This is a genomic window from Pseudomonas serbiensis (assembly GCF_030580745.1).
GTDB lineage: Bacteria > Pseudomonadota > Gammaproteobacteria > Pseudomonadales > Pseudomonadaceae > Aquipseudomonas > Aquipseudomonas serbiensis.
The window spans coordinates 1-57,671 of the sequence record NZ_JAUQOO010000026.1; the positions used below are offsets into that span (position 1 = coordinate 1).

The window sequence follows — 57,671 nt, forward strand, 5'->3', positions numbered from 1 at the left end:
GCTTGATGCGTCTTTAATCGGAACACTGCTGCTAAGCTTATCCACAATTGCTGGGACAGAAATCAGCAATCCGTCCTGGGTCAATTTTCAATCGGCAGGGTGGGTCAGTTTTCAATCAGCGCCAACACTTAGTCATACTTCACAGAGATGAAGCAAACACCGCGTCGAAAACCTGCGTCATGATCAAGGCGTAGGTTTTCACGCGTTTGTCGAAGCGCGGCATCACGATTCTGTGGTCAGTGATGGAGCGGTTCATCAGCGTCGCAGCCTCGGTTGTCAGGTGCTGCGCTTGCTTTAGTAGCTAGGGCATATCTTTGAGCATCATCCAGCAACCAATAGGCGTAATTCATGTCGCTGCATTTGGCAGTGGAGCAACGCCGCTGGTCACCGCCGTCGATCCCTTGCGCTCACATGAGATGCCCTGCCTCGCCAGGCCGGAACACTGGACTATCCCTCAAGAAAAGTCACGAGCTCGTCCAGAGAGGACGCCCACCGCAGCTCGTCCACTGTCATGGACAAAGCCTTCGCATCGCTTGTATAGACCGCAAATGGAGTGCAGAGCACGCCGATGATGCGCTTGTAGCGCGAGAAATCGAAATTTTCGCCCGTTGGATTTGCCGTGAGCGTATCGACAATATCACTCCAAAACTCGACGCCTTGATCCACTGTTGACGCAGCATTCCGGATAGCTCTATGAGTTCCTTGGTCGTAATCGCGGGTGTAGGGGATGCTTTTGCACGAAACAATGAGAAGGGCGTCTTTATACGATCCGATTGCGTCGATATCGGTCAGGTTTTGGCCGTGGGCTCGGAGCGTGCGTTGTCTCATCACGCGGTGTTGACTATGACCCCACTGCGTTCGGTCAATTGCATCCTGAACAACGTCCTCGAACCTGGTTGCGCGCGTGTTCGCGACGTTGCCCTGCAACTTTGGGAACTGCAGCCATGCCAGGAACCCCATGGAGGCAGCCCACATATCGATGCACATGTAGTCGTTGGTTGCTTTTGCCGGGGCTCCGTGTGCTGTAGGCCATACCTCTCCTTTGAATGTTGCGCAACCATTACGGAAGGCGCTGAAGTCGGCAGGCGCCACAAACTGTGGGAGAGCCGCTCTGATTTCGCTGCAGACTGCCGGATACTCTTCCTCGCCAAACGTGCTCCAGTGCTCAAGCTTAGTAATGAAGTAACCAAGCTCCATGGTACGAAGCACTGAGTAACGGCTGCGCTGCAGCCAGCGCCCGCCGAGCATTAGCACGATCAAACACAGTGAGGTGTGGGTGTCCACGCTTACTTCCGCCATCGCGGGTAATCGATAGAGTTCGAAAATGCGGCTTAGATCTAGAGTGCTCGGGCCAAACCTGACCATGATTTTCCCATCGTCACCGAAGTGAGCAGCATGGGCGTGGCCCTCAAGAAAGGGCTGAGGGGAAATAGAGGCCTCTTCGCTGAGCAACCCCCAGTAAGCGCAGGAAACGTCGAGCTCTGGGGCATGATCAGCTGTTGCAGATTCATCATGGGCCAGGCCTGTCTGGCTCATCACTGCGCCAAGGAACGTGCGCCGATGGCGGTCGTGGCGCTGATCATAGATTCGGACTGCGGACTCCACCAGCGCGTTTTCCACGCGCTGAGGCAGGACAGTAGGGGCAGGGCTGGCCATTGGTTTGTGGGTTAGGGGGGCCCTTACCGACCCATTCCTTGGCGTTCGTGAGGAAGTGGCAGGGAATGCATAGTCGTACCCTTTGCTCGCCAACCGGAATCCAACTTGCAAGTCATAAATGATTGTGATGAAGGCTATAAAGCGCGCGATGTGTCGTAGGGTGCTTTCGTTGACCGGAAATACGAAGCCTCGGCTTCCATAAGTCGCTGGTTCGGCTTTGCCGCTGCGATTGGCATAGCCCTCGATCAATGCTCGTGCATTAGGAGCAGTGGAAGCCAGTTCACCTTCGAATACCCTGTGTGGTAACCGACGTAGGTAGTACATCCACCGCATTGTCGAATAGGAGTTTAGGTCGGCTGCGAACGCGCTTTCCAACGCCGCCATGCACTCGGTGAAAAAGGCGCAACTATCACGAGCTGACAGAAGACCCTCAGCCCGGGCAGCGGTAAAAAAGGCATGTCGCTTGATGCAACCTTCAAGCTCTACGATGTACTTGCCAACGTCTGCCAGGAAAGCTTGATTTTGAGGTGCGTGAAGGAGAAGCGCGCTCATTTTGGTCTTCAGCTAATTCAGGAAAGAGTGAGTGTGAGTCGAGTTCCGCAAACGGTAGGTGTCTAAACCCGTAATCTGCCTGAGGTGGGGTGTTAGGTCGACAGTTAGATATCGTTATACGATGCCAGATGATCTGGCAAATGCAGGCTTGGCCGCTTGTTAGCAAATGATGGGGGAAGGGTTCTGGTTTCAAATTCTCTCCCAGTTGCGCTACCATGCTGGCGATTTGAAATCGCCCGGCGCCTTGCTTTGCTTGGAGGTCTCGCTTCAAATCCAGAAGCGGTGCAAGCATCGCGAGGGTGAGTCTTACGTCAAGGCAGGGATGAGAAACACTCAATGGGTTCGCCAACCACTCCGGCAGAGATGCAAAGTCCGCTACTGAAGTCCAGCAGGCCAGGCTCGTACCTCGGCTACTCGTTGCAGGCCACTCGGATGTGCCTGCATCTCTGCGAAGCGCCCCGCGGTTCATTTGTGGCGCTTGAAGTGCTCGATGATGTCGATGTAGTTCTGCCCGATGGTACGCGGCTGCTTGAACAATCCAAAAGCGGCCTAGCCACGAACCCGATTGCGAATTTCTCTGTCGATCTGTGGAAGACTTTCTCGAACTGGATTGAGGCTATCGAGGTTGGGGCAGTCGACCCCGCCAAGACGCTTTTCCGGATCTACGTCCTTCAAAAGAAGAAAGGGGAGTACGCCAGCGCGCTTCACTATGCCCACACCCCGGCGCAAGTCTACATGGTGGTACAAAGCATTAAAGAGGATTACGAAACCGAGCAGCATGAAGGCTGCAAGCCCTACATTGAGCGCTTTCTTGCATACGATAGGGAAAAATTGGCAGCACTCGTAATGGCCTTTGAGCTCGAAACGGGCAATGATCAATTGGTCGAAAGGATCAAGGATCATCTCGCCCTGACTGTACCCAACGAGTTCTTGGATGATGCTTGCGACACAGCTGTGGGGTGGGTGAAAAACACCTCCGACGGATTAATCAGTCAGCGAAAATACCCTGCGATCTCTCGTGATGAATTCAGCGATCGCATGTCGACGTTTAATACTCGATTCTCCTACAATCATCTTCTCAAGTACGCCCTGCCAGCGCCGCCAGCAGATGAGGTCGAAAAGAGTCGCTCCAGCGCACACATCCTGATCCGCCAGTTGGAGCTGATCGAGGAGCAGGGGGAGGGCTTGCAGGCCATGACTGATTTCCTGCACTCGAAGACCAACAAAGTGAACTGGGGGGCGAAAGGCTTGGTGTATGAGCCTGAGTTCGATGAGTTCAAGCAAAGCCTGCTCACCCAGTGGAAATTGTTCAACAAAGAGGTACGCCTGCAATCCGCTTCAGCCAGTGAGGTCGATAAGGGCCAGCTATTGCATCTGAAATGCATGGCAGCGACCGCCAAACTCAACGATGTCGACTCCCCTGGTTTTTTTGTCCGCGGGACATATCACGATTTTTCGAATGCAAAAGAAATAGGCTGGCATCCCCGCTACCGCGATCTCCTGGACGAATAAAAGCGTGTCGCGTTGTCGCGTTGCACGACAGGCTTGAAAGCTAAAAAAATCATAGGTTGGCAAGGATGGAAACCGCAGAGCTCATTAAACATCAACATTCCGTTGATGAGATATACTTGGTACAAAACCCCGCGCTCGGGGCGATCCTCATGTGGGAGTTCGTCAAGGGCTACAAGCGTCAGAGCCTAGGCAAACCACCTGCACTCCCGCTGCTCTTTATCGTCCTGCCCATCCTATTCAGTGAGGTGCTGAGAACGACCATCGGCACCACTAACCCGTCATCAGGTCTCAGGCTCTTCATCGGTAAGTTTTCCAAGAAGCAGGAGGCGATCCTGACGCTGCAGCGCCGCATGCTGATGCTGCGTCCAACTTCGCTGTCTAGCCTGACGATCGCCATTGATTGCGGGTTGCTTCAGCTCGATTATGCCAGTGCTTTGGTCGACTGCACCATCAAGCGTTACCCCCATAAGACACGCGAGAAGATCAGAGAACTGGGCAAGCTTGCGGATAAGCTCGGCGGCTGGTGTGGCGCACTCACTATTCAGGAAGTCCAGGCTGCTCTACGGATAGGTTTTTAATGAAACTTCAGATCAGAAAGCTGATTTTGTGGCCAAAAAATGGCAGGCGTTACCGGGATGTAACTTTCACTCCCGGCGCGGTCAACGTGATCAGTGGCTCGTCCAAAGCAGGTAAATCAGCCGTTATTCCCATTATCGATTACTGCCTAGGATCCGAAAAATGTGCGATTCCTGTCGGCACCATACGCAACACGTGTGCATGGTTTGGACTACTCGTCGACACCGATGAGGGTCTTAAACTGCTTGCCAGACCAGAGCCTGGAAGGCAAAAGTCGACAGATGACATGTTCCTTCTTGAAGGTGATGAGCTCAGCATTCCCACTCAAATCCAAGGTAAGAATACAAACCGCGACAGCGTAAAGAATATGCTCAACAGGCTGTCGGGCCTTCCTAACATGGGCTTTGATGAGGACATTCGCTACGGCTTCAAAAGCCGTCCCAGTTTCCGAGATCTCATGGCCTTCACGTTTCAGCCGCAGAATATCGTGGCTAACCCGGACGTCCTCTTCTACAAGGCTGACACCACTGGCCATCGCGAAAAGCTCAAAGACATCTTCCCCTTTATCCTCGGTGCAGTGACCTCCCAGACCCTGATCGCCTCCTGGGAGGTCAAGGATCTTGAGCGTCAGAAGAAGCAACTGGAATCAGAACTCAAAACGTTGGCCGATGCATCTGCTCGTCTGCGTTCAGAGGCTCGTAGTCGTTACTACCAGGCCCGCGAATATGGGCTGGTACCGATAGATTCGATGCTGTCAGATGATTGGCCTGTCGCCGTCCAGCAGCTTAGTGCGATTCTACAAAAGAGCTCACGTGACGCATCGCCCAACTACGATGCCATCAAGGCATCCATCATCAAGATCGGGGAGCTCAAAAGGCGAGAGGATGTCATCGCCGCAAACCTCTATGCAGGTCGTCAGAATTTAAAAGAGCTGACGCGCATTCAAGGTGACGCTGATGAGTACCTTACCGCGCTAGAGACAATGAAAGAGCGTCTGTCGCTTTCGAGCTGGTTACGTGGCCTGATCAAAGACGACCAGGACACCAATCCCAATGCGTTGAGATCCAGTCAGCTCTCGGCCTCCCAGCAACTTGATGCTCTGTGTACAGCACTGACGGGGATTGAAGCCCAGGCTCAAGAAACGCCGGTAATCTCCGCTTCTGTGGAAAATGAGCTCGTTCGTTTGCGAAATGCTGTTCGTGTTGACGCCGAAGAGCTAGAGGCGATCAGGGCAGAGATCAAAGCACTTGAAGCGCTAGACGCTGAAGCCAAGGGGCAAGCACTGCGTCAGTCGGACATTGACCGGTACCTGGGTAGGCTTCAGGAAGCAGTACACAACTACCAAAAGGCCCAGCAGGACGATAGCCTGGCTAAGCGTCTAGCCGATGTTGAAGAGAAACTGGGCCAGCTTGCGCCCACAGTCTCTACCGATCAGATCCGGGAGCGAACCCGCAAAATTCTCAATGCGCTAAGTGATCAGTGCGCCAAAATCACCCCGAACCTGGACGCAGAATGGAAAAGCGCCCGGATCGGATTGTCCATCACCGACCTCACCATCAAAGTGCGCCATGACGGTCGAGATGATTACTTGTGGGAGATTGGAAGCGGTGCCAACTGGCTGGCTTACCACGTAGCAATGCTGCTCGCTCTGCAAACGCTATTCATGGCCAAAAAATCAGTCGAGCACCCTGTTCCGCATTTCCTCATCTTCGACCAGCCAAGCCAGGTCTATTTCCCTGTGAAACGCGCAGCGAAAGCCGATGAAGAACACGAACTGAAGGATGAAGACCGTATAGCCGTGCGCAAAGTATTCCTGGCTTTGGCAGCTGCGGTGAGCGCCTCGGAAGGACGCCTGCAGATCATCGTCCTTGACCACGCGGACGAGGGGGTTTGGGGGAAAATCCCTGGTGTCGTTCTCACCGAGGAGTGGCGTGACAAGAAACTCGTACCGCCATGGTTCGGAGCTACTGACGAGCAGAGTTGACTCGGTAGGAAGCTGCTCAGGCCATTCATTTGCGTTCTACTTGTCCGGGCGCTTTGACCAGCAACTAGGGCGGGCACTTCAGGCATAAGTAGAACCAATGTAGCAGCCAGAACCAGAGGCCTCGCTGTTTCGAACGGAGATGCAACATGCCTACTGAAAAGGCCTGTCCGAGCCTCACGTTACTTGGCAGCTCTAGTTAAACAATGGTCATGCTACGTTGTGTCAGTAGGTTGATGTGTAGGAAGGAACCAGTAGTGCGAACTAGAGATGACCTGTCAGACTGGGTCGTGCATTTTGTGCACGGAATGAAACCTGAGTTGGCTTGGATTAACGAGGCAGGCGATACGGAGCCTATGCCAGTGGCCTTTGATGCTCACGGCAACGGCATAATATTGGAATATCAAAAATATCGACATCCCTTGCTAGATTTTGAGTTATCAGCATTCGAGGTGTTGCTCAGAATTATTGATGATGGCTATCTACAGACGTCTTGGTCGCTTCGCGAAAAGGCTAATGGTGATGTGGAGCCAACAATTTATGGTCGGCGCTCAGCACTTTGCTTTACCGAAATGCCCCTTCACGCGCTAATCGATTATCAGTCGAAGCGTGAGGGGAGTGGCTATGTAGAAAAATATGCGATAGTCGTCAAAAAACGCGAGTTTTTCGCGGCTGGCGGGCGAAAGGTAATTTCAGGTTTGTCGGCACAGCATAGAGAGCTGCATCGCCATTTAGACGATTCTTATTTTTGCCGGAACCTATCACCTGAGTGCGGGTTAGGTGAGCATGAGCAATATCGGTATGTGGCAATGAACATAGGAAGTGGGAAATATGTTGACTGGTCACACGAACGTGAGTGGCGATGGACTAAAGATTACCACGCAGACAGCTTTACGCCAGGCCTTGAACTATGGCTGGAGCAGCGAGAGTGCGATCCTAGAAGAGAGAACTCATTTTCAGAAATAATCATAATGACAGAGACGGATCATCAAGTACCCATCGTCGCGAACAAGCTTTTATCTCTTTATGATTCCGGAAGGAATGAATTTGGTATATTGTTCGATAAGCAAAGATTACGATCAACCAAGGTTACTTCATTCTCTAGAGTGGCTAGAGAAGGGGTTAGGCATATTGAGGAGCTGAGATTTCCTCTTGAAAGTCGCATCCGTGAAGTTTTTTACAGCCACGAACATATTGCTAGAGCAAAGGAGGTATATGAGATTTCCAGGCTTGCTGCCCACGAGGCTGTGCGTCAAATAACTTGTCGTGAACCGGAGGATAATTTCGATTTCTGCGGTCGGGCCGAACTGGTACTCCGGGACTCGCATAGCGAATTCGTTCAGGCGCTTGTCAGTGAAAAAATCGCGAAGGCAAGCGCTGGTGACGGTTACATTATCGAAGTAAATGACAGGAGCCTTGTTGGGCAAAGTATGTATCTGAGCATGATGGGGTGTGAAGCTGCTGGCGAGGTTTTTCTTGATGAATTGGGGTTGGATTACATAGTCAAATCATTTCCCGATTAAGTTGTACTATCGCAAAATTTTCCCAATCAGCAAAAAATTGAGGCGTTTGGCAAACTGCTGTGTGACATCGGGTTGTAAGCAGTCAACTGTCACCACCGGCTGATAGCGGCCAATTTCTGCCAATCAGCGCCCCCACAGTATTGATTAATCCCATGTAAACAAAGATCAAATAGAAGCAAGCAGGGGATCATATTGGTACAGTTACGCAACTTGCACCACATCCAGCACGGATTGAAACTTCACGCGGCGCCGAACCAGTGGTCAGTATTGCTGAGTGCGGTTGCGCGTCGGGTGAGGCGCTGTGAAGTAGCCCTTGCGTCCTCGCGCGCGAGCTTATCGTGAAGGTTCCTACTGTCGTTTGGGAGTCTACTACGACAGTTTCCATCCAGATGGCATCTTGGATCGCCATAGAGAAACCACGACGATTCAGGTTTTCTCAAGAACGTCGATCGATTGAGATTGAGCTGCCAAGTTGCCGAAGGAGTTACTGGCGTCTACATACTTCAACGCAGATTTCATGTCTCGCCACCCCACATAGGTCATCAAACCCTTGATGTCCCATCCATTAGCCGACGCCCACGTTGCAAAGCCTCTTCGCATCGAGTGACTGCTGTACGCCGCGGCAGGGATGCCCGCAGCCTCTAGAATCCGGCGCAGCAGGGGAATCAAGCTGCTGGCCCTGAAGCCACTGTCGGAAAGATTCCCCCAGCGATCGAGCTTGCGGAATATCGGCCCGTCCACGATACCTGACACGGTGCTCCAGTTGATATAGGCCTCGACCGGGCAAAGTTGCTTGAGGGCGGGGGTGTAGAAGGTGCTGCCCTGGTAGTCGCGGTCGGTCTTGGAGTAGGGCAGATAGAAGGTGATGCCAACACCGGCTTCCGCCCGAGTCGTCTCAACACGAAGGCGCGCCAGTTCATCGCTTCGAAATCCGCGCCAGAAGCCAATTAGCAACAGGGCGGAATCGCGGCGGTACCGCATCAAGCTCTGGTAATCACCGGCCTCAATGGCCTGTGCGGCTTTATTGTCCAGCCAGGCCACCACCTTCTGCAGATGACGCAACTGAAGTGGCGCAGCTTGCTTCTGCTGTGCAGGGTGAACGGCGCGAATGCCTTTAAGTATCTGCCGCACCTGAGGAGCCTTCGTCGGATCAGGGAAGCCCTGGCTGATGTGCCATTGCGCCAGCGCAGCAAGCCGTTGCCTGAGCGTGCTGAGGGCGAGAGTTTCAGCATACTCGGCCAAGTAGCGAACGATCCCCTCCGCTGTGGCGGGCAGGAAACCGCCCCACGTCAACTCGTAGTGCTCCACGGCTGCTCTGTAGCTTTTGCGGGTGTTGTCCCGCGTACCTGCCTCCAGATACCGCTTCGCCTTATCCATCACCTTAACCTACCATTCATACCCCTATCGAACACGATTCTGAAGCATTTTCGCTGATAAGAGTACATAACTCTCCATTATTTACTCTTTGTTTTTGTATTTTTATTGATCATAAAATGAGCTAAGATGTCATGTATAAACGTGTTATGTAACACATTACGAAATAGTAGGAGAGAACATGGCTCGCGGGGGCATTAACAAGGCTTTGGTGCAGAAGGCACGCGCTGCGCTGCTTGCCCGCGGCGTCAATCCGAGCATCGATGCGGTGCGCGTCGAGCTCGGAAATACGGGGTCAAAAACCACTATTTCGCGGTACATGCAGGAGCTGGAGTCCGCAGATGTGCGCCCCCAGGCTGATCCAGCTCGTCTAAGTGACGAGCTAACTGCAATGGTCAGCCAGCTTCTAAAGCGCCTGCTGGAGGAGGGCAATGCGGCCCTGGCGCAGGAGAGACTGACTCATGAGCAAAGCATCGCGGCGAGGGATCAGCGTGTTAGCGAATTGGAAGCTGAGCTCAAGAAGAGCAAGCAGGTCGTAGCTAGTCGAGACGTTGCATTGGCGGCCCAGGCTGAGGAGTTGAGAACGTCCCAGTCTTCCCTCCAAGCGGAGATCACACGAAACGCTCGCATCAGCCAAAGCTGCGCCGATTTGGAGTTACGGATACAAGAGAAGGATGAGCAGGTGCGGTCACTGGAGGAAAAGCACGCACATGCCCGTGATGCCATGGAGCATTACCGCTCCGCGATCAAGGAGCAGCGTGAACAGGATCAGCGCCGTCATGAAACACAGCTGCAGCAGATGCAGCAGGAGACCCTGCAACTCCAGCAGACCCTGATGGTTCGCCAGGACGAGCTCACTCGGCTCAATCGTGACAATGAACGCCTGCTGGGTGAGGCGCGTCAGCAGAGCAAGCTGGCACTGCAAAGCCAGGATGCGGTCAAGCAGCTGGAAGGGGATCTGGGGCTGGCGAATATGGCTACAGCCAGGGCGGAGGGTGCGAAAGAAATGCTTCAGGAGCAGTTCACGGCCGTGAGAAGTAGCAACGAAATGCTGTCGGCCGAGGCCACCGAGCTACGAGCCAAAGCCGCGGCACTTGGCGAGGAATTGTCTGCTGCAAATAAGGCCCTGGAGATTTGCCGCAGTCAGCGACCAGACACGCCTAGCGAATAACGATCACTGGAATGGTGCCGAAGTATTTGTCGTAGCCCCCGCCCCGATCGACCTCAAGGTGATTCAGGAGCGGAGGGTGAAGCCTTGACTTGATCCAGCTGGCGCTTCAATTGCTCGGCGACCACGAACACATTGTCTGCCGGATCCGGACGCTCGCTTTCATAGCCGTTGCGCGCCAAAACCGCGAATGCCTCCTCCACGGCTTTTTCCTTCGGGTTTCGATCTATGAAGGACTTCATTGTTGGCGGATCCATCAGGGGGACAGACTGATAACTGAGCATATCTCGGCTCGCTATGAAAGACAGAGCACAAACCATAGTTGAGTACCATCCCGCTGGGGAGCTGACTAGGTTGCGATTACAGAACTCGCTCGTAGGTGAGGCTGTTGATCACACCGGCCTCACACCTCCGCTCAATGGCCGATTGCACCTAGTCAGAATGTGCTAAGCCTCCAGCTCAGGCATGCACTATGGCTGTGCCAGCTGGCGACACCCTGGGATTGAGGATCAATGAAACTCGACCTACCAGCACGGACATGAATCCACGTGCAGGCAGGTCGAGCAGGGGAGCACAAAGCGCTCCAGATGCTACATCTTCAGGAGTTCACGCTTACGTTGATACTTGCCAGGCAGGTCGAAGCGGCTGTAAAGCGCATCCAGCATTGCGTCACCTTGGGTTGATGTCGGCTGCTTAACAAGCCAATCGCGTAACGTTTCACCGCCAACTTCGGGGAGATGTTCATTAAACACCTTGAAAGCGGTGACATGCTGCCTGCTTTCAAGACCAAAGCTATTGACCCCTTTCACGCTATCTAGCGTGGCGCCTTCACGCCTCTCCAAGATTCGCTTGGGTATGACATGTTGCACCTGAAAGCTGAATTGCAGCTCTGAGTAGAGCCAAGGTGAAAATGTCCTCGCTTTGTTGTTAAAGACCAATGGCACAGATTTCTCTGACCGCACAAATACGAACATTTCAGCCCGTGCGATCGTGCGATGAAGGGCGCCAGCCAGCATCATGTGAACATCAGCATGAACTCGGTGGATGTGATCATCCTTCGATTCTCCATCCGATGGCCGGGTCTGAGCGATGATCTTGTTGACCAGATCGCCAAAGAAACCCCACACCGTCGAGTCGACAAATACTTTCAACCCATGCTCACCTAGCGCCAACGCCAAGTCGACGGCATGGCGCTGATCAGCATGGGAGTGAGAGAGGAATACGTCGTAATCCGCCTCCGGAAAGATCTTCTTCGACAAGGCTTCAGCATCCAGGACGATGCGCTGGTTGTAGGAGCCAATTATGAACAGTGCGAGGTCGTCGATACGACTTCTAGCGCCCTGAATGTAGCGGCTGACGCCCAAGCCCGATAACGGATTGGTGGTCTGGTAATTCTCGATCTCGAAGCCTACGTACATCAGACAATCCCTATTCTAAAGAGAGAGGCGCCATTCGGCGCCTCGTCGGTGTCACGGTTTACCGGCCGCCCTAGCAGCTGCTTCCACCCACTTGCCTAGGTTTTCCCGGCCATCATGGTTGTTCCACTGGTAGTGCGGCGCTCCGGGAACGCGAAGCCCACAGCAAGCTGTCGTGTTGCCTTTGAGATCGGCTATCTTGCTGATGTCGATGGTCAGGATGCCATTGCCACGCGCAATGCTCTGCTCGATCTCGTATTTCACCCACTTGCTCTTGTCCGTGGTTGCCCCAACGAGAACGACGGTTACGCTGGTGCCATGCAGCTGATCATTGATCCATTTCTTGATGGCGGCATCGCCCTGGCGCTCCACTTCTTCGAAGTCAGCCTTGTCGATAAAGCCAACCTTTTGATCCGAAGCGATGACGTTGCTGTTACGCACGTTCATCGCGCGGTGTACATCCTCGTACTGAAAGCTGAAGAATACTTTTCTTGCCATGGTTATCGTCCTTAGATGAGCGGCAGCAGGGTCAGGATGACGTCGTGAGCACGCGCAAGGTCGGTACCTTCCGCGCCCAACTCCTGCAGCAGGGGGGTGATTTTCTTGCCGTGTTCGTACTTCGTCTCGTCATAGGCAGCCATCACCTCTTTCCAGAGGTCTGCCGATATCGAGCCGGTGATGCCTACAGGGATGACGAAAACGCCGCCGGCTACCGCCAGATCAAACTCTTCACGCATGCCATTCGACAGCACGACGTCACCGTTCGGGTTCAGCTTGTTCCCAAAGAGGAAGAGGGCAATGCCGGTATGGGCGAGCATGTCGCGCCGGTACTCTGTCCACAGCTCCTTCAGAGGCCGCTCCCCTGATTGGCTCTGCGGGAATGGCCGTAGAATCAGCTGGTCGCTATCCAGGCGATGGCCGTTCATGAGGGTCTGCTCAATAACACCTGAGATCACAGCGCTGCCGATACCCAACCCAAATCCGGAGATCACCCGGTATTGCTCTTTGCTGATGGCCTTGCTCAGCTTGTAAACGAAGTGCGTGGACTCACTCTCTGTCCATGGGCGGTAGTCATGGGCCGCGCCGGAAATGAAGATGGTCTTGCGCTTATGGCGATGCTCAATTTCCTGCAGAATCGCTGTAATTTCTTTGAAATCATCGACGTAAACTGCCTTGATGCCGAAGCGAAGCAACTCCTGCTTGAACAATTCTTCCTTGCGCACCCGATACTCGAAATCAGCTTGGGGTTCGTCTTTTTCCTGGCTGACCTTTCGCAGAATGCAGTAGTGCTGTCGCTGGTGCTTCGCATACTGGATGCGCACCCGGCTAAGGATGTAGTCGAGGTTTGGGTCGGTGAAGCTAAAGCCCAAGAACAAGAATGTCTTGGCAATGAGATCGCCACTGAGCGCGGTGATGTAAGGCTGCATCTTGACGTGATAACGCTCATAGTCATCGCGAATCAGCACCGCTTCTGAAGCATGCTCCACATCACCATGCATTTTGTACACGACCGCGTCACGCTTGGGCTTAGTCGTGGCCAACTGCTTGACCGTGTGTTTGACGTCAGCGACCTTTTCGTTCTCCCCAAGCGCAGTTTCAATCAACTTATCGTAATTGGTCGTCCAGTAGGTCTGGATAGGCAGCCTGGCCAGGATCTCGTGGTTAACTGTGACTTTCACCTTGGTCGAGAACTCGGTCACGAGCATCTGGTCTAGCTTTGAACGGTTGGCGCCATTCGCGTTGGCGTGGTACTGCGCCAGCGCCACCAGATCTGTTTCCCTATCGATATCCAGATCCAGCTCATCGGCAATTGGTTTGAGCAGCGTTTTCCAGTTCACGAACCCGGCCCCTTGGGAGAAGCCTGCGCCAGCGAAAATGGCCAGATTACCCTCGGCCATTTCCTTGGAGAGGGTATCAACCAGCCGCAAATGTTCCCTTTTCATTCTTTTGCGCTACCGAACAGATTGGAGTTAGAGGTTTCGCACCCACGTGCCCTTGCCCTTGGTATCAAAGAGGGCAAGGCCAGAGCCGTGTTTGTCGACGTCAATTTTGTTGTAAAGGCTCAGATACTCGTTGCCATGAAAGTGGCCCTGGTTGTCCGAGGTAGGAATGATTGCGATGCGTTCATGAGCTTTTTTCCCATCAGCGAAACCGATCTCCCAAGGGCACCATCTCGACGCCATGGAATTCTGGGTCGCGAGGAAGAGAAACCAGTCAGCCTGAACGATTGCTACCTTGATGTTGAACGCGGTTTCACCGTCCGGTATCGCAGGCATCGTGTTGTCCTGCCAATCGATGTAAACGTCCCATCCCGCTTTCTTGAGCATTTCCTGCAGTCCCAAGGCAAGCTGTGCGTCCTGATGGCTGTGACTCAAGAAGGCAGTAGGTTGCCCAGGACGACGGCTGGAGTAGGCCTGGGCGGAGCGACTAAAGCTTGTGTTGCGCAAATCTGACTGGCGAATCGGCATAAGGCTTTCCTTGCAGTTGGCGGGTAAAATGCCAGCTTTCGGGAGTCGCCTCAAGCATGCGTAGTGGGTGGGGCAGCCCTTGGTTAAGCATTGATTTGAAACTACGCGAAAGGGAACGCCGCATACTTCGCGGCTTAGCGGCCGGACAATCATTTGTGCTGATAATCGCTCTGCGACCAAAGTATTAGAACTTGGTCACTCGCTAACCTGATTGTGCCTGATAGGCAATGCCTCACGCATAACCTCCGCGATGATGCGCGCTTCATCTTATTTGTAACTGTTCTTGTCTGTGGAGTGGCCTAAGGACGCGATAACCATTGTCTGCAGCTACCATTGCCAAACTTTTCTACAGCGCTGCAGCGCAAGGAAGCGAATGCGAACCCTCGATCACTGGGCCCATCGGCTGTTACAGGTTCCGCTGCTCATCGAATGCCCCTCTATGCAAGTCATTGGCTATGACCATGAGGAACCACTGTTCATCGGGCCAGGCCACATTTCCATCACGTCCCGCACGGAGATGGAGTTTGTGATGCATGGGAAACCTACCGACGCGCAAAAGGCTTACAAGCGCCTCATGCACGCCAATGAAAATCCGTTCGTCAACTTGGATCAACTTAGGGTTCTTGCCATCGACTACGAAGGCGTTGAATGGAACTGCGGATGGGCAGACGTTCGGATGGGAGATACGGCGCAGGGCATCTGGCGTCTTTCTGGAAGCTTACAGGCAATGATGACAATGGCCTCAGGTACGAGGGTGAGGCGCGAGGCAAGTGTAGAGGTCGTCTACGACGCCTGGTTGGACGTGCCAATCCCGTTGCTGACGCGTAAGGCAGTGCGTGAACGCGCTGACTCAATGTTCTCCTCAGGTGATGGCGTAGGTCAGCAGCACATCGTTGAAGTCGAAGGCGGGAGGATAGCTTTCAGTCAGACTTGGAATGATCATCGGCTGTGGGTGAGCGCCTCCGGATTCGAGCCATTGCCCGGCGTCTTCCTGGAAAATTGGATCGGAGAGCCCCTCAACATTCTCCTCGGCCAGCTGGTCTACCCACGTCTGATTGCGCGAAATATGGGCGATGGTACTGCGCTGGTGGCGTTGAGAAATGTTTCAGAGCACGCTGCTGACACAAGAATTTCATCGTTACTTTGCCAATCCAAGCGACGACACAGCGAAGCGTTCTGGGAGATGTACCGACTGCTTATGTCGATGATCATCAGGGCCGGCCAGGAAAAGACCGAACCGAATCTAGAGATGCACCCGTTGACTCACTTCTACCAGGAAATTGCGCAGGCGACGACTGGCTCGCACTGGGTTTTGTGTATGACCTTGGCCAGCGCGATCGAGGGCGTGACGAACTTGATGTTCCCAGCGCCGAAACAGGTACGGGTTCCTGATGATGAAGCCGATGCATGGGAAACCTCCATCAGAAGCTTAGAGGCCCATGTTTTGAGCTGGGAAGGGGAAAGAAAGCTGCGCGAAAGGCTTATGGACTCACTTCGGCTCGTACGGGCAAAGGGTGTGGTTCAGCGGCTTAAACCGCTAGTGGACAGTGGCACCATTGACAAAGAACACCTTGAGGCTTGGCGCCGCGTACGAAATAGCGTGATGCACGGCAACTTGGTCTCTCCCTGGTTGACCGAGGAGCTTGAGCAAAAACTGAATCGCCTGGCGGAGCTAACTCACAGGTTGAGCGAGGCCTACATACGGCAGTGCGCAGAGTAGCCCGCGCCGCGTCCTCACCTTTTGGTTCCTACCAAGTAACACACATGCACAGCTTAGATCAGCCGAAAGCCGCAGAAATCAAAGGCTGCATCATCTGGGTGGCCGGCCCTTGCAGGAAATGCTCATCCGCGCTGATCTCGAACGGTACTGGATTGATGTGCACCACCGTCGCCCCCTTACCCAATGCGCGGAGCGGCAGCTCTGCCGCGGGGAAGACCATGCCGGAAGTCCCTATCGATAAGAACAGATCACAGTCCTCTGCTGCTGCAAGCCCAGCATTCCAAGCACGCTCAGGAAGCATCTCGCCAAACCACACAACACCAGGGCGAATGAGGCCGTTACACCCTTCGCACCTTGGAGGATCGAGGCGCTGGCCATTCTCGGACAGCTCTTGGACGGCCAGAGTCAACTCGTATGCAGCACCGCAGTCGAGACATCGCGGTGCGTGCAGACTTCCATGAAGGTGAATGACACCCTCACTTCCGGCTCGCTCATGAAGGTCGTCGACGTTCTGAGTCACGACGGTCAGCTTTGGAACGTAATCCGCAAGCTTCGCGATAGCCAGGTGTGCCGCATTTGGCGTGGCCTGAAGCACCTTTGATCTACGCCATTCATACCAGCCCCAGCACAGGCTAGGGTCTGCTCGGTACGCCTCCGCTGTCGCCAATTGGGCGGGGTCGAATCGCTCCCACAGCCCTGTTAACGCATCGCGAAAGGTAGGAATGCCGCTCTCAGCGGAAACGCCGGCGCCGGTGAAGACTGTCACGTGACGCGCCTGGCGCAGCCGCTCTGCAACAGAGTTAATGACCATGGTGTAATTCCTACAGAGTCGCTTTGCGATCGAGGTTAGCCGACTAAGCAGTTAAGTACGAATGTACATTGGTGCGAGTCCAGCTTAGAAATTCTCCTTCTCGTCAGGTCGCTCAAGGAGACCGCATGTATAAGAACGTGAGTTTTTCGGCCCGCGAGCTATTCGATCGAGCCTGGTCTACACCGGTTCTGAGGCTGGCGCGGGAGATTGGTGTTTCAGATGTCGCGCTGAGCAAGGCATGCAGGAAGGCAGGCATTTTATTGCCGCCTCGTGGACATTGGGCCAAGCCCGCCGAGAACCGCCCCAGCAAGCCCGCTCCGCCGAACTCTACCGAGCTGATTACGTTTCGCGTATTGGACAGGACGATGCTACCTCCAGCGCCGCCCAAACCGCCCAGCACTCCCAAGCTAGAGAAACTCAGTGTGCCGGACAAGTTAATAGACCCCCACCCGCTGATGCGTAAATGGCTCCAGGCTGTGAGGGCTGCGAAGGATGTTGAAGGACGGGTGGATCTACGGCGCGAGCGGGTGTTGTATACCCGTATTTCGCGTGACATGGTCGATCGCGCTGCATTGCTTCTGGACGCCTTGATAAAAGACAGCTCAAAACGCGGATGCATTTGGGCGGTGGATGATCACAACCGAACCACGGTAACGTTCGACAGGGAGATGGTTTACGTGACCCTGCGAGAGCGTATTGCAAAAGCGGTGAAACCTCCGCCACCCCCAGAGCCCCAGCCCAAGCGGCGCCGGATGCGTGAGCCGGTGATGTGGTTGGGGCGACGGGAAATCTACGTCTATAGCTCGACTGGCGAATTGACGCTGATTGCTCAAGAAAAGCCAGACTTAGGGTCGCAGAGGAGCTGGACAGACAGTAAGACGGGCCACCTGGAAGACAAACTTCATCAGTTCTGTACAGGTCTCGCCAAAGTAATAGAGCGGATGAGGGCGTATCGGGCGAGCATGGAGGAGTGGCGCCGTCAGCGTGAGAGTGAAGAAGCCATTCGACGCCAAGCCATCATGAAAGCAGAGCACCAGCGAGCGCTGCAGCTGCGTTTAGTGGAGAACATGGAGAAGTGGGAGCAAGCGGTACGCCTGAGAAGGTTCATTGATGCCGTAGCAGCTGGCATTGGCGAGGTCAGCGAGGAGGAGGGGCGTCATGTGAAGGCGTGGGTGGAGTGGGCGAGGGAGCACGTCGATGTACTCGACCCTCTGGGCAAAGACGCCACCACCTCGCTTGACTGAGCAAACCCAGAGGGCCGCTGCTCTTTTGAAAGAGCGCTCATAGGTGGCGCCCTCAGGCGGCCGAGCTTGCTCCGCGCCTGGTTAGGATAATTGTCGGAATGGCAAGTCAGATTGACTGTAAACCACTTTTTCACACTGTAAACCAAGCTGGTTAACTGTATAGAAAGCAGGTTTACAGGTCTACGATTGGCTTCGGTTCACGGGTGGCTTGGCTGGCCGGCTAGCATCGCCTATCTGCGAAAGAGCTCCAGTACCGACTCATCGCAATCCGCAGCATCTGGTCGCAAAGCAGTCGACGACAATCAATGCTAGGCACAACCTCATGCCACGAGCTGAGATACAGCCAGAAAGAAGCGATCTTGCACGGCTCGTGCCGGCGAAGGGCAAACACCGATGTTCAAACTCAGGTCGGCGCTGCTACAACACCTGCTAGCGCAGTCAGCCGGTCTCCCATGGCCGACTACGCGACGCCCAACAGCTTTTCCAGCTGCGCATGTTCCCAGGTGCTCAGCAGCTCTACAGGATCAGTGCTGTACGACTGCATCGAGTCGAAAACGTAGGCTCGCCCCTCTGGGCTGTAACAGCTGTCGCAATAGTCAAGCGTGTCGCAGTCGTTATAGAACGTGAGCACCCAGCCATCGGCCTCGACTGTCATCAAACCGCAGTAGATTTCAGCCCACGACTCCTGACCTAGTCGTCTCATGCTACGAACCCCGAGAGCGATGTCCCGCAGGATCTGATAAGCCTCGCGGGCTGTCAGTGGTTTTGCTTCCAAAAGAACGGTACCTGTATCTGGGTGTTGTCGGTCTATCCGTGTCCGACCTGGGCTGACCGAATGGTAAATGAAACCTCGCGTGTTGAGCGTGTTGCGCGGGCATCAATTTGGTAGCCTTCGGCCCTTTTGGAGCACACTCATGAAAGCCGATCCCCAGTCCAAGCTCAACGCCCGCTATGGCGCCCCTGACATTTCGCCGGCCACCCAATGGAATGAGGTCATCGAGCAACTGCTGGATCACCGGAGCGTCCGGGCGTTCACTGATCAACCTCTGCCCGAAGGCACGATCGAGACCCTGGTCGCAGCCGCTCAGTCCGCTTCTACGTCTTCAAACCTGCAGGTCTGGAGTGTTGTCGCTGTTCAAGATGTCGATCGTAAGAAGCGCCTGTCGGCGTTGGCGGGCAATCAGGCCTATATCCATCAAGCCCCACTGTTCCTTGTATGGCTTGCAGACCTGTCTCGAGTCTCGCGCATCGCGGAGCAGGCAGGGGTAGAGCTGGAGGCGCTGCCGTACTTGGAAAGCTTGCTGCTCGGCACGATCGATGCAGCTTTGGCAGCTCAGAACGCTGTGGTTGCTCTGGAGTCGTTGGGGCTTGGCAGCGTATACATTGGTGGTATCCGTAATGACATTAAAGGGGTCGCAAAAGAGTTGGGGCTGCCGCCACAGGTCTATCCCGTCTTCGGCCTCTGCGTCGGCTACCCATCACCTGACCAACCTGCAAAGGTAAAGCCGCGGCTGCCGCAGCAAGCCGTATTGCATCATGAAACCTATTCGATCGCCGCCGAGGAGGGCGTCCTCTCGGAATACGATGCGCGCCTGGGTGCGTTCTATCAGCGCGAGGGGATGAAGGCTTCCGGCTGGTCGGAGCAAGTGGTCAGCAGACTCCGGAATGTTTCTAGCCTGCATGGGCGTGAGGAGCTTCTGGGTGAGCTGGCGCGGATGGGCTTTGGGCTGCGGTAAGGCTCATCGTAGGCTTGCTGAGCCCTTCAGCTTGGGTGCCGCTCGCTAGGTTTTCTGATGTGGCCGCGGGCGGCTCAAGACGGTTCTTCATCGTATGGGCGCTGGTCTCAGGTTTTGAGATCGTCCGGGTAGTCTTCGACTGGCAACTGGCCAACCGGGCCCTCAGGCTTATGCTGCGATTCCTCAAAGTGCATTGCCAGGCACAGATAGATCAGCGCGGCCCTGGACAGCTTCAGCATCAACAGGCTCTTTGCGGCGAGGTCATCCCTGTCGAGCACAAATGCCAAGTGATCAGCCCAGAGCTCTGAGGACTCGCCAATCCAATGGCAAGAATCCACGATTTTGGCGTACTTGTGCTCAAGGTGGTTTCTCAATTCATCAAGCGCCTGAGCATCAGGTCGAGCTACGTCCTTCAGCTCCTTGGAGTAGATGTCTTGGGATACCCAATAAAGCGCGCGAAGCGGAAGATTCCGGGTGAACATGAATTCATCACGCACAACCCGCGGCTGGAGAAGACGACCATTTTTGTCCGATTTGAACCATACAGTCCGGAAGCCTACCAACTTTTCGGGTATGCCCAGCTTCCAATAGGCATTGATAAAATAGGCAGCCTTATCCAGCAACGAATAGGCGCTGCGATAGGCAGTCTTGATATGCTCCAGACCCATGCCATAGAGCGCGTAATCGCAATTGAAGGCAAGTGACATGCCCCTGTCTGCCACATGACCGGGTTTGGCGTGTTCCCCTAGGTAAATACAATGACGGGCGAACCCGTACTCCTGCTTCAGCTGGTTGTAAAAGCCTAGGTACGTGATTCCAGCGTCGGCGTTATGATCGGGTAACCTCAGTACGTCTTGAGCGGCGGCGGGGAACGCTCCCAGGTCGTTCATGGGATTGAGGAATAACTCTTCCTCAAGGCACCATCGCCGGTAACGCCGCTCCTCCTTCGAGGAGCCGAGGCTGTGCTCTAACAGCTCTGCGTCATCATCGTCGTCGACGGACTCGGCTAGCCTGGCGTGATGCCATTTGAAAAACTCTATCGCTTCAGGATAGGTAGCGCCATCACGGCCCACTCCACCCGCGATGGCTAACTCCAGCTTGCGCCGTGCATGCACAAGGAGCCAATAGGTGTGACCAGGGTCGTATAGCGCCTTGCCATATTGAGCCAAGCCAATGCCAAGGTTGCCCAGGGCCATACCCAAGATCGGATTGTCCTCCAAGGCGTTACGCCACTCCCTAAGCGCCTCAATCCATCGGCCACACACCTTGAGCGCATTGCCCAGATTGCAATGGATTCTGGAGCGAATCATTGGTGCCAGCTCTTTAAACCCGGAATGTTGTATGGAGGCGCGGAGGAAATAAAGCTGTTTGAGCAGAGCAGGGTGTTCAAGGGTATCGTCCTCCCATGACTGCACTTCCAGCTTCCTCAGCGCGGCCCATGCGTTGGAACACGAGTAGTAAACGAGGCATCTGTTCTCCGGCTCGACGCGCGAAGCCACAAAGTCCACTAGCTCCGTCGCATGCCGCAAGATGCCGTCATCGGCGCCATCATCTGCAGCATCGATCAATGAGTCATAGAGGCGTCGAAGACGAGGAGCGTCGCTTGGGCTACCGAGCTGTTCGTTCAATGCCTTCAGAAGGTGAGAGCGGTCGTCTGCGTGGGGGTCATAACCCTCCTCAGCAAAACGGCGAGCGAAATCGTCCATGGGCAATCACTGCGATGAGGAGATGACTATCTTAGCTACCTTGAAAACAAACTGCGTAGTCAAAAGTTTGCCATGTCAGCGTTAATTGGATGGCTCATGCACGAACATCGAGCTGGACGACCCGCAACATTGATCCTGAGGCGCTCACTGCTTCGACAGTTACCAGCCCCGTTGAGCACTGATCGGCGGGCTAAGATCATTCAACGTGTGACAAATTAGGGGCGCAACTATGGCAGTAGTGTTCTTTCTACCCTGGGTGGCTGCTGCCGAAGAGCAGCGAATCGCAGATATGCGCCTGATCCCGTACGAACGGGGTCGTTTGCCTGGTGAGGTCTTGGGCATCCCGCAAATAGCTTTCGACGGTGTCCTTGGCAATTACGGCGACCGGGGATTCGGATCTCACCCCTCTCAACCGATACATCAGGCGGCGCTCATCATCTGGGATGATGACACACCTGGACTGGAGGTTTCAGACGCTCAGATCCAGCAGCGATTGGTACAGAGCTCCTACCTCGCATTCTCCGCCATGGCAGCCCGATCGCTATGTTCAACGTTCGGGTATTACAACGCCGACACTCTCCAAGTTGTGGCGCAGCGGTTCGATGTCGCCTCACCGGGTCATTCCTGTATGACCACGCGCCGGCGTGACGGTGGAACACAAAACATGTTGGCGGGGAGTGGGGGGCTCAAGTTCATTCGGCCTTACCACGTCGTCGACAACCGCACGCAGATCTCGCTCGACACGCCACTGCTCGAAGCGTTACTCAAGCTACCTAATGGGGAGCATAAGGAACGCATCGACGAGGCGGTGGTTTCCTTCCTCAGAGCAAACACCGATGCCACATCCATGGATGAGCGATCTGAGCTGATCCTGATGAGGATTGCCATAGACACGCTACTCAATGTCCCACATGACAAAGCCGCCTTCCGCATGGCTATCAACGAACACTTCGATGAGCTACCGAACCCTCCCATTTGGCATAAAGGGAACCTAGACGAATCGTGGTGGCGCGAGCACTGGGACAAAAACGTCAATCGCCCGCTCGACGCCTGGGTTCACGATTTCTGTGCCGCTCGAAACGCCGCAGCTCATGGCCCCGCAAATGGTGAGAAGGGAAGCATCTGGCCTCGCCACAATCACCTCATTTTTTCCGCCTGGTTATTGCCCCTGATCGTCAAGAAGCTGCTTTACCAAGCGGGGCTTTACGAGTTCAGCGCCGAAGACAAGGTTGCCCGGGCGGGATTTGAGGTTTTTCTGGCCCACGATCTGCTGGCTGTCACCGAAGAGGAGGGGACAAACATTTGGTGGCAAATAGCGGAGTCTGAGCTTTTTCAGCCTTTGCTTGCTGAGCAATTGCGGCAAGCGTTGAGTGAGACGTCTGGAGAGTGAGCGAGCATCGTTTGCGAGGCTTATGGCTCCCGCTGTGGTCGTGTGTGGCTAGGCGCTGAGCATCGAGTACACTATTCGGAATGTGCGTCCGCATTCCAGCACGCTCAAATTTCCCAAGGAGTAGGAGATGGGCATTTTTAGCTGGCTGTTCAACAGGCCCAAGGCCGTCAAATTCGATTCCGCAACAAAGCACCAGCCCGCTCAGGCTCCATCCCTGGTCGCTCAGCCAGAGCTCCGGGCTACCCCTCAGATCCGACGTGGCAAGCATTTTCTCCGAATCGAGTCGCTTGACTTCTCAGGCGTCTATCAACTGTCCAAGTCCAAGAAGTGGGCGATCGCTTGGCGAGACTCTGATCCGTCAGCCGGTCGGGGAGGTCACAGAGAATCCGGCTTAGGGGCCTACGTGCTTGCAGATGTGAGCAGCGGTACCGTTGCCTGCCATGGGAGTATGCCTAGGCCAAACAATGGCCACGTGTGTGACACCGGCGTGTTTTGCCTGGAAGATTGGCATTTTGGTAGCACACTGTCTGGAACGTTCAGCGTTTTCGATCCCAGTGGTTCTGTGATCCTCGCTAAAGATCTAACGGCCAATATCTTCACCAGCGGAATTTCTAGGCACGGGAAATACGCATTCTGCGCCACCGCCAACAGCCCAACCGAGCATGGAAACAAGGTGTTCCTATTTGACCTGGCCAATCGGGTCGAAATGTACAGCGTCACGCCCAAGGCCGGATGGCCTGACAGCTACGAAGTGGACGAGGGTACCGGGGAACTCATGGCGTTGTTCAAGGACATGGGAAGCTTCCGGTACAGCGTTCACGGCCAATTCATGGATGCTGATCAGCTTGGCGATGCCAACCTCAATTCCCCTCGTTACGACCGCATCATCCTCGCTGCAGAAAAAATTCTAGGGGAGGGCAACCTAGCAGACGAGCGCATCCAGGAAGTCCTGACCGCGGTGCAGCGTGCCCGTTCGCTCGGCGCCGATGAAAACCCTGCCTGGAAACCCACAGCGCTCAAAGTCCAAGGGCTTGCACACGAGCAGCTGGGCCAGTACCCCGAAGCAGTCCAGGTCTATGAGGAAGCGCTGGCTTTGAATCCAAAAATTGGCGTTAAGCGCAGGCTGGCTTCAGTGAGTAAGCGGATCGAGGCTGAGTAATAGGGGCCGTGACCCATTGGTACACCCATTTTTGTATCCGGGTTGACGATCGCTTGGCGCAACGCAGTATCAGACCGGCCAAGTCACCTTGCTGATGCAGTCGTCGAAGGAAGATTTGATGGCCGGACGCATACCGAGTGCTCCCCAATAATGGAGCGAAACCTTCAGAGCCGTTCCTGGTTGAGGCATCAATCTGAAACGGCTTTGATCAGCAACCATTAAGGTCTACGACCAGCACGCCGAGAGCAGGTCATACACCGCGCTCTTCAGTTTGCTGCCCATCCGAGCCTAACGCAGGCACTTCACTTCCTGTATCTACCTGGGTGGCAGTCAACATGGACGGGGCTGCTACTGACCAAAATGGGACTACGAAGGCGTAGGTGATCTCCGCATTCAGCTTCACCAGCTTGCAGGGACGCTCCGCTCGCTGTTCAGCCGCTTGCAGGCTTCGCTCAATGGCTCGACGAGCCACGGGACTGATTCTGTATGTGTTGAATTTTAGGAAGACCTGCTCAATGGCCAACTGGCGGAAGCCTTCTGGACAGTACGAGTGTCTGAACAGCGGCTCGAAGCAGAACTCAAGCAGTTGGAGCATCACACCTAGGTTACAACGTTTCTGCTTGTACATCCCGCACACAAAATCCACGAGTACGGGTACAGCAGTGTCGAATGCAAGGTGCTCTTCAGCCAGATAGCTACGCAGGCGATTGATGCCGAAATTCGCAAACGCCTCACCCTGATTCATCATGACGATGAGATCCACCGCCCGAACCGAAACAAAGCTACGCCTGGTCATGATGAGTCGCATTACGGCTCGGGAATACTCCTCCTGCGTCAGCCCCTCTGCCCGTAGAGCTTCCCTCAGCAGCATTTGAGTGGACGCACCAACGATACCCAGCATGCTGGCAAGATCGCGCAACCGCGCATCAATCGACAACAGCCCTGCACCATACTCTTGGCAAGCGAGCAGGACTGCATGGTCTTCATCTCCCAGGATGTCCTCAAGCATCTGCAGCTGCTCGGAGGCCTCTGTCGGCCCGTATGCCGGAACCACCCGGCAGAACGCTTCGATAGCCGTCTCGATTGATTCGAGATACTCACGATCCTTGCGCCAGGCTTCCTCAGTAAGCTCCTGCATGCCAAGTTGGCCATCGTGGGAAAAGAGCGTACCGCTCTTTCGATAGTGGGCCGATTTTTCTAACTTTACGTCCAAGAGCTGCTTGGTGGCAGCTGTGACGTACAAGCGAGGGAAGAGCTCCAGGACATCAAGCAACCCGAGGGTTGCAAGCTCCACCAGCATCGACAGGTCAATGAGCCATGCTTGATCCTGGGATGTGTCAGTGGGGAAGACATCGTGGGGGCCTAGGCCTGTCGAAACTTGGAGAAGTGCCCCTTCATCAGGCCAGCCCCTCACCAGTTCAATGATATCCGTGCCAAGCAGCCGGGCGAGCAGGGCGAGGGTGGCATGATGCTGACCGTACAGGCTGATGGTATTGAGGCTCAGAGTTTTCTTTTGCTCTAGCTGATTGACGAAGAAAGACGCATCGATCTCGCCGTCTTCTCGCGTTGGAATACTCATCGCCACGACTGTCTTGCTCGGGACAACCGAATTGGACACCCGCTCGTAGGATAGGTCGATCAGGCGTCGATGGAGGGTGATGATCCGCTTCACCGTGAGCGTCTGCTCACCCACCACACTGCTGACGGTTGTGGTATCACCAACTTTCAAACCGAGCAGCCGGGCGGCCCGTGGCGAGTCCGCGGCAACGAACTCACCCGCAGGAGCCAGTGGCTGCTCGGAGGCGAAATCGATTGAGACATATCCAGTCTTGCCGGTGCTGTCTTCAAGCTCGACAGCGGTGCCTTCCTCAACTGTGGAGGGAAGGGCATGAACGGCTTCAATTTCCTTCGATGCGAGGAACATGAGAGAGATGTGGCCAGCTGCGGCTTCAACGTCCTCCCCATTCAACCGCATCGCATGGTAGATACGGTCAAGGCCACGCTCCTGCAGACCTCTGCTGAGCTCTGCGTTGGCCAGCTTTAACTGTTCTTGAGCAGAGCCGTTCAGCTGTGCAGGTAACCTGGCAAGAGCTTCATCCATTCGACCTGGGCTCTCGTTCGCGAGAACCTGAATGAGCAGTAACCAGCCGGCGGCCTCACCAGGACTTTCAGCGACGAGCAACTCAGCCATCTCGCGCATTCTTGGCCAGTCACAGGCCTCGCCGTAAACACTCAATGCCACCTGGCGTGCATCTGCTGAGTGTCGCCATTCCTCCGGAAGCGATTCCAACAGGTCTCGAACCTTGGCTCTCTGACCACTGAGCGCGTAGCAGTGTAGTAAATCAACGTGCATGGGACTGAACGAGTCTCTTGGAAGGAGGCGTTCAAACATCGCGATGGCATCACTGTAACGCCGCACATGAAGCATCCATTGCGATGCCATGGATAGATCCAGAAGGTCGTTGCTATGCGGTGCGAGCCCAACGACGCGATCTTCGAATGCCTGACGCATCGCCTCGTTCCCCGCATACGCCCGGGCAGCAAACACGCCATCACAGATGCTACTGTTTTGCGGCGTGATACCCAGATGGGCGAGTTCACCACGCACAGCCTCGTGCTGGTTTTGGCGTAGGAGCAACTCCCAGTGCATATGTCGCAGAATTCGGGTCGCTTTGCGAGAGTCATCCGTATCAGGCTGACCGACCTGAGCACTGCAAGCCGCGGCAAGCATCTCCGGGTTATTGGCGATCAGGCACGCTTGCCCAAAAATCACCCGCGCTTCATTCGGGAGCTGTTCGATTCGATCAGCACAGCAGGCAACAGCATCACTGTGGCGCTGGAGATCGCAGAACGCCTCTAACTCCACCCTAACCGTTAATTCATCCTCGGGAACGCCACGCTGCCTGCCAGCTTCGATCATGCTCAGCGCTTCGGCTGGCTCGCCCAGTAACAAGTGCCCATAAGCCAGGTGGAAGATGATTACGGATTTTGTCCTGGGGCTCTGCTCAGCCCATAACACACCCTCGCGATCATCGAACCTCGACATGGCGTCAAGAATGAGTACACGCCGATCTTCGGGCTGGGATCGTGTGTTTACGTGAAAAGGGTTGGCAGTGACCAATCGAAGGACAAACCGGAGATAGTTTTCGAGTATGAAAATGGAACTGTCTGACTGCTCCATTGCTGTCCGGATGGCATCCACAGCGCCTTCATCATCTCCGGCTCCAGCCATTGAGCTGGCCAGCAACTGCCAAGCTCCCGACTTGTCACGGAATGTCTCAGGTATCTCTTCGGTCGTCAGCTGCTCTCTGTTCAGAAGCCTTGCATTGGTCAGCGCAACCCAGACCGAGTATGAGTCCGGGAAACGCGCGATGGCCTCCTGTCCAACCTGGATCGCAGTCTGCACGTCATCCTTGAGCATCGACGCCCGGACAAGGCCCGCCGCGATACGCTCATCGTCCTGGTAAAGGCTGGCAGCCATTTCGAGGTCTGCCGCGGCTTTCACGTCCTCCGCCAAATGCCAGAAGCACATCCCTCGTAGGAAATACCACCGGGCCTGTTGGTGCGCATCGTAAGTAGGGAGACCGTCTTCGAGCACCTCCAACTGCGCCAGCGCATCCCGGTACCGATGATCGTTGTGGAATTGACTGACGCGATCAAGCTGGCGAGAGGCGAGGGTGCTATCTGATGCCGGACTCACCGGTGGAAGTTCATCCGCGAGGAGGGTACTCGTGGCAGGGCGGCTGCTTGAGAACAGGGGCTCCAAGTACTCCGCTAACGGGGCAAGCTGTGCGCGCCGCTCTTGGCTGACAACTACGGTGCCTAAGCTCAGGTCTATGATGGCCTCACGCACAAGCCGCGACCTGTGAAAATCTTGAGCTAGTCCTTCCAAGTACAAATGGAGTGAGGTCAGGTCGATTTCTGCGCCGCTGCCATTGAGCTCAGCACAAACGCCAACCAGCTTCGCCCACACAGCGCTACTGTCCTTATGCGGCAACGCGTACTGGATCAGTTGCTTCTGCAATCCAACGTCATGGCTACGATCCGAGTCCAGGTCGTGAGGGAAGAACTTCAGGTGAATCGCAAACTGCAGCAAGTCTTCGTCCGAGACAGGCGCGTCACTGTAGTGCTCAGCTGCGGCTCTAATGGCCGCGTACGCCGCCCTGTTCCGATCATTGCTCCCTTCAGCATGAACACGGGTTGACCAAGTTTCGTGAGACCGCGAGCCAAATGCAAGCCTCACAACCTCCACAGCGCTCTCCATGTGCGATGAGCTGGCTACGTGATAAACGATTAGGTTGTCGTCGACACCGCGTTGGAATGTCGGCGCTTTGAAGTCGAGCCAGGCGAGCCCCACGGACTCTCTGAATGCTTCGTTGCTGGCGGTCGCCCTAGGCGAACGCTTCATCTGCATTCTGATGGTTGCTTTCTGGCCGGTACCAGGAGATACAGCCTGGATCACAAGATCGTCGGTGTTATGGCCAAACGTCCTGCCTTGGAACAGCAGGCCGTCGATGAAAAAGCCCTCACGCAACCCTGCACACTGATCGCCAAGGCACATAGCGAGTAGGCGCACTGCCTGAACACGATGCTCGAACGCAACGCCTCGCGCACCCGTAGAAATAGGGCTTGCGACCTTTTTCTGCCGGCTCTTCGATTTAGAAGCGGGAGCTTTTGCTGCCTTTGTCCTTGGAGGCCGTGCCATACCTGGTTCGCGCAAAGAAGATGCTGGCCATCTTATCATCTGGGGCATGGGTAGAGTGGAATGGTATCGAGATCCGATGCTCCGCCGGGCCACGGCCGGCGAGGTGAAGTGAGAACTCGCCACCTAGGTGAGCCAGGTTGAGACTCGAAGACTGTATGCTTATACAACGATCATTTGTCCCTTGAGTTTTTGCTGATAATTCCAGCGTCCAGGGACAGGGGCCAATGGCCGTCAGCGACATGCAAGCCGCAGCAAGCCTGGAGAATTTTTTGAATGCCGGTTTCCGTCCAAGCGCCCCTCCAGAGCGAAAAGCTCAATATATCGATAACTGCAAGCTGTTTTTATGGCGTACCAATATCGACCCGATAAAAACCAGCCCACATCGACCTTGACGGCAATTTTAGAGCAAGGTCATGCCATGGAGGCTATCGTAGACCGTTGAAGGTATCGCATGGCCGAGTACCCAGAGCGTCTAAATGTTGATAACCAACGTTGGGGGAGGGCACCTGTATGTCGGTGCAGCACATGTGAGCGGGTGCAGTCTATCTAGGCGAATCTGGACGGAATTGGAGGCAGTCGATGCTGAAGCGCCGGAGGTACTCAAACGACGATGTAAATTGGGGGAAGCAAGGAAAGCCTTTAAGGGGTAAATGGACAAGTCAGGATGCGGTCAGATTCGCCACAAAGAAGAGCTACAAAAATGGAGAGCGATTCGTTGAACTCCGAATTCAAACATTCAAGAATGTGGATGGCAATTGGAAATCCTGCTCATATATGGGGTGGCATGTCCTGGCCAAGCTTTTTCGTAACCGTATCGAAACGTGGCCAGTCCAAGCCAATCCGACCGCAAAAGATTATCTCAAACCGACAAATGGTACGATTCGGCGAATCTCATACGTCCCTCCAAACCCATTTTTTGACATGCCAACTAACAGCCCTGAAGATGCCATTTCTTTTATTGAATGGGTCTTTGATCCTAGATTTTTCCTCTCGTGCCATCAAGGTCTTGGCCTGAAGAAAATTTTCATTGATGCACTAAAAATTATGGACTTAAAGCCGAGTACGAAAACTCTAGAAATTCATTTCGATGGGCCTATAAGTGATGGCAATTACTCATTGAGGTTATCTGAGATCACTCTAGCAAAACTGGAAGAGGATTACAGTCACGCCATAACTCAATGGATTCGACAAAGACGCTCAACCCGGGAGGACACTCGAGCTGGCCGGTTTTTGCAGGCAATCGCCAGCAGCAGCGCAGACAATTCTCCATCCCATCGTTCAAACTCGACCAAGGGTTTTGAATTCAAAAGCCTGACGCCAAGCGACCTAGATAAAACGATGCTTCCCGCTCTTAAAGAGGATACGCAGCAGGCGTGGATACTTCGGTCTTACGCACAGGCAGCCTTACTAAGCAACATGATTACTGATTACGAAGCCATGCTAAGCGTTGAAAGTGACGCAACTTCATGGAGATCATTCTTTGAGAAGCATATTGATTTAGTGCAAGAGGTTTTGACTGATCCAATCTATGGGATGCGCGATGTCCAATCGGATCAATTACAGCACCCAAAGGACGGTAACTTGATTATGACGTCTGAACGACTGGCTCTGATAATAAAAAGCCCTAGCATAAAACTAGCTACCAGGATAGAGGTTGGAGAGGCGACAGTAGCATGGAGTGCCGCAGCGGATATTCAGTCGGCCGTGGATGAGGCGTTGGAGTGCGCTCGAAAATTAAAGAGACGAGATGCTAGATACATAGTGATTGCTGGAAAACTACCAAAGCACAAGGTGCCAAGGAACACATATTTAACGTATAGGAAATCTATGTTTCCGGTGGAGATAGTCGATTTCTATTCATTGCTAGACGGTCTCAAACGCTTGGCGCTAAAGGTCAGTCTCGATTTGAAAGCGCCTCAGTGATGTTGAATTAGTCATCACTGAGAATGATTGAATCTGAAGTAAATCTCAGGCAACGCGTTGGCGTCTGAAGTAAAGATCTGCTAACGCGTCGAACTGTAGTGTAGGCGCTTGACAAGATCACCTGCAGGCCATTTGCGTCTACAATTTGAGATGGGATTAGATTATCAGAGCCCTAGCTCGGTTTCGTAGGGCCATTTCTTAGCCCGCAAGTACGAAAAGACTGTTCCGGAAGTCAAGATGAGTCAGGGCATTCGTAAAGGCCCAAGGAAGCAAGCGATGAAAGTAATCGGTGGACACGGCGTATTCGGAGGCAAAACGGATAGCAGGGAGCATTTCGTATGAAGCTTCACTTCAGCGTACTTTGAGAGAGTAGACGTCAAATACGAATTCGTCGAATCAGTGACTTACGTGTCTTATGAACATATCTGACATAGCACCTGATTTAACATAATGCACATTATGCGTACCTATTGATTATTACATTGGGGCTTCCCCGACGCAAAAATCAAAGCCCTAACAATCAACACATCAGCCCCAACTCATGAACCAGACTCATGAGTTCATGCAGGTAACCACTACTAGTTCAGGCACCAGCAAGTCCCTACATTGTTCAATGCACTGCCTCGATCACCCGTTACTTTCGCAGTGACGCCATCTACTAAAAGAAAGCACTTCCGTCGAGTTGCGGTTCGCCGCTTTCTCACATGCTTTCCATCTGTAACCGACAGGAAACCATTAATGAAAAATGTGAATGCTGACGTGATTGTTGTCATCGGCCCTGGGTCGATTGGTCAAGCTATTGCGCGACGTGTTGGCGTGGGAAAACACGTTCTGCTTGCCGACCTGCGCGAAGAAAATGCTCTGTCGGCGGCCGAAATACTCAGCAACGCTGGCTACGAGACCAGCATCACTACCGTCAACGTGTCCTCACGTGAATCTGTGCATGCACTGGTCGAGAAAGCAACAGCGCTTGGTAACGTAACCGGCGTTATCCACGCTGCCGGAGTGTCGCCGTCGCAGGCATCGCCTGAAACCATTCTGGCGGTCGATCTCTACGGTACTGCGCTGGTGCTCGAAGAGTTCGGCAATGTCATTGCTGCTGGAGGCTCGGCTGTTGTCATTGCATCGCAGTCTGGGCATCGGCTGGGCGCTTTGACAGCTGAGCAAAATAAAGCGTTGGCTCTAACTCCCACAGACAAATTGCTTTCGTTACCGTTTCTGCAACCGGACCAAGTAACGGATCCGCTGAACGCCTATCAACTGTCCAAACGAGGTAATTCGTTACGGGTAATGGCTGAAGCGGTTCGTTGGGGCAAGTGTGGTGCACGGGTAAACACCATCAGTCCCGGCATCATCATTACGCCGCTGGCCAAGGACGAACTGTCCGGCCCGCGGGGCGAAGGCTACCGACGCATGATCGATCTGTGCCCCTCTGGCCGGGCCGGTACGCCGGATGAAGTGGGTGCTGTAGCCGCTCTGCTGATGGGACAGGACGGTGGTTTCATCACCGGCAGCGACTTCCTCATGGACGGCGGTGTCACTTCGTCCTACTGGTTCGGCGACCTGGCACCTGAATGATCCCGTCACCGCCTCTCGGAAGGAATTACCCGACGGATCGCTCGCTCGATCTCGGCGAAACGCGATGCGGTCTCTTCTACGCGGGTGCCTACCGGCAGGCGCACGTGCATCAGAACCTGCCCCGAGTCCACCGAAGGGAAGAAATTGGCGCCGAGAAACGGCACCAGCGAAAAGGACATGCCTGTCACCGCAACAAAACCGATCAGGAACCGTTTTCGACTCGCCAATGCGCGCTGCAGCAGGCTGCGGTACCCATCACGGAAACGCTCGAAACGTACTTCAAAACCCTGCTGGAATCGCACCAGAGGATTGTTGGAGCGTGAAGCGGCATGCGTATGAGGTGAGTGCGGTTTAAGCAGGTACTTGGCCATGGTCGGCACCAGGGTGCGCGAAAGAATGAACGAGCAGACCATGGCAAAGATCACCGACAACGCCATTGGCACGAAGAGGAAGCGCGAAACGCCTTCGAGAAAGAACATCGGTACAAAGGCAATGCAGATGCAGAGCAGGGAAACAAAGGCAGGGGTTACGATCTGCCGAGCCCCGTCGATGATGGCGGGCTCTACATCCTTGCCCTGCTCAAGATGCCATTGCAGCGACCCAAATTACAGATAATGATCGTTCACGATTAGATGGCGTAATCCGCATAGTGCCATGAGGTCAGCTCATCAATAACTTTCCGATATAGACAACGGATGAGGGCACCAGCCTGAAACAGGTACTGCCGGTCAAGCAGGAACAGGTTTTTCAATCACGCGCACGACCTGGCTGCCATGGATCGACTTACCAGCGGCCGCACCATGCTAATCAACCCTAAAAACGCCAGCCCCGCTCCGACCCACAATGGCCCACGCAGGCCATACCCGGCATTGATAGCTTCTCCGCCCGCCCAGCTACCCAAAGCGAGGCCCGCGGTGATGACTGATGTGTGAAGCGTATTAACCAGTGCGCCCGGTTCGGCGGCTTTCATCACTCGTGCTGCCATGGCCGGGTTCAGTGCGACACCTGTTAAACCGATAGTGATGAAGCACACCACATTCAACCACTGATGCTCACCAGCCAGAGCGAAGCCGCTCAATGCCAGGACCAACAGAGCAAGCCCCCAGCCCAATGCAGGGAAAGTATGGCGATCGGCGATGCGTCCGACGACCATGTTGCCTGCCAGGTTGGCCACACCATAAAGCGCCAGCAGAGGCGCTATGTAGCTGGGAAGTACACCGACTTCCTTGATCAGAATCGGCGTGATGTAACTGAACGCCGCGAAGGTCGATCCAATGATCAGGCCGCTGGTGAGGTAAGCGCCCCAAAGGCTGAGATTATTGAGATCGCTCAATTGCTGGCGTAACGCTGGTTGTTTGTCTGTACCGCCATGAGGCAGCCTGGTGGCGACCAGGAATGTGCACACCAACGATAACGCCACAATCAGCCATGAACTCACACGCCATCCAAAAGCATGCTCAATCACATTGGTCATCGGCACGCCCGCTACAGGCGAAAGCATGAGCCCGGCCAGAACAACTGAGACCGCCCGCCCCCTGGCTTCAGGCTGCACAAGCCCGGCGCAGATTGTCATGCATAACCCGATGCATGCGGCGCTGGCCACGCCCATGATGACTCTGGCCACCAACAGGGTCTCGTAGCTTTGCGCAGCAGATGCCAGTGCTCCGGCTGCAACGTACAGGGTCAGTAGCCCGATGAGCGCATGCTTGTTGCCGATGTTGCGGGAAATCAGAAGCACCATGACCGGTGGCCCGCCCAGTGCCATGCCCAGTGCATAAAAGGCGATAAGGTTACCGACTTGAGCAAGGCTCACCGAGAATGAGTCTGCCAGCGCCGGCATCATCCCGGCCACCATGAACTCTGCGGTGACAAGTGTGAAGATCGTCAAACCCAGCAGATAGACGGCAGGCGGCAGTTTAGAGCGGTTGGTCATGGCAATCTCAAAGCAAGACAAAGCGCGCTACCCTAAGCAGATATGACCGTTCGGTCAAATATCCGGGCTCGGTTATCGATGCGACGGGGGCTTTAAACAATCCCCGACAACCCTTCCCTGTCCAGCCGCCGCTCAATGCTTCCGCCCTTGATCAGCACGGCCCTGTCACACAGATGTGCAACCGTATTCATGTCATGACTGACCAGAACCATGGTCATCCCGGTATCGCGTCGCAGGCCTTGAAGCAGATTGAGGATTTCCGCCTGGACGGTCATGTCCAGCGCCGAGGTGGGTTCATCGAGCAACAGCAACCTTGGCTGCAGTTGCAAGGCACGCACAATCGCGATTCGTTGGCGTTGCCCACCGGATAGCTGATGCGGATAACGGTCCAGCACCTCGGCCGGTAACCCGACCTGCTCCAATGACGCCACCAGACTGGCTTCATCAAAAGGCAATCCGTTGATTTGCCGTGGTTCGCGCAGGCTACGACGAATTCGATGCAAGGGGTGCAATGAGGCGTACGGGTCCTGGAACACCATCTGGACATCACGGCGCAGTTTGCCCGTAAAAGCTCGCTGCGCCACAAGGGACTGGCCGAACAATTGAACGTTGCCCTGCCAGTCACGCTGCAATCCCGCAAGGACCCGCAACAGGGTCGACTTGCCAGAGCCGGAGCCACCGATCAAACCGTAACATTCACCAGGCTCGATATGTATCTGCTCGACTTCCAGCGCCTTGAAGTGGCTCAACCCCCGCTTGAAACTCACCGCCAACGAACTGATATCCACTGCGCTCATTGACGCTCCTCAAGCAGGCTTCTGTCCAGAGTGGGCAATGGTTGCCCGTAGCTCTGCGCCGAAGGCTGGCAGTTCCACAAGGTTTTTGTATAAGGATGGCTGGCAGTCGCCAACTCTGATGCCCGGCACCGGTCCACGATGTTGCCGCGATACATGACCAGCACGCGATCGCAATATTTGGCAACCAGAGGCAGATCGTGGCTGATCAACAGCAGGCCCATGCCCCGCTCCTCCACCAGGCCCATGATCAAATCGAGCATCTGGTCGCGCAGGCTACTGTCGAGTGCTGACGTCGGTTCATCAGCAATCAACACACGAGGATCATTGATCAGCATCGCTGCCAGCATGACCCTCTGGCCCATGCCTCCGGACAGTTCATGAGGATAAAGGTCATAAAGCGCGGCAGGATTTGGCAAGCCCACCGCGTCGAGCATTTCCAGCACTTTCTCACGGCGCTCGCGACGCCCGAGCCGAGTGTGCAATACCAGTACTTCCTCCACTTGGGTACCGACTTTCAGCACCGGGTTGAGGGAATATTTGGGGTCTTGCAACACCAGTGAGAGCCGCGTGCCGCGCAGGGTCTGCCACTGTTTTTCGCTCAAGCCCAGCAAATCATTGCCTCCCAGGCGCAGATGCCCGGCAGACACCTGTCCTGGACGAGGAACCAGCCCAAGAAGCGCACGGGCGGTCAGTGACTTACCCGAGCCAGACTCACCCACCAAGGCAACCTTTTCAGTCCCCACCGTGAAATCGATCCCTTTGACGACATCAATCCGCTGGGCATCAGGCCCGGGAAACCCGACACTCAGGCCTCGTACATCCAGAAGGGTTTCATCACGTACCATGACGGGGATCCAGAACATCGCGCAGGCCATCGCCCAGCAGGTTGAAGGACAGGCTCGTCAGTAGAATGGCGATACCCGGTGCAGCCGCAACCCACCACTGATCAAAAATGACACGGCTTCCATCGGCAACCATCGAGCCCCACTCGGCAGTCGGTGGCTCGACACCCAGCCCGAGAAAACCGAGCCCGGCAGCCGCCAGAATGATGCCGCCCAGATTCAATGCCACCCGCACAATCACCGAAGGCAGGCACAGCGGCAATACATGCCCGAGCAACAAGCGCGCACCCTTGATCCCTTGCAGATGAGCCGCAGCCAGATAGTCACTGTCGCGCAGGACACTGGTCTCGGCCCGTGCCTGACGGGCATAAGCTGGCCATGCAGTGAGCGACAAAGCCAGCGCGCCATTGAGTAACCCAGGCCCGAGAATGGCGACGAAAGCCAAAGCCAGAACCAGTTGCGGAAAAGCCATGACCACATCGGTCATGCGCATCAGGATTCGCTCTGGCCAGCCGCCGTAGAACCCGGCTGTAACACCCACCAGTACACCGATGGGCAAGGTCAACAACAAGACCAGTGACACCAGCAATAAGGTGGGACGAGTGCCGTAAAGCAACCGCGTAAACAGATCCCGGCCAAAGCCGTCGGTGCCTAGCCAATGACTGGCTGACGGTGGTAATAACCGCTGTTCGATATCTTGGTGGTTTGGATCAAAGCCGCTTAACAAGGGTGCGAACAGCGCAACCAACAGCAGCAATACAATCAACGATCCGCCAAGGGTCAAGGCTGGCGAACGACGCCACCAGCGTCGCCCCGACACGCTATCGAAGGCTACAGAAAGACTCATAGCAACTCCCTCGTCCGTGGGTCGATCATGCCTGCCAACACATCGGCGATACCGTTGACGATCACGAAACAAAGGCCGATCACCAAGGTGCTACCCAGAATCGCCGGCACATCGCCTGCGAACAATGCAGTCGTCAGATAGCGGCCGATGCCCGGCCAGGCAAAGACGGTTTCAGTAAGAATGGAGCCCTCGAGCAGACCGGCATAAGCCAGGGCAACCACAATCACCAACGTGCCTGCGACATTGGGTAGAACGTGACGAAACAACACTCGACCACGGCCTGCACCTTTGGCCAGAGCGGTTATCACGTATTCCTTGCCCATCTCACCCAGTAACGCAGAGCGTGTCAGCCGACAAATCCCCGCCATGGCATAAAAACCCAAGACCGTCACCGGCAGTACCAAGTGTGAGAAAGCATTACGCAAAGCCCCCTCCTCGCCGGATCGCCAGGTGTCCCACAGCATCCAGCCACTGGGCAGTTCAATGGTGTAAAGAAACGAGTCGTCCAGGCGGCCAGGCCCTCCCGCCCACTGCAATTTTGCATAGAACAACAGCAGCATCAGCAGCCCGAGCCAGAATACCGGCACCGAGTAGCCGATCAGCGAGAACAGCCTCACCAGAGTGTCGATCCAGCCGCCCGGCCGCCAGACAGCCAGCAGGCCCAGTGACAGACCAAGGGACGCCCCCAGCACAATCGACAGGGTTGCCAACTCCAGAGTCGCGGGCAAGGCACGCTTCAAATCCTCCAGCACCGTTTTGCTGGAGGTATTGGAAACGCCCAGATCGCCCTGAGCCAGTTGCTGGAGGTAATTACCGAAACGTACCGGCCAGGGTTGATCCAGTCCCAGGTCAGTGCGTACCTGAGCCAGCGATGCCTCGCTAGCACGATCCCCGGCAATCCGTAGCGCTGGATCGACCGGGGACAACGTGGTCAGCAGAAAAGTAAAGAAAAGCAGGCCGAGCAGCGTGACCAGCAAGGTTAACAATCCCGTTCCTGCCACTCGAAACCTTCGCGAGGCCCCTACCCTCACTTGGCTTTGCTCACCTGATCGAAGTACGGCAGAGAAACCGTGATGTTCTGCAGAACACCCTCGACGCCTTCATGGACTGCAACCTGATTACGACCTTGCAGCGCCACTACATAGGGCGAACTTTCCTGCACGGTCTTTTGCAGATGGCCGTACAAGGCGGTGCGTTTCTGTGGGTCGCGCTCAGCCGCTGCGGCACGAGTCTCCTGGCTTAGCTGGGGAATATTCCACTGGGTACGCCATGCCAGCGTTTTTGGCCCATTCTCCACGTTGTAGGTGAAGGTACTGGCGTTGGAGTTCGGGTCAAGGTAGTCCATGCCCCAATAGGTAAAGATCAACTGGAAATCACGGCTCCGCATTTTTGCCCACAGCTCGCTCTCGACCAGAGGACGAACAGCAATGTCGATGCCTGCTTTCGCGAAACTGGATTGCAGCGCCTGGGCAATGTCGGTGTAAGGCGGCTGATTGAAGACATTCAATTCAACCTTGGTGCCTTCAGCGATGCCGGCATTTTTCAGGATGCTTTTGGCTTTCTCCACGTCCAGCTTGAATGGCTGATCACTCAATGAACCCGCCACGCCTGCCGGCAGGAACGACTGGTGAACGCTGTACTGCCCTTTCAGCAGGTTATTGGAAATGCTCTGGTAGTCCACGAGCCAGCGGGCGGCTTCCCAGAAAGCGGGATTCTTCAGGGCGGGAACCTGAGTGTTACCGCTGTTGATGCCCAGGTAGTAGATCATCGATGAAGGGAAGCGCTGGACTGTCACCCCCTTCTGCTTTTCCAGAGCGCTGAACTGGTCGGCTCCCAGATCAAACGCAAGGTCGGCATCACCTTGAACCACCAGCAGGCGACGGGTCGCCGGGTCAGTGACATTCTTGATCACGACCGTCTTCAGCTTGGGAGCCACGGCGGCATGGGGGTTGGCCTGCAAAACCACTGCTTCATGGGGCGTATAGGAACGCAACGCATAAGCACCAGTGCCCGCCGAGTGATTTTTCAGCCAGCCATTCCCCAGATCGGCGCCCTTCGCATGCTTCTCGACTTCTGTCGCATCGACAATGAAACCAACAGGAGTAGCCGACAGGATACTCAAGGCAAACGAGCTGCCTACACCTGCGGGCCAGGCGACTTTTACGTGGTTTTCATCAACCTTGGTGAGGAAGCCGTCAATGTTTTCTGCATTCCAGCCCAGCTCACCCAGGATGAATGAGGGAGTCTTGTTCAGTTTGACGACGCGCTTGAAAGAGTAAATGACGTCCTCTGGACGTACCGCGTTACCCGAAGAGAAAGTCGCTCCGGGGCGCAGTTTGAAAACCAGGCTCTTGTCGTCACTGGCGGCCGTCCAGCTTGCCGCCAACGCCGGGACCAGTACGGACGGGTTCTGGCGATCAGGCTCAAGCAGACGCTGATACAGATTAGTCAGGGTATTTGTAGCGGTAATTTCAAAACTTTCAGCAGGATCAAGGCTGACGATATCGTCAATTGAACGAGCCACAATCAACGTATCCGCAGGCGTCTTCGCCCACGCCGAACCACTGATTGCAATAGCCATTGCCAAAGCCGTAAGACGCCGCATTCCTGATCCCTCATTCCAAAAACATCGTTCATGTGAATCGACGATATATTGCCTTTAGGAATAAGAAAAATAGTTTTTAGTCATTAACTTATGACTTTTCAGGTTGACGCTGAGACCGGATTCGATCGAGAACAGGGTCATGGCCTTGATCATGAAGGCCCTCATACTTGCCACATCTCATCCCTTTGTTCAGGATGACGACCGTTTTCAAAAGTCCGAAAAGGCTCTCTTCATGAATCTATTGCGCAAATGGCGCGAGCACCGGGAACGCAAAGCCCTGCGCAATTTGTCCAGGCTCGAACGGGTTACACAGAAATTGCGTAATCGCTATCCGCAATTCAGCTTTGGCCTGGGCACCTACGGCGACCTGCGAGTCCACGACTGGAGCGAAGGCACAACGTTGCGTGTGGGCGCCTACACCTCCATTGCAATGAATGTCGAGGTTTACCTGGGTGGCCATCATCGCAGCGACTGGCTCAGCTGTTATCCGTTCCCGGCGATGATCGAGGAAGTCGCTCACATAGAGGATTTTGGCGGCAGCAACGGTGATGTGGTGATCGGCAATGATTGCTGGATCTGCTCGCACACCAAGATCTTGTCAGGCGTGACCATCGGCGATGGTGCTGTTGTAGCGGCTGGCTCACTGGTTACCCGAGACGTTGCGCCATATTCGATTGTCGGTGGCAATCCGGCAAAGCATATTCGCTGGCGTTTTGACGAGGGCATGCGGCGCTTGCTTACAGAGTCCGCCTGGTGGAACTGGCCCGAGTCCGAGGTCAGGTCTGTGGCACACCTGCTTTGCTCGACGGATCCTGCGCCCTTTGCAGAGTACCTGACACAGCGCGTCAGCCCCCCACAAAAAACCTGAATATCGACACGCCGGGCAGTACCTATGCCCGGCGCGCCACTCCAGGCTTACCTGTTACGAGTCACCCTCCAAACCGTATTCGCAAGGTCGTCCGCGATGATCAGTGCGCCACGTGGGTCGACAGTGACACCCACAGGCCTGCCACGGGTTTTCCCGTCGGTACCACGGAAGCCCGTAGCGAAATCAAGCGGCTCACCTGCAGGACGGCCGTTACTGAACGGTACGAAGATCACTTTGTAACCCACCGGATTATCCCGGTTCCAACTGCCATGCTCACCGACAAATACCCCGTCTGCATATTTGTCGCCCATGGCCGGTATCGAGAAATCGACGCCGAGTGCGGCGACGTGTGACCCCAGGCTGTAATCCGGCTTGATCGCAGCGGCAACCTTTTCAGGGTTCTGCGGCTGTGCGCGTGAGTCCACGTTCTGACCCCAATAGCTGTAGGGCCAGCCATAAAACCCGCCTTCGCGCACTGAGGTCAGGTAGTCCGGTACCAGATCGGGTCCCAGTTCGTCGCGCTCATTGACCACCGTCCACAACTGACCGGTCCCGGGCTGAATCGTCAATGCCGTCGGGTTGCGCAAGCCGGTTGCATACGGTTTGTGGGCTCCCGTCTGGGCGTCGATCTGCCACACCATGGCACGGTCAACCTCCGCTTCCATCCCGCGCTCGGTAACATTGCTGTTTGAACCGATGCCGACATACAGGAAGCGGCCATCGGGGCTGATGGTCAACGCCTTGGTCCAGTGGTGGTTGATCTCGGAAGGCAGGTCGGTGACCTTGGTGGGCGAGCCGTTGGCCTTGGTCTGGCCTTCTGCATAATCGAAACGCACCAGCGCATCCTGGTTTGCTACATACAGCTTGCCATCGGCAAAGGCCAGGCCGTACGGCGCGTTGAGGTTTTCGGCGAATACCGTTTTCAATTCATAGGTGCCATCGCCGTCGGCATCGCGCAGCAATGTCAGACGGTTGCCGCCTTTGACTTTGGTATTGCCCTCGGCCTTGATGACACTTGCAATCACGTCCTTGGGCTTGAGCTTCGCAGCACCACCACCACGCCCTTCTGCGACGAGGATGTCACCATTGGGCAGGACCAGGGTCTGGCGCGGAATTCTCAGATCAGTCGCGATCGCCGTGATGCTGTAACCCTGAGGCACCGTTGGCTTTTGATCACCCCACGCCACCGGCTCGGCAATTTTCATGCTGGGCAACAGGCCGCGCTGCGGTTCCGGCAGCTTGGGATCGGGGCCGAGCGACTGGGTACTGTCCGCTTCGCCACCACATGCGCTCAACAGTAACGCGACGCTCAAGACAGACAATGCGTTCAGGTGTCTCATTGCGCACCTCCCGACCGCAGACTGGTCAGTCCGGTCCAGGTCGCCACGAAGGCCAGCAGGGTCACGATGACTGAGAGAATCAGTCCAGAGGGCATGACGGCCCATGCATCTTTCGCATGCTCGAAGGCATTGACGAGCCCCAGCACCCAAGTGACCAGCAGTAGCAGGAAGTACAGCACCGGGCGTCCTGCCTTCTGCTGCGCCCGGATCAGGTTGGCGAGCGCGAACAACAGCGCCAGCCCGCAGAAAACAAGCCCTCCGGCAATCAGCCAGGAGGCGAAGTTGCTCCATTGGATCTGGAAGGTCTTGAAGTAGGCAATGTCGCTCAGCAAGGCACCGAGAAACAGCGGAACGGTTCCGGCAAGCAAGATCGCATGCAGCGGGCTTGGCGTGCTTCGGTAGACGGGGTTAGCGGTAACGGTCACGGCGGCTCCTTATCGTGTGGCGCACCTGGCGGATGCTCAGTACGAAAGCACTGGTCTGTCAGGCACGCGCGCGGACTGCGCAGAAAAGAGGATCGTTCTGCAGGAGTTTTAGTTCACCGCGTTTCGTATCTAAATATTTTGAATGTGATCCCAGAGAGTCGCGTGCTTATTTTGCCACCTCTCCTCCAATCACCACCTTGTCCCCGGCTTTCAGGCCGGAAAGCACCTGAACCCGGACCTTGTTATTGATGCCAGTGCGTATGTTTTCCGCTCTGACCTGGTCTTTTTCTTCGAGGATACTGACAGGAAAAGTGCCGTCGGGATTCTGTTCCCCCAACGCAGCAACCGGAATCGTCAGCACGCCCTCTCCCACTTCAAGCACCACTCGCACCTGTGCCGTCATGTTGATTCTCAAGCGCCCGTCCGGGTTGGGCACATCGAACAGGGCATTGTAGAAAACCGCCGAATCTGACCGCCCTGCTCCACCGGACTGGCTGGCGAAGCTGGTAGAGGCTGGTTCGATGCCGCGTAATGTGGCGTTGTAACGCTTGTCACGGTCCCCGAGTATCGTGAAGTAGACCGGCATGCCGACCTTGATCTTGACCACATCCGCCTCGGAAACCCGGGCTTTGATCGTCATCGTGTCGAGCTGGGCCATTTTCAGGATCACGGGTGCCAATTGTTCGGCAATGACTGTCTGGCCTTCCTGAGTGACAATCGCCAGGATCTTGCCATCCATAGGGGCAAGAATGCGCGTATAGCCCAGGTTTATGCGGGCAGTTTCTATCTTGATCCGGGCAGTGCGTACCTGGGCCTCAAGCGAAGCCAGTGTCGCGCTCAACTCTTCATAGTCATACTTTGCCTTGTCGAAATCCTCACGAGATACCGCCGCATCAGCCCCCAGTTCCTCATAGCGCTGATAGGTCAGGCGCGCGAGCTTCAACTGATGAGCCGCTGCATCTCTGTCCGCAGTGAGCCTTTCACTGTTGACGATTGCCTGACGCAACGCATTGCGCGCAGGCAGAGGATCGATCTGGGCCAGCAACTGATCCTTATGGACATTGTCGCCCGGTGCGACTTTCAGGGTTTGCAACTGGCCGGAAACCTGCGCGCCCACATCCACTTGCTGCTGCCCGTGAAGCACCCCGTCTGCCAGCACCGCATGTTCAATGCTGGTGATCTCTGCCGAGGCAGTCAGATAATTCGGGGTGTCGCTTTGAGTCGCACCTTTATAGAGGGCATAACCCGCCAGCGAAACCAGCAGATCGATGAAGATCACTCTCAAAATGATCTTGCGGTAGTTAAGGCCCCGCAGAAAGCGCCAGATCCTCACCGCCAGGCCCTTCTCTTGATATGCATGAAAATCCCCCTCATTCCTCAAGCAAGGGAATGGAAGCATCCAGAAGCGGGCACGTCTGTCCTTGCATTTGGGGACAAGGTTTCTGTGGTTTTTTCCTGAGCGTGGGAGGCCGCACCTGTAGCAATATGCTCCCCTGAACCGGCAAGAACCCTCTGGTACAAGGGCTGTAGCGCCACCCTGCGCATGCATGACAGTTTGTCCCCAGTTTCCCTTACAGACATGGACTAAAGGCGATGTGTACATTCATCCATACATTAGGAGTCTTGTCCTACAAATGAGCCTGCAACAAGGCAGACATTGATGGAATTCCGAACTGGACGAGGTCTGGAATCCTGGCGGAAATAAATGCCATGGGGGCGCAAGTGTGATGAATGCCAATCTACGAATGACGGGAAAACAACCGGCTTACTTTCTGGAACTGGGACGTCTGATCTCGAGCGTCGGTGATGCGCAGTTCGTTTCCAACATGTACCAACTCATAGCAGCCTCAGTGCCTATTGACCTTCTTGACCTCAGCGAATGGACAATTGACGAAAACGAAGCAAGCATCATAAGCATCCAGCCTCTGGGGCGCGAAGCTACAGAACGAAAGCAGGGAACGCCGACAGCATCGCCGGACAACCAGATGCTGCTCACGCGAATGCTCAACCTGGATGACTCACTGCTGATTCACCTCAAATATCCATTCAACGATGCACCCGGCAACACCGTAGGTTCTACGGCCGCTTACCAGTGCAATCTGGTTTCACGAAAGTCCAATCGCCGCTGTGTGATCTCTCTGCAGCGCGAACAGCCACTGCGCGATTTCTCCCTTCATGAGCTGTCCTTCCTCAAGAATTTTTCCGAAACGCTGCTGCCCTTGCTGGAACGACATGCCCAGGCAACACGCAATCTGTGCAGCACACCGGCCGAAGACGATGCGGGAATGCTGGGCGGACAACAATTGCTGAAAGACTTCAACGAAAAGCTGACGCTTTCAGAAGTCAGGCTGTCATTGCGTGAAAAAGAGATCTGTCTTGGCTTGCTCGCAGGTTCGACGGTTCCGGAAATGGCTGAAAAGCTCCATGTCAAAAACAGCTCCATAGAAACCTACCTCAAGCGCGCAGCGGCCAAGCTTGGCGTCAAAGGACGTCACGGTCTGGTGAAGTGGATGATTGGTGTCTCTCAGAGTGCCTAACCCCCTGACTGCGGTGGGTTGCCGGTATCCACAAAGGTTATTTCAATGAAGTATTTTCTGCTCAGCGCCATAGCAGTTTCAGTGCTTGGCGGCTGTTCCCTCATTCCCGACTACCAACGCCCTCCCTCCCCTGTGGCTGCAAACTATCCCTACGCCTCGGCAGGCAATAACAATCTGGTGGATATTGCAGCGGCGGAACAAGGCTGGCGGAATTTCTTTCGTGATCCGGTGCTTGCCCAGTTGATCGAAAGCTCACTGTCCAATAACCGTGACTTGCGCGTAGCAGTGCTCAACCTTGAGGCCTATCAGGCCCAGTACCGCATACAGCGCAGCGATCTGTTTCCTTCGGTTTCGGTGAGCGGATCAGGTAGCCGACAAAGCCTTCCGGCCGATATGTCAGGCCTTGGTGAACGCGCTATCAGCAGCTCCTACTCGGCCACGCTGGGTATCAGCGCCTACGAGCTTGACCTGTTCGGGCGAAACCGCAGCCTTACTCAGGAAAGTCTGGAAACCTATCTTTCCAGCGAGCAAGCCAGACGCAGCACGCAATTGAGCCTTGTGGCCAATGTGGCAAACGCCTACCTCACCTGGCGGGCAGATCAGGAACAGCTCAAGCTCACCAGGGACACACTGAAAACCTATGAAAAGAGCCTCAAGCTGACTCTGCAGCAAGGCTCTGCAGGCACTGCGTCGGCTCTGGCCATCAGCCAGGCTCGTACGTCAGTGGAAAGCGCACGGGCCAACCTCGCGCAATACGAAAGACTGATTGCCCAGGACCTCAATGCCCTGACGCTTCTGGTAGGCACAAGCGTATCGGACACTCTGCCGGCACAGCCCTTGAGCAATGAGCTGCTGGGCAGTGTGCCCGCCGGGCTGCCTTCAGAATTATTGCAGCGCCGCCCCGACATTCAGGAAGCCGAACACCTGCTTAAAGCCGCCAATGCCAATATCGGGGCTGCACGAGCCGCATTTTTCCCGAGTATCAGCCTGACCGCCAACGCGGGTACATCCAGCACCGAGCTGTCCAGGCTGTTCAAGGCCGGTTCAGGGGGATGGCTTTTCCAGCCCCAGATCAATATTCCAGTCTTCAACGCGGGCAACCTGCGCGCCAGCCTGGATTACTCGAAAATCCAGAAAGATATCCGGGTTGCACAGTACGAGAAAAGCATCCAGACCGCTTTCCAGGAAGTCGCTGATGGCCTGGCGGCAAGGCAGACCTACACGCAGCAACTGGCCGCGCAACGTGACTCATTGAAGGCTAACGAGGACTATTACCGATTGGCTGAGGCTCGCTATCGCAGCGGCCTGGATAGCAGCCTTACCTTGCTGGATGCCCAGCGCTCGCTGTTCAACGCGCAGTCCACATTGATCTCGAACCGCCTCGCCCAGCTCACGGCCGAAGTCAATCTATACAAGGCCCTGGGTGGCGGGTGGACTGAATACAGCACTCCTGCAAGCCTCCCTTCAGCAAGCCTCCAGCCACCCCCCGCGTGAGCGGGCATCAGGTATCATCCATTCTAATGATGATAGTGGCCAAGTGACTCTCCACTCGATAATAGTAAGCGCTTAATATTAAAGAGCTAGCACTTCTCGCCCCCTGCTGCATTAATATTTTTTTACCTACACATCTGTATCTTTTTGGACTAACTAATTTTAATAGTGTTACTAATTCACTCAATCCAAAGACCCGAAGACAATCGCCCTCCGCACTCACTAGTCGAAAATGATGAAAGCTACTCCCCTACGGTTGCGCTAGATGCTGAAACGATATAGCCTTTTTCCACATCAAGGTGCATGAGTGAGTCCAGACATGGTTTTGTCGAATCTAATAGCAGACGGAACAGCGACTTTGAAAATCATGATTCTTTCAGGCCTGACAGAGTCCGGGGCCTTAAACACGTTAAAAGTCTCAAAATCCTTATTGAACTTCCTCAATCGTCCGTTGTCGTATGACCGCAACTCCTTCCGATGAAAACTCGCACTATTCAGCGTTCTTGACCGGATAACAGGCGCCGCTCATGCGTGGCAAAGATTGATATTTATCGGACTGACTCTATGCACAAAAAATTACCGGACTCCCAGGTATTGGATTTGCTCATCGAAGCGGAGCGCAATTTCCCTGCCGCCAGCGAGACGGAATATATCAGTTCGCTCTCCTCGCTGTTTGGCAAGTTAAACGTTGATTATTTTGCCTACCTGCACATGGACCTGACCCCGCTGGGCATTTCTCGAGTCTCGATATTCAGCAACTACCCGACCGAATGGATTGAGACCTATCGCAAGAAGTCGCTCTACAAGAAAGACCCCATCATCATTCACTCGGCAAACACCTCAAGCCCGTTCTTCTGGAGCGAGGTGTTGCGCCCCAAGCATGCCAATCTGGAAGTGGTCGAGCAGTCCGCACGCTACGGGATAGAACAGGGCTTTACCGTTCCCATGCATGAGCCGGGCCGCACCTTTGGCTCGATGCACCTGGCCGCATCCCTTGCAAATAAAGCCTTTGTGCCCAGCATGCAGTCCCACCTTCTGGCGATAAAAGCCATAAGCGATATCGCCCATCACAACCGACCGTTGCCTTGCTCCACGTGCGAATCGCTGAGATTGACGCCCCGTGAAAACGAGTTTCTGAGATGGCTCAGTATGGGCAAGACTTACCGCGAGATCGGTCTGATAATGAATATCAGTGAGCGCACAGTGAAATTCTATGCTCACCAGATGACGGAAAAACTGGAGTGCGTGAATGTCAAACAAGCCATGATGAAAGCCATGTATCTCAACTTGGTCTAGTCCAGAAACAATGCGTGGTCTAGTCCAAAGATTAACTTGGTCTAGTCCAGAAACACCAAATACCGCCTTTACCCACCTATATCGAAAGGACTTTCCGCACTCAATTAGTGCGTCATCTGCGTGCCTCAGCGATATATCCTAATAACTTACGCCCTAAACATGCGTTTGAAACATCTATATGTTTAAACGACTCTGAGGCGCTGCCTTTGTTTAACCGCTGACCACCTCAAGAAATGTTCCCGATAAAAATTAACTATTTGCGACATTGAAAAAAGTTATAACGACCTTCGCCCGACTTCATGAATCATTCCTGTACCTAGGTACAGTAGTAAAAGAGGGGGTCGAAAGTTAAAAATCAAGCACTGTTCAATATTCAGGCATCTTGAAAATAGTTGGCGACCACTTGATGTCGTTTTTGAGCAGCTCCTGTGTTTGGCAAGTTTGCAACCTTTCACTTGCCGCCAGGAAACAGCCCCCGAGTCGTCGGGGGAAGGCTTGGGCAGCGTACAGGAAGATGACTGCCCGGACCTTAAGCCATAAGCCCGGTCACGCACGGGTCGTGACTGAGGTTGAAGAGATTCAACTGAAAAAAATTTCATCTAACACAAAAAGGAAGTCTGATGAACGTTCAACAACTCTTTCCCCATCTGGGCAAAGTCATCACCGGTACTGGAAGCCGTCATTTTGCGCGTCTGCTTCACGATCTGATCAGCGCCTCGCTTCATGTGGATGCCACTCATGTGAGCCAGCACAGAACCAGGCTCGTGGAGGTTGCGGCAGGTGCCTCAGCGCCAGTCTCCATGGATAAAGACTCAAGCCAGGATGCGTTGCCTCAGGGCAGCCAGCAACGCCTGGAGCCTGTCTTGCTGAGCGTCGACCAGGTCGCCAATGCTCGCGTCGACAAAAGTATCAAGTTTGGCACGCCGGCTTATGACGCACAGGACATCGAGAACCCGTGCGAGGATCACAGTGAGGTGCCTCAAGTACACCTGGCATCGCACAGCAACGGCCAACGCTGCGTCATCTCGGTCTATCGCTCATCGTCCTCCAAACCCTTCACCAGCCAGGAGCGGGCTCAGCTCAAGGACATGTCCTGGATGCTGCTGCCCATTGTCGAGGAGCACATCGCGACCCTGACACCCGTGCGCGCAGCCGTTGCCCCTACGCCGATCATTGCCGGGGCCGATGAAGATGCCGCCATGGAAAGCCTTCGTCAGCGCTTCCTCGATCGGCTACAGGCGTCGGAACTGAGCCTGTCTCTGCGCGAAACAGAAGTTTGCGTAGGGCTGCTGGCCGGCCTCACCGTGCCTCAGTTGGCCGAACGGCTCGAATTGAAGGTCAGCACCGTAGAAAGCTATTTCAAGCGCGCAGCAGTAAAGATGGGGATCGGCGGACGCAGCCCTTTGCTTCGCTGGCTGCACGCCACGGACACCAAGCGCCACCCTGCTGCCGGTGTCTATCAGAAAGCGGTCTGATACAACTCTTCTCTTATAACCTCACTTCCTTATGCAGCGGCATCGGTTCTATATCCCATGGATGTACCAACCGATACCGTTGCGCCACCTCGTCCTTAACTGCCGCAATCGATTCAACTGCGGCAGTCAGTGTGCCTCAGTCCCGAGCCAGGGCATCGATCGGATCAAGCCGCGCAGCATTGCGTGCCGGTACGAAGCCGAACACGATGCCGATCAGGGTTGAGCAGACGAAAGCCGTAATGATCGAGCCCAGTGAAAACACCATTTGCCATTCCTTGACCAACAGGGAAAACACATAACCTATGGCAAAGGACAGTCCTATGCCGATCAGGCCCCCCAACAGGCAGACCATGACAGCTTCCACCAGAAACTGCTGACGGATATCCGAGGGCCTTGCACCCACTGCCATCCTGATGCCGATCTCGCGGGTACGTTCGGTCACCGATACCAGCATGATGTTCATGACGCCAATACCGCCGACCACCAGGGAAATCACTGCAATCAGCGACAATAGCAGCGCCAGCGACTGGCTGGTCTTCTGCACGGTCTGCATGATGCTGTCCAGGTTATAGGTGAAGAAATCCTTGGTGCCATGACGTTTCTCGATGAGTCTGGTCAGGTTTTCTTCCACCAGCTTGCTTGGCTGGCCGTCCTTGACGCGCACCGTGATGCTGTCCAGATAGCGCTGCCCCAGCAACCGGCCGGACGCCGTTTCGTAAGGCATCCATACATTCAGGTTCTTGCTGGTATTGAAGACGCTTTTCTTGTCTTCCGTCACACCAATAACGATACAGGGCAGGTTATCCACCAGTATCACCTGGCCCAACGGGTCGGTTTTCGGCCCGAACAGGCGTGTGCGAGTGTTGTGGTCGATCACCACCACCTGGGCCTGGCGAATACTGTCTTCTTTGCTGAACCCTACGCCCTCACCCATCTTGATGCCACGCACCCTGAAATAGTTGTCGCCTACCCCGTTGACGGTCGCGGTCACGTCGAGGTTCTGATAGCGCAATAACAGGTTGCGGCCGACATTGGGCGTTGCACTGTCGATGTAGTACTGGTCCCCCAGCGCAGCGACATCGCCCAGAGAGAGGGTTTCGATTGCCGCCGAGCGGCTGTCTCCCCAGTCAGTGCCGGGAAATATCTCGATTGTCGTACTGCCAATGGCGGCAATGTCATTGAGCACGTAACGCTTGGCCCCCTCACCGACTGCCACGATAGACACCACGGACGTGATGCCGATCACAATTCCCAACATGGTCAGCAAGGTACGCATGCGGTGCGATATCAGCGCTATCCAGGCCATGCTGAAGGCTTCGCGGAACAGCTCGAAGCTGGCCACCAGACGATTACCCTGCCGGGTTTTGCTCGGTAATACCTCCTGGTCATCGTCTTCCAGCGTCTGGCGGGCGGGATTGGTACGATCGCTGATGATCTTGCCGTCGGAGATCTCGATGATCCGATGCGCATGCGCCGCGACTTTTTCATCGTGCGTGACCAGGATAACCGTACGCCCGGCCGCATTGAGCTCCAGCAGAATCTTCATCACTTCCTTGCCGCTGGCAGTATCCAGCGCGCCTGTGGGCTCGTCGGCCAGAATGATCTCGCCGCCGTTCATCAAGGCCCGTGCAATGCTGACCCGTTGCTGCTGACCACCGGAAAGCTGATTGGGACGGTTACGCAAGTGATCGCCAAGACCCAGGCGGGACAACAGCTCTTGCGCTCGGTCATTGCGGGCCGACTCGCCTACCCCGGCATAGATCGCTGGCATCTCGACGTTATTGACCGCGCTCAAATGACTGAGCAGATGATAACGCTGGAAAATGAAACCAAAATGATCACGGCGCAGCGCTGCCAGCTCGTCATCGGTCAACGAATGGGTTTCGCGCCCACTGACCTTGTAACTTCCGGCATCGGCATGGTCGAGGCAGCCCAGCACGTTCATCAAGGTCGACTTGCCCGACCCTGAGGCCCCGATGATCGCGACCAGTTCCCCATGATTGATCGTCAGGTTGATGTCATCCAGGGCAATGAAATCCTTGGCACCTGCGCTGAAACGTCGGGTAATGCCCTGTAGCTCCAGTAACGGCTGAGTCGTCATGCGCCTGCCCCCGAGGTTGAGGCCGCGGTCGCCGTTGCGGTGGACGGTTCGCCAATGACAACCTGATCGCCTTCCTGCAATCCGTCATCGATCTGTACCCGGACATTGTTATTGATACCGGTCTTGACCTTGCGAACCTGAGCCACTCCCTGAGCATCCAGCACTCGAATCGCAAAGCGGCCCTCCGCATCTTTGTCACCCAACGCCGCAACAGGCACTGTCAGCACACCAGTGGCCTTGGAAAGCACAATGCGAACTTGCGCAGTCATCGATATCCGCAGCTTGTGCTCAGGGTTTGGCACATCGAACAGTGCGTTATAGAAAACGGCTGTGTTCTGGCGGCTGGAGTTGTTGGCCTGGGTTTCCAGGAAGTTCTGCGGCGCAGGCTCGATACCGCGCAATTTGCCGTAGTAGCGTTTGTCGGACTCCCCCAGGATCGTGAAGTAGACCTCCTGGCCTTGCTTGATATGAATCACATCCGCCTCGGAAACCTGAGCCTTGACGGTCATGGTGTCCAGATCGGCCAGCTTGAGCAGCACCGGCGCCAGTTGTTGGGCGATGACGGTCTGGCCTTCCTGAGTCACGATCCCTACCACCGCGCCATCGATGGGAGCCACGATGCGCGTATAGTCCAGATTGACCCGTGCAGTTTCCACCTGGATGCGAGCGTCCTTGAGTTGAGCGCTCAAGGACCGCAGGTTGGCAGCCTCGACCCGGTAATCCGACTCGGCGGTTTCAAAGTCCTGTTTCGAGATCGCTTCCGCTGGCAGCAGGTTCAGATAGCGCTCGTAGGTCGCCTTGGCTTTGCTCAGTTGCGCGGCAGTGGCTTCCTTCTTGGCAATCAGATCCTCTTCATTGACCTGAGCCTGGCGCAGGGAATTCTGCAGGACGACCGGATCGATCTCGGCCAGCCACTGCCCTTTCTTGACCTCATCCCCCAGTTTGACCTTGAGTGACTTCAACTGGCCGGATACCTGGGCACCGACATCCACCTGCCTGACGCCTTGCAGAACGCCGGTGGCCAGCACCGAATTCTCGATATCGCTGCGTTCGGCCCTGGCCGTCAGATATTGCGGCGGCGCTTCCTCGGAGCGAGTAGCGGCATACAAGACCCCGGCGACAGTCAACAGGCCGAGGATGATAACGGTTTTGCGAAACTTGAACTTTGGCATATGAGACCACGAATACGTTGCTGGCAGACCCGGCTGGCTGGCAGCCGGGATGGAGGTGTCGATATGTGCCGTCGAGGCCGTTATTGCAGGATCGATGGATGGCTGACTTCCTTGCCGGGTGTAACGAGTCCCTCGCGCCACCATTGCGCGAGGCGTTGAACATGGCCGTCCTTGAGGATCGTGAAATGGTTGCCCGGCCCGTACCAGACACTCAGGTCCGGGACATGAGACTTCCAGCCCTCCAGCATCGATTGCTGCTCACGCTGGTTGTGCGCCGCATCCAGAGTCGGGTCTTCGGCCAGCACCAGCCGGACGGGGCCGTCATAGCGGTGAACGGGCTGATAACGAGTTCGCAAGGCTGCACCAAAGGCACGCGCCGGACCGTTCATTGCGGTGACCGGAGAGCGGGCTGGCAGAATTCCGGCGCGCACCATCCCGGCATGCAGCAGACGCATCTGGCCGGCATCGTCCTGTGCGGCAAATGCGGCAGCATCGATGTGCAGTGATTTGCCCGACGACAACTGAATCGCCTCGATCAGGCGCATCAGCACCCCACTGCTCGTATAAGGCCGGCCCACTACGCCATTGCAGCCTGGCGACTCGCTGTCGATCAGGGTCAGCGACGCAACCTCACGACCCTGAGCCTGGAGACGAGCCGCCATTTCATAGACCACCCAGCCACCGAACGAATGGCCCAGCAGATGCAACGGGCCATGGGGATGGACCGAGTCGATGGCTTTCAGATACGCCTCGGCCGCGGTTTCCACCAGACCGAACGGCACAGTTGCGCCATCCAGCCCGCGTGGTTGCAGACCATGCAGCGGCCAGTGCGGCCCAAACGCATCAGCCAGGCCGATGAAACCGGTGACACTGTCCCCGGCGCCCGGTACGCAGAACACCGGCACGTGATCGGCGCGCCCGGACTGAATCGTCAGCAACGGCTGGAACGTCCCGCCACCCGGGCCTGTCGGGCCGCCCTCTGCCAGGGCCGCATTGATAGCCAGCCCCAGTTCCTGGATATGGGGCACCTCCATCATCGTCTGATGGTTGCCCGGGACCGATACGCAACGCAGTTTCGCAGCAGGCAAGACGGCCTCCCAGCCGAGATAGCCTTCATGCAGCGGCGCATCCTCGGCCCGTTCGGCGGCCACGAACAGATGGACCGGAACCGGCACCGGATACACGGTGTAGTTGGCAAGGGCGTGGCCATGGGCGACTTCGCGATCAAGGTAATGCCACAGCTCGTCGCGGCCCAGCGCCGCTATCTCCGCAGGCAGCAGGTTTTGCTCGCGGCAGGCTTGCAGTAGCGTATCGAAGTCCACCTGACGAGCCATCGATTGCAGCGCTGCCAGTGACGCAGCGATACGGGCTCGCTCTTCACTGCTGGATGCCGAAGCGTTACCCAGAACCTCGCAACGATCCAGCAGATGCAAGGCATGCCCGTGCTCGCGGGTCCAGCGCTGACGTCCCTGATCCACGCAACGCGGGTAATAACTGTCGATCAGACCAAGAAACTCGACCGTCTCCTCAAGTGCGATCAACTGGTTGGCGATTTCATAGGCCAGAACGCCACCAAACGACCAGCCCGCCAGACGATACGGGCCATGCGGCTGAACCTCACGCATCAGCCCGATCAGTCGGGTTGCCATGCATTCCATCGTCTGCAACTGCTGCTCGCCCCAGGCCAGGGCAGGCAAACCATAGACCGGCGTGTCCGGGGCGATATGCTTGCCCAGGGCCGGGAAGTAAAGATCCAGGCCGCTGAACTCATGAACCAGGAACAATGGCGTACGGGTGCCACTGCGTCGTACAGGAACTGCGCCTCCTGCGTGCGCCTGGCCACTCTCGCGTTGCTGGATAAGCCCGGCCATGGCAGCAACACTGTCGTGTTCAAAGACTTCGGACAAGGTGATACGCGCATCTGTCTGAGTCAGAACCCCGACCAGACGCACCGCCAGCAACGAGTGACCGCCCAGCTCGAAGAACCGTTCATGGCGTCCCACCCGCTCCAGTTGCAACACCTGCGCCCAAGCCTGGGCCAGTGTAGTTTCAAGGCCCTCATGCGGCGCCTCATAACCGTGGCTGACCAGCGCCTGTTCATCGGGAACAGGCAATGCTTTCACGTCGAGCTTGCCGTTTGCAGTCAATGGCATGTTTTCCATCCTTACATAAGCGCTCGGCACCATATAGTCCGGTAGCTGGCTCTGCATGTGCGCTCGCAGCGCGTCGATACCCACGTCGCCGTCGGCAGTGAAGTAGGCCACCAGGCATTGCCCCGCCGCAGCCGATTGCCGCGCCAGCACAACACTTTCCCTGATTGCCGGATGAAGATTCAGCCTCGCATCGATTTCGCCCAGCTCGATCCGATAGCCACGCACCTTGACCTGGTTGTCGGTACGCCCCAGGTAATCCAGCGTGCCGTCCGCCTGCCAGCGCCCGGAATCGCCGGTGCGGTACAGCAACGCACCTTCGCCAGGGCTGAACGGGTCATCGAGGAAAGCTTTTGCTGTCAGCTCCGCACGATTCAGATACCCCAGCGCCACGCCGTCGCCTGCGATACAGATTTCACCCGCAACGCCCACCGGGACCGGTTTTTGCCGCGTATCCAGCACATACACCCGGGTGTTGGACAACGGTTTGCCAATCGGCAGGCTGGCCGTGTCTGGCGCAACATCCCCGAATGCATAAGTCGTGGCGAAGGTCGTGCTTTCCGTTGGCCCGTAGCCGTTGATCAACTGCAAGGCCGGAGCCAGTGCACGCATCTTGCCGAACATCTGCGCATCGGCCCGCTCACCGCCCGACATCAATACACGCAAGCCGGCAAGGGCTGGCCCTATCAGGCCCACGTACTGGTTGAAGACCGACGTGGTCAGGAACAACACGCTGACCTCGGTACGTGCCAGAACATCCGCGAAACGGGGAGGATCCAGCAGGCATTCATGGTCGATAATGACCAGTCGCCCACCATTGAGCAGCGCGCCCCAGACCTCCATCGTGCTTGCATCGAATGCCGGATTGGAAGCGAACGCCAATCGGTCTTCAGGCCTGAACTGCACAAAGCGGTTATTCAGGACCAGACGCGCAATGCCACGGTGCGGCACCACCACCCCTTTGGGCAGGCCGGTGGAACCTGAGGTGTACAGCACGTATGCCGCATCGTTGCCGACTGTTTCGACATCGCACTCAAGAGCTGCCCCCTGCGGTGCCGTCACGTCCAGCCAGCGAATACCCTCCGGCATCGGCGTATCGGCGGTGCTCAGGGTCAATACAGCGGCGCTGTCCTCGATAATCAGACGCAGGCGCTCCTCGGGAGCCTGACGATCAAGCGGCACATAGATGGCGCCGCATTTGAGAATGGCAAGGGCACTGACCAGCCAGTCCAGAGACCGGTTCAGCAACATGGCGACACGCTCGCCCGGCCTGACACCTTCATGCCAGAGCTGACCGGCCAGCCGCTGTGCCTGATCGTCGAGAGCCTGATATGAGGTCTGGACGCCATCGTGTTCCACGGCAATGGCCTGGGGATTCAGACGCGCCTGCGCCTCGAACAGACGATGCACCGGCTGATCCGCAGGATAGTCAGCATGGGTATCGTTGAACTCCAGCAATACCTGATGACGCTCGGCCATCGGCAAGACCTGCAATTCGTGAACGGGCTTGTCCGGGGTACGCTCCAGCGCCTCGACCAGGCTGTACAACGCCCGATTCATGTAGGCACAGATGCGTTCCGCTCCGGCCTGAGGCACGGCCTGGGCGGTCAGCACGAAAGAATCGACCATATCGTCCACGTTCAACGCGACCGGATAGTTGCTCCACTCCTCCCCGCCCAATCCTTGAATACCGTCCCATGCCGCCTGTGCCTGGGCATCGACCTGCACGCCACTGTGACGATAGTTGAGCAAGGCGCTGAACAATGGCGCGGGTGCTTCGATGCCGCTGCAACGCTGGGCAAGCGCCAGTGAGGCGTGCTCATGGGCCAGCAGAGCCGCCAGCGAGGCATGGGTTGAGCGCACTGCATCTCTTGCGCTCTGGCCAGAAATATCGATGCGGATCGGCAAGGTATTGATAAACATGCCCAGAGCACGATCGGCCCCCTCACCCCCCTGCATGCGGCCCATCAACAAGGTGCCGAACACGACATCTTCGCGACCGCTGACCAGGCTCAGCACCTGTGCCCAGGCCAGATGATGCAGGCTGGCCGGGCTAACGCCCAATTGCCGGGCGCTGGCACGCAGCCTTTGCCCAAGCGCCTCGTCCAGTACCAGCCGGAACTGCTCGATACCGTTGCCGTCCATCTGCACATCATGCAGGCCGAATGGCAGCGTCGATGTATTGACATCACCGAGCATTTGCATAAAGAACGTATCGTGTGTCTGCGCCTCAGTGCCCAGCCTGGCCTGCGCAACATAGTTGCGATAAGGCACCGCCGCGCCCAATTGCGCCTCCTGCCCCGTGAGGAATGCCTGCATTTCAGCCTGCAAGACATCCAGAGCGGTATGGTCCAGTGCAATGTGATGGAACAGCAGAATGCCGACCCAGCGATCCTGCTCATTGTCGTAGGCGTAGGCCAGATGCAGCAGCGGTGCCTGACGTACGTCCATGCGGTAATGACGCGGGTCGAAATGCTCGCGCAAACGGGTTTCCAGCGCGCCATGGCTTGGGTCCAGCGTCACCACCTCGATAGGCAGCGGTGCATCGCGCAATACCACTTGCACAGGCTCGCTCAGACCTTCCCAGAAAATCGCCGTACGCAGGATGTCATGCCGCCCGATCACACCGCGCAACGCGGCGATAAAGGCATCCAGCCGGTCCTGATCCTCGAAGGTGAATACCGCCTGCTGCAAGTAGGAGTCACCGAGCCCGGCAGCCAGGTGGTGATAGAGAATGCCTTCCTGCAACGGCGCCAGCGGGTAGATATCCTGAATGTTCGCCACACCGCCGGGAACCGAAGCAGCCAGCCGGTCGATTTCGTCCTGAGTCAGATCGATCAGCGGCAACATCTCAGGCGTAATCCGTTCACATCCCTGAGCCGCGATCAGATTGGCGGGCACTGTCACTTCATGATCGCTGCCGACCGCCTGAGCCAGTGCAGCCAGTGTCGGCTGGCCAAACAGAACGCGAACATCAGCACTCAGCCCGACCTGACGCATGCGCTCGATCAGCGTGACAGCCAGCAGCGAGTGACCGCCCAGTTCAAAGAAGTGATCAAAACGACCTACTTGCTCCACATGCAGCAGCTCCGACCAGATTTCGGCCAGCATGACCTCTACCGCACCTTGAGGTGCTTCATAGCTGCGGTTGGCAATGCTGTCGCGATCCGGCGCGGGCAAGCGCTTGCGATCCAGCTTGCCATTGGCGCTCAGCGGCAGGCTGGCAAGTTTCACATAAGCGGCAGGCACCATGTACTCAGGCAACAGGCCCGACAGATAGCCACGCAGACTTTCGACTTCCAGATCCTGCTGTGCGGTGTAATAGGCAACCAGCCGCTTGTCACCCGGCGTGTCTTCACGTGCGATGACCACCGCTTCCAGAATGTCCGGGTGAGTGCCCAGACGTGCGGCCACTTCACCCAGTTCGATGCGGAAACCGCGTATTTTCACCTGATCGTCATTGCGGCCCAGATAAATCAGCGTGCCGTCAGCCAGGAAGCGACCCAAGTCACCGGTGCGGTACATACGTGCCGCCGGGTCACTGCTGAACGGGTCACGAAGGAAACGTTCGGCGGTCAGTTCCGGACGGCCCAGA

Annotated in this window: 41 protein-coding genes and 1 pseudogene (1 of these 42 running past the window's edge); 18 read left to right on the plus strand and 24 right to left on the minus strand. The window is 55.7% G+C overall.

What is annotated here, in order from left to right; translation table 11 throughout:
• Nucleotides 1-447: 447 nt before the first annotated feature.
• Complete coding sequence (locus Q6A51_RS24200; protein ID WP_304575901.1) at nucleotides 448-2,208, minus strand: hypothetical protein; 1,761 nt, start codon at nucleotides 2,206-2,208, stop codon at nucleotides 448-450.
• Nucleotides 2,209-2,640: 432 nt separating this feature from the next.
• Here Q6A51_RS24200 and Q6A51_RS24205 point away from each other — a divergent pair, with 432 nt between their 5' ends.
• The 4 genes from Q6A51_RS24205 (at nucleotide 2,641) to Q6A51_RS24220 (ending at nucleotide 7,800) form a co-directional block, all read left to right on the plus strand.
• On the plus strand, nucleotides 2,641-3,720 hold the full coding sequence (locus tag Q6A51_RS24205; protein WP_304575902.1) for an ABC-three component system protein: 1,080 nt from the start codon (nucleotides 2,641-2,643) through the stop codon (nucleotides 3,718-3,720).
• A gap of 65 nt (nucleotides 3,721-3,785) precedes the next feature.
• Nucleotides 3,786-4,298 (plus strand): three component ABC system middle component, encoded by a 513-nt coding sequence (locus Q6A51_RS24210; protein ID WP_192260265.1) that lies wholly within the window; start codon nucleotides 3,786-3,788, stop codon nucleotides 4,296-4,298.
• Nucleotides 4,298-6,280, plus strand: coding sequence for a DUF3732 domain-containing protein (locus Q6A51_RS24215; RefSeq protein ID WP_304575903.1), 1,983 nt, complete (start codon nucleotides 4,298-4,300; stop codon nucleotides 6,278-6,280). Before Q6A51_RS24210 ends, Q6A51_RS24215 begins: the two co-directional genes overlap by 1 nt.
• 254 nt (nucleotides 6,281-6,534) lie before the next feature.
• Nucleotides 6,535-7,800, plus strand: coding sequence for a hypothetical protein (locus Q6A51_RS24220; protein ID WP_304575904.1), 1,266 nt, complete (start codon nucleotides 6,535-6,537; stop codon nucleotides 7,798-7,800).
• A 426-nt stretch (nucleotides 7,801-8,226) separates the two neighbouring features.
• On the opposite strand, the gene Q6A51_RS24225 is transcribed toward Q6A51_RS24220, so the two are convergent.
• A complete protein-coding gene (locus Q6A51_RS24225; protein ID WP_304575905.1) occupies nucleotides 8,227-9,177 on the minus strand; it encodes a site-specific integrase in 951 nt (316 codons plus the stop codon).
• Nucleotides 9,178-9,355: 178 nt separating this feature from the next.
• On the opposite strand from Q6A51_RS24225, the gene Q6A51_RS24230 reads away from it, so the two are divergent.
• Complete coding sequence (locus Q6A51_RS24230) at nucleotides 9,356-10,345, plus strand: DNA-binding protein (RefSeq protein ID WP_134722308.1); 990 nt, start codon at nucleotides 9,356-9,358, stop codon at nucleotides 10,343-10,345.
• Between the two features lie 53 nt (nucleotides 10,346-10,398).
• Here Q6A51_RS24230 and Q6A51_RS24235 read toward each other — a convergent pair whose 3' ends face one another.
• The 5 genes from Q6A51_RS24235 to Q6A51_RS24255 all read right to left on the minus strand — a co-directional run bounded on the left by Q6A51_RS24235 (nucleotide 10,399) and on the right by Q6A51_RS24255 (nucleotide 14,225).
• Entirely contained in the window at nucleotides 10,399-10,626 is a 228-nt protein-coding gene (locus Q6A51_RS24235; protein ID WP_134722307.1) for a hypothetical protein, read from the minus strand.
• A gap of 306 nt (nucleotides 10,627-10,932) precedes the next feature.
• Nucleotides 10,933-11,760, minus strand: a complete 828-nt coding sequence (locus Q6A51_RS24240) for a toll/interleukin-1 receptor domain-containing protein (protein ID WP_134722306.1) — start codon at nucleotides 11,758-11,760, stop codon at nucleotides 10,933-10,935.
• 51 nt (nucleotides 11,761-11,811) lie between these two features.
• Entirely contained in the window at nucleotides 11,812-12,255 is a 444-nt protein-coding gene (locus Q6A51_RS24245) for a TIR domain-containing protein (RefSeq protein ID WP_304575906.1), read from the minus strand.
• An 11-nt stretch (nucleotides 12,256-12,266) separates the two neighbouring features.
• The gene (locus Q6A51_RS24250) at nucleotides 12,267-13,700 is read right to left on the minus strand and encodes an SIR2 family protein (RefSeq protein WP_134722304.1); all 1,434 of its coding nucleotides are present in this window, start codon (nucleotides 13,698-13,700) and stop codon (nucleotides 12,267-12,269) included.
• A 27-nt stretch (nucleotides 13,701-13,727) separates the two neighbouring features.
• Nucleotides 13,728-14,225 carry a toll/interleukin-1 receptor domain-containing protein gene (locus tag Q6A51_RS24255; RefSeq protein ID WP_134722303.1) on the minus strand — a complete coding sequence of 166 codons (498 nt, stop codon included), beginning with the start codon at nucleotides 14,223-14,225 and terminating at the stop codon, nucleotides 13,728-13,730.
• A 373-nt stretch (nucleotides 14,226-14,598) separates the two neighbouring features.
• Here Q6A51_RS24255 and Q6A51_RS24260 point away from each other — a divergent pair, with 373 nt between their 5' ends.
• Nucleotides 14,599-15,945, plus strand: a complete 1,347-nt coding sequence (locus tag Q6A51_RS24260) for a hypothetical protein (protein ID WP_134722302.1) — start codon at nucleotides 14,599-14,601, stop codon at nucleotides 15,943-15,945.
• Nucleotides 15,946-16,003: 58 nt separating this feature from the next.
• Here the strand turns inward: Q6A51_RS24260 and Q6A51_RS24265 are convergent, their stop codons facing one another.
• Nucleotides 16,004-16,756 (minus strand): SIR2 family NAD-dependent protein deacylase, encoded by a 753-nt coding sequence (locus tag Q6A51_RS24265; RefSeq protein WP_134722301.1) that lies wholly within the window; start codon nucleotides 16,754-16,756, stop codon nucleotides 16,004-16,006.
• 125 nt (nucleotides 16,757-16,881) lie between these two features.
• Here Q6A51_RS24265 and Q6A51_RS24270 point away from each other — a divergent pair, with 125 nt between their 5' ends.
• Entirely contained in the window at nucleotides 16,882-18,000 is a 1,119-nt protein-coding gene (locus Q6A51_RS24270; protein ID WP_304575907.1) for a hypothetical protein, read from the plus strand.
• 460 nt (nucleotides 18,001-18,460) lie between these two features.
• Here the strand turns inward: Q6A51_RS24270 and Q6A51_RS24275 are convergent, their stop codons facing one another.
• Nucleotides 18,461-18,775, minus strand: coding sequence for a DUF7693 family protein (locus Q6A51_RS24275; RefSeq protein WP_304575908.1), 315 nt, complete (start codon nucleotides 18,773-18,775; stop codon nucleotides 18,461-18,463).
• Between the two features lie 139 nt (nucleotides 18,776-18,914).
• Between Q6A51_RS24275 and nfsA the strand changes: the two genes are divergently transcribed.
• Nucleotides 18,915-19,736 (plus strand): oxygen-insensitive NADPH nitroreductase, encoded by an 822-nt coding sequence (gene nfsA / locus Q6A51_RS24280; protein WP_304575909.1) that lies wholly within the window; start codon nucleotides 18,915-18,917, stop codon nucleotides 19,734-19,736.
• Nucleotides 19,737-19,843: 107 nt separating this feature from the next.
• Here the strand turns inward: nfsA and Q6A51_RS24285 are convergent, their stop codons facing one another.
• The gene (locus Q6A51_RS24285) at nucleotides 19,844-21,442 is read right to left on the minus strand and encodes an LA2681 family HEPN domain-containing protein (RefSeq protein WP_304575910.1); all 1,599 of its coding nucleotides are present in this window, start codon (nucleotides 21,440-21,442) and stop codon (nucleotides 19,844-19,846) included.
• Nucleotides 21,443-21,671: 229 nt separating this feature from the next.
• Between Q6A51_RS24285 and Q6A51_RS24290 the strand changes: the two genes are divergently transcribed.
• Together Q6A51_RS24290 and Q6A51_RS24295 are read left to right on the plus strand one after the other, a co-directional pair.
• The gene (locus Q6A51_RS24290; RefSeq protein WP_304575911.1) at nucleotides 21,672-22,832 is read left to right on the plus strand and encodes a hypothetical protein; all 1,161 of its coding nucleotides are present in this window, start codon (nucleotides 21,672-21,674) and stop codon (nucleotides 22,830-22,832) included.
• Nucleotides 22,833-22,959: 127 nt separating this feature from the next.
• On the plus strand, nucleotides 22,960-23,991 hold the full coding sequence (locus tag Q6A51_RS24295) for a tetratricopeptide repeat protein (protein WP_304575912.1): 1,032 nt from the start codon (nucleotides 22,960-22,962) through the stop codon (nucleotides 23,989-23,991).
• A 250-nt stretch (nucleotides 23,992-24,241) separates the two neighbouring features.
• Here the strand turns inward: Q6A51_RS24295 and Q6A51_RS27750 are convergent, their stop codons facing one another.
• Nucleotides 24,242-28,696 carry a PIN domain-containing protein gene (locus Q6A51_RS27750; protein WP_304575913.1) on the minus strand — a complete coding sequence of 1,485 codons (4,455 nt, stop codon included), beginning with the start codon at nucleotides 28,694-28,696 and terminating at the stop codon, nucleotides 24,242-24,244.
• 224 nt (nucleotides 28,697-28,920) lie between these two features.
• Between Q6A51_RS27750 and Q6A51_RS24305 the strand changes: the two genes are divergently transcribed.
• The 3 genes from Q6A51_RS24305 (at nucleotide 28,921) to Q6A51_RS24315 (ending at nucleotide 32,197) form a co-directional block, all read left to right on the plus strand.
• On the plus strand, nucleotides 28,921-29,088 hold the full coding sequence (locus Q6A51_RS24305; RefSeq protein WP_304575914.1) for a hypothetical protein: 168 nt from the start codon (nucleotides 28,921-28,923) through the stop codon (nucleotides 29,086-29,088).
• A gap of 187 nt (nucleotides 29,089-29,275) precedes the next feature.
• Complete coding sequence (locus tag Q6A51_RS24310) at nucleotides 29,276-30,619, plus strand: hypothetical protein (RefSeq protein ID WP_304575915.1); 1,344 nt, start codon at nucleotides 29,276-29,278, stop codon at nucleotides 30,617-30,619.
• Between the two features lie 738 nt (nucleotides 30,620-31,357).
• The gene (locus tag Q6A51_RS24315) at nucleotides 31,358-32,197 is read left to right on the plus strand and encodes an SDR family oxidoreductase (RefSeq protein WP_304575916.1); all 840 of its coding nucleotides are present in this window, start codon (nucleotides 31,358-31,360) and stop codon (nucleotides 32,195-32,197) included.
• 11 nt (nucleotides 32,198-32,208) lie between these two features.
• Here the strand turns inward: Q6A51_RS24315 and Q6A51_RS24320 are convergent.
• The 7 genes and pseudogenes from Q6A51_RS24320 to Q6A51_RS24350 form a co-directional block, all read right to left on the minus strand.
• A pseudogene (locus Q6A51_RS24320) lies at nucleotides 32,209-32,796 on the minus strand (efflux RND transporter permease subunit); the annotation flags it as partial.
• Between the two features lie 152 nt (nucleotides 32,797-32,948).
• On the minus strand, nucleotides 32,949-34,130 hold the full coding sequence (locus Q6A51_RS24325) for an MFS transporter (RefSeq protein ID WP_304575917.1): 1,182 nt from the start codon (nucleotides 34,128-34,130) through the stop codon (nucleotides 32,949-32,951).
• 92 nt (nucleotides 34,131-34,222) lie between these two features.
• Nucleotides 34,223-34,927, minus strand: a complete 705-nt coding sequence (locus tag Q6A51_RS24330) for an ABC transporter ATP-binding protein (RefSeq protein ID WP_304575918.1) — start codon at nucleotides 34,925-34,927, stop codon at nucleotides 34,223-34,225.
• Nucleotides 34,924-35,772, minus strand: coding sequence for an ABC transporter ATP-binding protein (locus Q6A51_RS24335; RefSeq protein ID WP_304575919.1), 849 nt, complete (start codon nucleotides 35,770-35,772; stop codon nucleotides 34,924-34,926). The genes Q6A51_RS24330 and Q6A51_RS24335 overlap by 4 nt, the downstream gene beginning before the upstream one ends.
• Nucleotides 35,762-36,616 (minus strand): ABC transporter permease, encoded by an 855-nt coding sequence (locus Q6A51_RS24340; protein WP_201017117.1) that lies wholly within the window; start codon nucleotides 36,614-36,616, stop codon nucleotides 35,762-35,764. The genes Q6A51_RS24335 and Q6A51_RS24340 overlap by 11 nt, the downstream gene beginning before the upstream one ends.
• Complete coding sequence (locus tag Q6A51_RS24345; RefSeq protein WP_304575920.1) at nucleotides 36,613-37,647, minus strand: ABC transporter permease; 1,035 nt, start codon at nucleotides 37,645-37,647, stop codon at nucleotides 36,613-36,615. Before Q6A51_RS24345 ends, Q6A51_RS24340 begins: the two co-directional genes overlap by 4 nt.
• Nucleotides 37,644-39,221, minus strand: a complete 1,578-nt coding sequence (locus tag Q6A51_RS24350) for an ABC transporter substrate-binding protein (protein WP_304575921.1) — start codon at nucleotides 39,219-39,221, stop codon at nucleotides 37,644-37,646. The genes Q6A51_RS24345 and Q6A51_RS24350 overlap by 4 nt, the downstream gene beginning before the upstream one ends.
• 232 nt (nucleotides 39,222-39,453) lie before the next feature.
• Between Q6A51_RS24350 and Q6A51_RS24355 the strand changes: the two genes are divergently transcribed.
• Nucleotides 39,454-40,089, plus strand: coding sequence for a CatB-related O-acetyltransferase (locus tag Q6A51_RS24355; RefSeq protein ID WP_304575922.1), 636 nt, complete (start codon nucleotides 39,454-39,456; stop codon nucleotides 40,087-40,089).
• Nucleotides 40,090-40,136: 47 nt separating this feature from the next.
• Here Q6A51_RS24355 and Q6A51_RS24360 read toward each other — a convergent pair whose 3' ends face one another.
• The 3 genes from Q6A51_RS24360 to Q6A51_RS24370 all read right to left on the minus strand — a co-directional run bounded on the left by Q6A51_RS24360 (nucleotide 40,137) and on the right by Q6A51_RS24370 (nucleotide 43,169).
• A complete protein-coding gene (locus Q6A51_RS24360) occupies nucleotides 40,137-41,429 on the minus strand; it encodes a PQQ-dependent sugar dehydrogenase (protein WP_304575923.1) in 1,293 nt (430 codons plus the stop codon).
• Nucleotides 41,426-41,854, minus strand: a complete 429-nt coding sequence (locus Q6A51_RS24365; protein ID WP_201017122.1) for a DUF2231 domain-containing protein — start codon at nucleotides 41,852-41,854, stop codon at nucleotides 41,426-41,428. The genes Q6A51_RS24360 and Q6A51_RS24365 overlap by 4 nt, the downstream gene beginning before the upstream one ends.
• Before the next feature lie 166 nt (nucleotides 41,855-42,020).
• Nucleotides 42,021-43,169 (minus strand): efflux RND transporter periplasmic adaptor subunit, encoded by a 1,149-nt coding sequence (locus tag Q6A51_RS24370; RefSeq protein WP_405046182.1) that lies wholly within the window; start codon nucleotides 43,167-43,169, stop codon nucleotides 42,021-42,023.
• A 412-nt stretch (nucleotides 43,170-43,581) separates the two neighbouring features.
• On the opposite strand from Q6A51_RS24370, the gene Q6A51_RS24375 reads away from it, so the two are divergent.
• The 4 genes from Q6A51_RS24375 (at nucleotide 43,582) to Q6A51_RS24390 (ending at nucleotide 48,653) form a co-directional block, all read left to right on the plus strand.
• Nucleotides 43,582-44,391, plus strand: coding sequence for a helix-turn-helix transcriptional regulator (locus tag Q6A51_RS24375; RefSeq protein WP_236123960.1), 810 nt, complete (start codon nucleotides 43,582-43,584; stop codon nucleotides 44,389-44,391).
• A 45-nt stretch (nucleotides 44,392-44,436) separates the two neighbouring features.
• Entirely contained in the window at nucleotides 44,437-45,885 is a 1,449-nt protein-coding gene (gene adeC, locus Q6A51_RS24380; RefSeq protein ID WP_304575925.1) for an AdeC/AdeK/OprM family multidrug efflux complex outer membrane factor, read from the plus strand.
• 528 nt (nucleotides 45,886-46,413) lie between these two features.
• On the plus strand, nucleotides 46,414-47,178 hold the full coding sequence (locus Q6A51_RS24385; protein ID WP_201000654.1) for a helix-turn-helix transcriptional regulator: 765 nt from the start codon (nucleotides 46,414-46,416) through the stop codon (nucleotides 47,176-47,178).
• A gap of 620 nt (nucleotides 47,179-47,798) precedes the next feature.
• Nucleotides 47,799-48,653, plus strand: coding sequence for a helix-turn-helix transcriptional regulator (locus tag Q6A51_RS24390; RefSeq protein WP_201017125.1), 855 nt, complete (start codon nucleotides 47,799-47,801; stop codon nucleotides 48,651-48,653).
• Between the two features lie 136 nt (nucleotides 48,654-48,789).
• On the opposite strand, the gene Q6A51_RS24395 is transcribed toward Q6A51_RS24390, so the two are convergent.
• The 3 genes from Q6A51_RS24395 to Q6A51_RS24405 all read right to left on the minus strand — a co-directional run.
• Entirely contained in the window at nucleotides 48,790-50,754 is a 1,965-nt protein-coding gene (locus tag Q6A51_RS24395) for a MacB family efflux pump subunit (protein WP_201017126.1), read from the minus strand.
• Nucleotides 50,751-51,926, minus strand: coding sequence for a macrolide transporter subunit MacA (gene macA / locus Q6A51_RS24400; protein WP_304575926.1), 1,176 nt, complete (start codon nucleotides 51,924-51,926; stop codon nucleotides 50,751-50,753). The genes Q6A51_RS24395 and macA overlap by 4 nt, the downstream gene beginning before the upstream one ends.
• Before the next feature lie 80 nt (nucleotides 51,927-52,006).
• On the minus strand, nucleotides 52,007-57,671 hold part of the coding region annotated (locus Q6A51_RS24405) for an amino acid adenylation domain-containing protein (protein ID WP_405046180.1) (this coding region is incomplete at its 5' end). The annotated region continues 8,920 nt past the right edge of the window; 5,665 of 14,585 annotated nt are visible.

Coding starts and splice junctions, on each gene's coding strand:
- Q6A51_RS24375 (WP_236123960.1), top strand. CDS start 43,582: ATGAATGCCAATCTACGAATGACGGGAAAACAACCGGCTTACTTTCTG.
- Q6A51_RS24395 (WP_201017126.1), bottom strand. CDS start 50,754: ATGACGACTCAGCCGTTACTGGAGCTACAGGGCATTACCCGACGTTTC.
- Q6A51_RS24315 (WP_304575916.1), top strand. CDS start 31,358: ATGAAAAATGTGAATGCTGACGTGATTGTTGTCATCGGCCCTGGGTCG.
- Q6A51_RS24245 (WP_304575906.1), bottom strand. CDS start 12,255: ATGGCAAGAAAAGTATTCTTCAGCTTTCAGTACGAGGATGTACACCGC.
- Q6A51_RS24250 (WP_134722304.1), bottom strand. CDS start 13,700: ATGAAAAGGGAACATTTGCGGCTGGTTGATACCCTCTCCAAGGAAATG.
- Q6A51_RS24285 (WP_304575910.1), bottom strand. CDS start 21,442: ATGGACGATTTCGCTCGCCGTTTTGCTGAGGAGGGTTATGACCCCCAC.
- Q6A51_RS24235 (WP_134722307.1), bottom strand. CDS start 10,626: ATGCTCAGTTATCAGTCTGTCCCCCTGATGGATCCGCCAACAATGAAG.
- Q6A51_RS24295 (WP_304575912.1), top strand. CDS start 22,960: ATGGGCATTTTTAGCTGGCTGTTCAACAGGCCCAAGGCCGTCAAATTC.
- Q6A51_RS24325 (WP_304575917.1), bottom strand. CDS start 34,130: ATGACCAACCGCTCTAAACTGCCGCCTGCCGTCTATCTGCTGGGTTTG.
- Q6A51_RS24305 (WP_304575914.1), top strand. CDS start 28,921: ATGGCCGTCAGCGACATGCAAGCCGCAGCAAGCCTGGAGAATTTTTTG.
- Q6A51_RS24215 (WP_304575903.1), top strand. CDS start 4,298: ATGAAACTTCAGATCAGAAAGCTGATTTTGTGGCCAAAAAATGGCAGG.
- nfsA (WP_304575909.1), top strand. CDS start 18,915: ATGAAAGCCGATCCCCAGTCCAAGCTCAACGCCCGCTATGGCGCCCCT.
- Q6A51_RS24270 (WP_304575907.1), top strand. CDS start 16,882: ATGTATAAGAACGTGAGTTTTTCGGCCCGCGAGCTATTCGATCGAGCC.
- Q6A51_RS24360 (WP_304575923.1), bottom strand. CDS start 41,429: ATGAGACACCTGAACGCATTGTCTGTCTTGAGCGTCGCGTTACTGTTG.
- Q6A51_RS24240 (WP_134722306.1), bottom strand. CDS start 11,760: ATGTACGTAGGCTTCGAGATCGAGAATTACCAGACCACCAATCCGTTA.
- Q6A51_RS24265 (WP_134722301.1), bottom strand. CDS start 16,756: ATGGTCATTAACTCTGTTGCAGAGCGGCTGCGCCAGGCGCGTCACGTG.
- Q6A51_RS24335 (WP_304575919.1), bottom strand. CDS start 35,772: ATGGTACGTGATGAAACCCTTCTGGATGTACGAGGCCTGAGTGTCGGG.
- Q6A51_RS24355 (WP_304575922.1), top strand. CDS start 39,454: ATGAATCTATTGCGCAAATGGCGCGAGCACCGGGAACGCAAAGCCCTG.
- Q6A51_RS24330 (WP_304575918.1), bottom strand. CDS start 34,927: ATGAGCGCAGTGGATATCAGTTCGTTGGCGGTGAGTTTCAAGCGGGGG.
- Q6A51_RS24255 (WP_134722303.1), bottom strand. CDS start 14,225: ATGCCGATTCGCCAGTCAGATTTGCGCAACACAAGCTTTAGTCGCTCC.
- Q6A51_RS27750 (WP_304575913.1), bottom strand. CDS start 28,696: ATGGCACGGCCTCCAAGGACAAAGGCAGCAAAAGCTCCCGCTTCTAAA.
- Q6A51_RS24310 (WP_304575915.1), top strand. CDS start 29,276: ATGCTGAAGCGCCGGAGGTACTCAAACGACGATGTAAATTGGGGGAAG.
- adeC (WP_304575925.1), top strand. CDS start 44,437: ATGAAGTATTTTCTGCTCAGCGCCATAGCAGTTTCAGTGCTTGGCGGC.
- Q6A51_RS24260 (WP_134722302.1), top strand. CDS start 14,599: ATGCGAACCCTCGATCACTGGGCCCATCGGCTGTTACAGGTTCCGCTG.
- Q6A51_RS24205 (WP_304575902.1), top strand. CDS start 2,641: ATGTGCCTGCATCTCTGCGAAGCGCCCCGCGGTTCATTTGTGGCGCTT.
- Q6A51_RS24200 (WP_304575901.1), bottom strand. CDS start 2,208: ATGAGCGCGCTTCTCCTTCACGCACCTCAAAATCAAGCTTTCCTGGCA.
- Q6A51_RS24225 (WP_304575905.1), bottom strand. CDS start 9,177: ATGGATAAGGCGAAGCGGTATCTGGAGGCAGGTACGCGGGACAACACC.
- Q6A51_RS24340 (WP_201017117.1), bottom strand. CDS start 36,616: ATGAGTCTTTCTGTAGCCTTCGATAGCGTGTCGGGGCGACGCTGGTGG.
- Q6A51_RS24390 (WP_201017125.1), top strand. CDS start 47,799: ATGAACGTTCAACAACTCTTTCCCCATCTGGGCAAAGTCATCACCGGT.
- Q6A51_RS24350 (WP_304575921.1), bottom strand. CDS start 39,221: ATGCGGCGTCTTACGGCTTTGGCAATGGCTATTGCAATCAGTGGTTCG.
- macA (WP_304575926.1), bottom strand. CDS start 51,926: ATGCCAAAGTTCAAGTTTCGCAAAACCGTTATCATCCTCGGCCTGTTG.
- Q6A51_RS24210 (WP_192260265.1), top strand. CDS start 3,786: ATGGAAACCGCAGAGCTCATTAAACATCAACATTCCGTTGATGAGATA.
- Q6A51_RS24230 (WP_134722308.1), top strand. CDS start 9,356: ATGGCTCGCGGGGGCATTAACAAGGCTTTGGTGCAGAAGGCACGCGCT.
- Q6A51_RS24290 (WP_304575911.1), top strand. CDS start 21,672: ATGGCAGTAGTGTTCTTTCTACCCTGGGTGGCTGCTGCCGAAGAGCAG.